The organism is Burkholderia stagnalis (assembly GCF_902830275.1).
Taxonomy (GTDB): domain Bacteria; phylum Pseudomonadota; class Gammaproteobacteria; order Burkholderiales; family Burkholderiaceae; genus Burkholderia; species Burkholderia stagnalis.
This window is the reverse complement of record NZ_CADESW010000017.1, coordinates 1-57671: the sequence shown is the minus strand read 5'-3', so window position 1 is coordinate 57671 and position 57671 is coordinate 1. Positions and strand designations below refer to the sequence as shown.

The 57671-nt window shown below is 67.2% G+C and carries 41 protein-coding genes and 3 pseudogenes (1 of these 44 running past the window's edge); 26 read left to right on the top strand and 18 right to left on the bottom strand.

Annotated elements, in window-relative coordinates; genetic code table 11:
- The 8 genes from sctJ to asnB all read left to right on the top strand — a co-directional run.
- Nucleotides 1-444: the 3' portion of a type III secretion system inner membrane ring lipoprotein SctJ gene (sctJ, locus tag HWY45_RS25775; RefSeq protein WP_059880082.1), read on the top strand. The gene continues 426 nt to the left of window position 1, outside the view; 444 of the gene's 870 nt are visible here — the last part of the coding sequence; its start codon lies off the left edge, out of view; its stop codon occupies nucleotides 442-444.
- Nucleotides 441-1175, top strand: coding sequence for a SctK family type III secretion system sorting platform protein (locus HWY45_RS25770; RefSeq protein WP_059880078.1), 735 nt, complete (start codon nucleotides 441-443; stop codon nucleotides 1173-1175). Before sctJ ends, HWY45_RS25770 begins: the two co-directional genes overlap by 4 nt.
- Nucleotides 1157-1786, top strand: a complete 630-nt coding sequence (gene sctL / locus HWY45_RS25765; protein WP_059880075.1) for a type III secretion system stator protein SctL — start codon at nucleotides 1157-1159, stop codon at nucleotides 1784-1786. The genes HWY45_RS25770 and sctL overlap by 19 nt, the downstream gene beginning before the upstream one ends.
- Entirely contained in the window at nucleotides 1783-3180 is a 1398-nt protein-coding gene (gene sctN / locus HWY45_RS25760) for a type III secretion system ATPase SctN (RefSeq protein ID WP_059880072.1), read from the top strand. Before sctL ends, sctN begins: the two co-directional genes overlap by 4 nt.
- Nucleotides 3173-3985 (top strand): hypothetical protein, encoded by an 813-nt coding sequence (locus HWY45_RS36965; protein WP_230947024.1) that lies wholly within the window; start codon nucleotides 3173-3175, stop codon nucleotides 3983-3985. The genes sctN and HWY45_RS36965 overlap by 8 nt, the downstream gene beginning before the upstream one ends.
- On the top strand, nucleotides 3979-4788 hold the full coding sequence (gene sctT / locus HWY45_RS25750; RefSeq protein WP_059880069.1) for a type III secretion system export apparatus subunit SctT: 810 nt from the start codon (nucleotides 3979-3981) through the stop codon (nucleotides 4786-4788). The genes HWY45_RS36965 and sctT overlap by 7 nt, the downstream gene beginning before the upstream one ends.
- A gap of 10 nt (nucleotides 4789-4798) precedes the next feature.
- A complete protein-coding gene (locus HWY45_RS25745) occupies nucleotides 4799-5830 on the top strand; it encodes an EscU/YscU/HrcU family type III secretion system export apparatus switch protein (RefSeq protein WP_059880066.1) in 1032 nt (343 codons plus the stop codon).
- 328 nt (nucleotides 5831-6158) lie between these two features.
- On the top strand, nucleotides 6159-8126 hold the full coding sequence (gene asnB / locus HWY45_RS25740; protein WP_059880202.1) for an asparagine synthase (glutamine-hydrolyzing): 1968 nt from the start codon (nucleotides 6159-6161) through the stop codon (nucleotides 8124-8126).
- A 69-nt stretch (nucleotides 8127-8195) separates the two neighbouring features.
- Here the strand turns inward: asnB and HWY45_RS25735 are convergent, their stop codons facing one another.
- The 8 genes from HWY45_RS25735 to HWY45_RS25700 all read right to left on the bottom strand — a co-directional run bounded on the left by HWY45_RS25735 (nucleotide 8196) and on the right by HWY45_RS25700 (nucleotide 26905).
- Nucleotides 8196-20021, bottom strand: coding sequence for an LWXIA domain-containing protein (locus HWY45_RS25735; protein ID WP_059880063.1), 11826 nt, complete (start codon nucleotides 20019-20021; stop codon nucleotides 8196-8198).
- Nucleotides 20022-20204: 183 nt separating this feature from the next.
- Complete coding sequence (locus tag HWY45_RS25730; RefSeq protein ID WP_059880060.1) at nucleotides 20205-20969, bottom strand: lytic transglycosylase domain-containing protein; 765 nt, start codon at nucleotides 20967-20969, stop codon at nucleotides 20205-20207.
- Complete coding sequence (gene sctR, locus HWY45_RS25725; RefSeq protein ID WP_059563033.1) at nucleotides 20966-21640, bottom strand: type III secretion system export apparatus subunit SctR; 675 nt, start codon at nucleotides 21638-21640, stop codon at nucleotides 20966-20968. The genes HWY45_RS25730 and sctR overlap by 4 nt, the downstream gene beginning before the upstream one ends.
- Nucleotides 21641-21643: 3 nt before the next feature.
- The gene (gene sctQ / locus HWY45_RS25720; protein ID WP_059880057.1) at nucleotides 21644-22810 is read right to left on the bottom strand and encodes a type III secretion system cytoplasmic ring protein SctQ; all 1167 of its coding nucleotides are present in this window, start codon (nucleotides 22808-22810) and stop codon (nucleotides 21644-21646) included.
- A gap of 189 nt (nucleotides 22811-22999) precedes the next feature.
- Nucleotides 23000-23503, bottom strand: coding sequence for an ATP-binding cassette domain-containing protein (locus HWY45_RS25715; RefSeq protein WP_230947023.1), 504 nt, complete (start codon nucleotides 23501-23503; stop codon nucleotides 23000-23002).
- A gap of 34 nt (nucleotides 23504-23537) precedes the next feature.
- On the bottom strand, nucleotides 23538-23936 hold the full coding sequence (locus HWY45_RS25710) for a winged helix-turn-helix domain-containing protein (RefSeq protein ID WP_059563030.1): 399 nt from the start codon (nucleotides 23934-23936) through the stop codon (nucleotides 23538-23540).
- A 294-nt stretch (nucleotides 23937-24230) separates the two neighbouring features.
- Nucleotides 24231-26441 carry a xanthine dehydrogenase family protein molybdopterin-binding subunit gene (locus tag HWY45_RS25705; RefSeq protein ID WP_059880054.1) on the bottom strand — a complete coding sequence of 737 codons (2211 nt, stop codon included), beginning with the start codon at nucleotides 26439-26441 and terminating at the stop codon, nucleotides 24231-24233.
- A gap of 2 nt (nucleotides 26442-26443) precedes the next feature.
- Complete coding sequence (locus tag HWY45_RS25700; RefSeq protein WP_059563028.1) at nucleotides 26444-26905, bottom strand: (2Fe-2S)-binding protein; 462 nt, start codon at nucleotides 26903-26905, stop codon at nucleotides 26444-26446.
- 195 nt (nucleotides 26906-27100) lie between these two features.
- On the opposite strand from HWY45_RS25700, the gene HWY45_RS25695 reads away from it, so the two are divergent.
- Nucleotides 27101-28024 (top strand): AraC family transcriptional regulator, encoded by a 924-nt coding sequence (locus HWY45_RS25695; RefSeq protein ID WP_059880051.1) that lies wholly within the window; start codon nucleotides 27101-27103, stop codon nucleotides 28022-28024.
- A gap of 28 nt (nucleotides 28025-28052) precedes the next feature.
- On the opposite strand, the gene HWY45_RS25690 is transcribed toward HWY45_RS25695, so the two are convergent.
- Nucleotides 28053-28610 carry an SLOG cluster 4 domain-containing protein gene (locus HWY45_RS25690; RefSeq protein WP_059880049.1) on the bottom strand — a complete coding sequence of 186 codons (558 nt, stop codon included), beginning with the start codon at nucleotides 28608-28610 and terminating at the stop codon, nucleotides 28053-28055.
- A gap of 166 nt (nucleotides 28611-28776) precedes the next feature.
- Between HWY45_RS25690 and HWY45_RS25685 the strand changes: the two genes are divergently transcribed.
- Nucleotides 28777-29292 (top strand): hypothetical protein, encoded by a 516-nt coding sequence (locus tag HWY45_RS25685; RefSeq protein ID WP_059880045.1) that lies wholly within the window; start codon nucleotides 28777-28779, stop codon nucleotides 29290-29292.
- A 473-nt stretch (nucleotides 29293-29765) separates the two neighbouring features.
- Here HWY45_RS25685 and HWY45_RS25680 read toward each other — a convergent pair whose 3' ends face one another.
- The 4 genes from HWY45_RS25680 to HWY45_RS25665 all read right to left on the bottom strand — a co-directional run bounded on the left by HWY45_RS25680 (nucleotide 29766) and on the right by HWY45_RS25665 (nucleotide 34328).
- Entirely contained in the window at nucleotides 29766-31070 is a 1305-nt protein-coding gene (locus tag HWY45_RS25680) for an MFS transporter (RefSeq protein ID WP_059880042.1), read from the bottom strand.
- Nucleotides 31071-31162: 92 nt separating this feature from the next.
- The gene (locus HWY45_RS25675) at nucleotides 31163-32014 is read right to left on the bottom strand and encodes a shikimate dehydrogenase family protein (RefSeq protein WP_059880040.1); all 852 of its coding nucleotides are present in this window, start codon (nucleotides 32012-32014) and stop codon (nucleotides 31163-31165) included.
- On the bottom strand, nucleotides 31998-32771 hold the full coding sequence (locus HWY45_RS25670) for an enoyl-CoA hydratase/isomerase family protein (protein ID WP_059880037.1): 774 nt from the start codon (nucleotides 32769-32771) through the stop codon (nucleotides 31998-32000). Before HWY45_RS25670 ends, HWY45_RS25675 begins: the two co-directional genes overlap by 17 nt.
- A gap of 45 nt (nucleotides 32772-32816) precedes the next feature.
- Nucleotides 32817-34328, bottom strand: coding sequence for a CoA-transferase (locus HWY45_RS25665; protein ID WP_081069706.1), 1512 nt, complete (start codon nucleotides 34326-34328; stop codon nucleotides 32817-32819).
- 231 nt (nucleotides 34329-34559) lie between these two features.
- Here HWY45_RS25665 and HWY45_RS25660 point away from each other — a divergent pair, with 231 nt between their 5' ends.
- The 7 genes from HWY45_RS25660 to HWY45_RS25630 all read left to right on the top strand — a co-directional run bounded on the left by HWY45_RS25660 (nucleotide 34560) and on the right by HWY45_RS25630 (nucleotide 43021).
- Nucleotides 34560-35246 (top strand): TetR/AcrR family transcriptional regulator, encoded by a 687-nt coding sequence (locus HWY45_RS25660; protein WP_059880034.1) that lies wholly within the window; start codon nucleotides 34560-34562, stop codon nucleotides 35244-35246.
- Nucleotides 35247-35439: 193 nt separating this feature from the next.
- A complete protein-coding gene (locus HWY45_RS25655; protein ID WP_059880031.1) occupies nucleotides 35440-36210 on the top strand; it encodes a 3-ketoacyl-ACP reductase in 771 nt (256 codons plus the stop codon).
- 16 nt (nucleotides 36211-36226) lie between these two features.
- Entirely contained in the window at nucleotides 36227-37390 is a 1164-nt protein-coding gene (locus HWY45_RS25650) for a dihydrodipicolinate synthase family protein (protein ID WP_059880028.1), read from the top strand.
- Nucleotides 37391-37443: 53 nt separating this feature from the next.
- Nucleotides 37444-38292, top strand: coding sequence for a sugar phosphate isomerase/epimerase family protein (locus tag HWY45_RS25645; protein WP_059880025.1), 849 nt, complete (start codon nucleotides 37444-37446; stop codon nucleotides 38290-38292).
- Between the two features lie 750 nt (nucleotides 38293-39042).
- A complete protein-coding gene (locus tag HWY45_RS25640) occupies nucleotides 39043-40440 on the top strand; it encodes an amidase (RefSeq protein ID WP_059880197.1) in 1398 nt (465 codons plus the stop codon).
- A 162-nt stretch (nucleotides 40441-40602) separates the two neighbouring features.
- Nucleotides 40603-41925, top strand: a complete 1323-nt coding sequence (locus HWY45_RS25635; RefSeq protein WP_081059654.1) for an MFS transporter — start codon at nucleotides 40603-40605, stop codon at nucleotides 41923-41925.
- Nucleotides 41926-41956: 31 nt separating this feature from the next.
- On the top strand, nucleotides 41957-43021 hold the full coding sequence (locus tag HWY45_RS25630; RefSeq protein WP_059880191.1) for a porin: 1065 nt from the start codon (nucleotides 41957-41959) through the stop codon (nucleotides 43019-43021).
- Between the two features lie 41 nt (nucleotides 43022-43062).
- Here HWY45_RS25630 and HWY45_RS25625 read toward each other — a convergent pair whose 3' ends face one another.
- The 3 genes from HWY45_RS25625 to HWY45_RS25615 form a co-directional block, all read right to left on the bottom strand.
- Nucleotides 43063-43974 carry a LysR family transcriptional regulator gene (locus tag HWY45_RS25625; RefSeq protein WP_059880022.1) on the bottom strand — a complete coding sequence of 304 codons (912 nt, stop codon included), beginning with the start codon at nucleotides 43972-43974 and terminating at the stop codon, nucleotides 43063-43065.
- Between the two features lie 390 nt (nucleotides 43975-44364).
- Complete coding sequence (locus tag HWY45_RS25620) at nucleotides 44365-45225, bottom strand: polysaccharide deacetylase family protein (RefSeq protein WP_170304064.1); 861 nt, start codon at nucleotides 45223-45225, stop codon at nucleotides 44365-44367.
- Nucleotides 45226-45387: 162 nt separating this feature from the next.
- Complete coding sequence (locus HWY45_RS25615) at nucleotides 45388-46281, bottom strand: transporter substrate-binding domain-containing protein (RefSeq protein WP_081059652.1); 894 nt, start codon at nucleotides 46279-46281, stop codon at nucleotides 45388-45390.
- A 502-nt stretch (nucleotides 46282-46783) separates the two neighbouring features.
- On the opposite strand from HWY45_RS25615, the pseudogene HWY45_RS37460 reads away from it, so the two are divergent.
- Nucleotides 46784-47050, top strand: a pseudogene (locus tag HWY45_RS37460) (IS6 family transposase); the annotation flags it as partial.
- A gap of 320 nt (nucleotides 47051-47370) precedes the next feature.
- Here the strand turns inward: HWY45_RS37460 and HWY45_RS25605 are convergent.
- Nucleotides 47371-48189, bottom strand: coding sequence for a FadR/GntR family transcriptional regulator (locus tag HWY45_RS25605; protein ID WP_059880189.1), 819 nt, complete (start codon nucleotides 48187-48189; stop codon nucleotides 47371-47373).
- A gap of 227 nt (nucleotides 48190-48416) precedes the next feature.
- Here HWY45_RS25605 and HWY45_RS25600 point away from each other — a divergent pair, with 227 nt between their 5' ends.
- The 8 genes and pseudogenes from HWY45_RS25600 to HWY45_RS36955 all read left to right on the top strand — a co-directional run.
- Nucleotides 48417-49625, top strand: a complete 1209-nt coding sequence (locus HWY45_RS25600) for an ABC transporter substrate-binding protein (RefSeq protein ID WP_059880013.1) — start codon at nucleotides 48417-48419, stop codon at nucleotides 49623-49625.
- 70 nt (nucleotides 49626-49695) lie between these two features.
- Nucleotides 49696-50556, top strand: coding sequence for a branched-chain amino acid ABC transporter permease (locus HWY45_RS25595; protein ID WP_059880011.1), 861 nt, complete (start codon nucleotides 49696-49698; stop codon nucleotides 50554-50556).
- Nucleotides 50553-51596, top strand: a complete 1044-nt coding sequence (locus tag HWY45_RS25590; RefSeq protein WP_059880007.1) for a branched-chain amino acid ABC transporter permease — start codon at nucleotides 50553-50555, stop codon at nucleotides 51594-51596. The genes HWY45_RS25595 and HWY45_RS25590 overlap by 4 nt, the downstream gene beginning before the upstream one ends.
- On the top strand, nucleotides 51593-52360 hold the full coding sequence (locus HWY45_RS25585; protein WP_059880004.1) for an ABC transporter ATP-binding protein: 768 nt from the start codon (nucleotides 51593-51595) through the stop codon (nucleotides 52358-52360). The genes HWY45_RS25590 and HWY45_RS25585 overlap by 4 nt, the downstream gene beginning before the upstream one ends.
- Nucleotides 52357-53058, top strand: coding sequence for an ABC transporter ATP-binding protein (locus HWY45_RS25580; protein WP_059880002.1), 702 nt, complete (start codon nucleotides 52357-52359; stop codon nucleotides 53056-53058). Before HWY45_RS25585 ends, HWY45_RS25580 begins: the two co-directional genes overlap by 4 nt.
- A 34-nt stretch (nucleotides 53059-53092) precedes the next feature.
- A complete protein-coding gene (locus tag HWY45_RS25575; protein WP_059880000.1) occupies nucleotides 53093-54373 on the top strand; it encodes a Zn-dependent hydrolase in 1281 nt (426 codons plus the stop codon).
- Complete coding sequence (locus tag HWY45_RS25570) at nucleotides 54370-55884, top strand: M81 family metallopeptidase (protein WP_059879998.1); 1515 nt, start codon at nucleotides 54370-54372, stop codon at nucleotides 55882-55884. Before HWY45_RS25575 ends, HWY45_RS25570 begins: the two co-directional genes overlap by 4 nt.
- A 205-nt stretch (nucleotides 55885-56089) precedes the next feature.
- Nucleotides 56090-56875, top strand: a pseudogene (locus tag HWY45_RS36955) (hypothetical protein); the annotation flags it as partial.
- Nucleotides 56876-56903: 28 nt separating this feature from the next.
- On the opposite strand, the pseudogene HWY45_RS36950 reads toward HWY45_RS36955, so the two are convergent.
- Nucleotides 56904-57671: pseudogene (locus HWY45_RS36950) on the bottom strand (hypothetical protein); the annotation flags it as partial.

Sequence of the window (57671 nt, the reverse complement as noted above, 5' to 3'; positions counted from 1 at the left end):
GTCGCGCGCGTGCAGGTCGTGATCCCCGAGAACGACCCGCTCGCGGACAAGATCCGGCCGTCGTCGGCCGCGGTCTACATCCGCTACCGGCCCGGCATCGACCTGCGCGCGATGGCGCCGATGGTCAAGGATCTCGTGGCGCACAGCATCGAGGGGCTGCAGTACGACAACGTGTCGCTGTTCCTGCAGCCGGCCGCCGAGCGCGCGGCGCGGGTCGACGGGATCGCCGGCGCGCTGACCGACATCGTGCGGCTGCGCTCGCCGCTCGGCTGGCTCGTGTTCGCGCTGATCCTGCTGACCTGCGCGGTGATCGCGCTGTCGGCCGCGCGGCGCGGGATGTTCGGCGCGCGGCTCGCGGGCCTCGTCGGCGCGGCGCGCGGCGCCAACCCGCCGGCCGGCGGCGGCACGCTGCGCACGCCGGACGGCGCGCGCGACGGCGCATGAGCGATCCGCACGCGCCGCACGCGGCGGGCGATGCCGCGCCGCTGCCCTGGCTGCAGCCGCTCGCGCCGCCGCCCGCCGCGCGGCGCGGCGCGTTCTACGGGCTCGTCTGCGACTTCAACCTGCGGCCCGACCGCTACCTGCACGTGACGCGCGTGCCGGCCGACTGGCCCGCGCGCTACCGCTCGCCGGACGCGTTCGGCGCGGCCGGGCGGAAGCTCGTCGCGCGCCACCTGCTCGACGCGCACGGCGTCGCGCAGCGGCACGACTTCGACGCCGCGAACCCGTGCGCGCGGCTCGCGCTGCTGCCCGGCGCGGCGCTCGAACAGCTCGCGTCGTATGCGGGCCTGCTGCTGCATCGCGCGTGGCTGCGCGACGCGCTGCCGGTGCGGCGGATCCGCGCGGAAATCGCCGCGAAGTTCGGCGGCGATGCGCTCGACCTCGCGCTCGAACGCGCGCCGGCCTTCGACGCGCTCGCGGAGACGCTCGAGCCGTGGCGCGGCGAGCCGGCGGCGCTGCCCGCGGCGATCCGCGCGCGCGGCGGCCGGCTGCTCGCGGATTTCATCGGCGCGTCGGGCGATGCGGTCGCGCGGCGCGTGCGATTGAAGTTCAACCGCGCGATCGACGACGAGGCGCCATACTGGCTGAACCGCGCGCAGCGCGACCAGTTCGGCGAACTGCTGTTCCTGTTTCTGATTCCCGAGAGGCTCGCGTCATGGGACTGGCTTTTCTGATCACGAGCGACAACCTGCAGCTGTTGTCGGAGCGCAAGGTGCTCAAGGAGCGCGAATACGCGGCGCTGCTCGATGCGTCCGCGGTGATCGCGACCGCGCACGAGGAGGCGGCGCGCATCGTCGCCGATGCGCAGCGCGAGTTCGACAAGCGGCAAGCGGCCGGCTACGACGAAGGGATGCGGCGCGCGCAGCGCGAGGCGGCCGCGCACGCGTATGCGCAGTCGCTCGCCGCCGCGCGTACGATGGAATCGATGAAGGATGCGATGGCCGACATCGTCGTGAAGGCGGTGCGCGTGATCGTCGGCGAGACGAGCACGCAGAAGCTGTACGAGGCCGCGCTCGCGCGGATCGTGCCGCTCGTGCGCGACGAGCCGTTCCTGACGGTGCGCGTCGCGCCGGGCCGCGAGGCCGAGATGCGGGATGCGCTCGCGGGCGCGTTCGCGGCGCAGTCGGCGCGGCAGAAGATCCGTATCGTCGAGGATGCGCAGCTCGAGCGCCATGCGTGCACGGTCGAGACGCCGTCGGGGCGCATCGATGCGAGCCTCGACCTGCAGATCGACGCGCTGCGGCAGGCGATCCGCCGCGACGCGCTGAAGGGCGCCGCGCGATGAGCGCGCCGTTCGACGCGGCCGGCGTGCCGATCGGCCAGGACCACGACGACGCCGACGTCGACGCCGCGCCGTTCGACCGCGGCCGCCTCGTCGACGAGCTCGACGCGGGGCTCGCGTTCTTCTCGCCGGTGTCGGTGCAGGGCCGCGTGAACCATGCGGTCGGGCAGATCCTCAACGCGACCGGCATCCGCGCACGGCTCGGCGAGATCTGCGAGCTGCGCACGCCGAACCAGCCGACGCTGCTCGCGGAAGTGGTCGGCTTCTCGCGGCAGACGACGCTGCTCACGCCGCTCGGCGACGTCGCCGGGCTGTCGCCGGAAACCACCGTCGTGCCGTCGGGCCGCGAGCACGTGTTCGCGGTCGGCGACGGCCTGTTCGGCCGCGTGCTCGACGGGCTCGGCCGGCCGCTCGATGGCCGCGGGCCGGTGGCGGGCGCCGCGTGGGCGTCGACGCAGCAGGATCCGCCGAACCCGCTCGCGCGGCAGATGATCGACACGCCGTTCGCAACCGGCGTGCGCGTGATCGACGGGCTGATGACGCTCGGCGTCGGGCAACGGGTGGGCATCTTCGCGCCGTCGGGCGTCGGCAAGAGCACGCTGCTCGGGATGATCGCGCGCGGCGCGCAGGTGGACGTCAACGTGATCGCGCTGGTGGGCGAGCGCGGCCGCGAGGTGCGCGAATTCATCGAGCACAGCCTGTCGCCGGAGGTGCGCGCGCGTTCGATCGTCGTGGTGTCGACGTCGGACCGCCCCGCGATGGAGCGCGTGAAATCCGCGCTCGTCGCGACCGCGATCGCCGAGCATTTCCGCGACGCGGGCCAGCGCGTGCTGCTGCTCGTCGATTCGCTGACGCGCTTCGCGCGCGCGCAGCGCGAGGTCGGGCTCGCGAGCGGCGAGCCGCCGACGCGGCGCAGCTTCCCGCCGTCGACGTTCGCGGTGCTGCCGCGCCTGCTCGAACGCGCGGGGCAGGGCGCGCGCGGGTCGATCACCGCGCTGTACACGGTGCTCGTCGAAGGCGACGAGGAATCCGACCCGATCGCCGAGGAAGTGCGCTCGATCCTCGACGGCCATATCGTGCTGTCGCGCAAGATCGCGCTCGCGAACCGCTATCCGGCGATCGACGTGCTCGCGAGCCTGTCGCGCGTGATGCCGCTCGTCGCGAGCCGCGCGCACCAGCAGGCGGCCGCGCGCGTGCGCGAGCTGATCGCGAAGTACCAGGAGATCGAGCTGCTGGTGCAGATCGGCGAATATCGCGAGGGCAGCGACCGGCTCGGCGATCTCGCGCTGCGCGCGCGCGACGCGATCGCCGCGTTCTGCGCGCAGGCGTCGCACGAGGACGTGCGCTTCGACGCGTTGCTCGCACGCCTGACGAAGCTGGCGAACGACCATGTCTGAAGCCGACGACCGCGCGGTGCTTGCGACGCTTGCGCGCCTGAAGCGCGTGCGGGAGATGCGCAGCCAGCTCGCGCGCGTGGCGGCCGCGCGCCAGCAGGGCGTCGCCGCGCAGAGCCGCCGCACGCTCGATGCGGCGCATGCGCGGCTCGCGCAGCACGTCGCCGCGAAAGCGGCGGTGCAGACCCGGCTCGCGGATGATGCGCGCGAAGCGCGGGCGCTGCAGAACGCGGCGGCCGACACGCGTACGTTCGATTGGCATATCGGCACCGCGAACCATTCGGTGCGCGAGGCGGCCAGCGTGCATCGCGGCCACGAAGCGGAACTCGCCGACCTGCAGCGCGCCGCGCGCAAGGCGAAGGCCGCCGAGGACAAGCTCGACAAGGCCGGCGAGAAGGCGCTGCAGGCGCGCGCCGCGCGCGTCGAGCGCGAAGCCGACGACGTCGCCGACGACGTCGCGATGCGGCGCTTCGCGACGGCGGGTGCGTGGGCGAAAGGGATGGGCGGCGATGCCGATGCGGCGCTCGCCGCCGTGTTCGATGCGGAGATGGCGGGCGAGGCCGCCGCTGGCGATTCGTCGGATGGGGCGGGACACGCAAACGTACCCGTCACCGTAACCGCACAGGGCCGCGGTGACGACGTCGACACCGATGGCGCCGGCCAGCATGCCGCGGGCGTCGCGTGGTCCGGCGGGGAGCGCATCGCCGCCGGCGAACCCGGCCGCCGCGATCACGCCGAGGGCCGCCGCGCCCGCGCCGTCGCATCGGACGAGCTCCCGCCCGCCCCCGCCGCGGAGCGCCGATGCTAGACCACGCGACGGGTTTCAACGACATCGCCGGCACGCTGCGGCCGCTGCTGTACGTGATGCCGCGCCTGCTGCCGATCATGTTCGTCGTGCCGGTGTTCAACGAGCAGATCATCACGGGGCTCGTGCGCAACGGGATCGCGGTCGTGATCGCCGCATTCGTCGCGCCGGTGATCGACCCCGCGCAGGTCGCCGCGCTGCCGTTCCTGATGTGGTGCCTGCTGGTCGCGAAGGAGGCGGTGGTCGGCATGCTGCTCGCGGGCGCGTTCAGCGCGGTGCTGTTCGCGATCCAGGGCGTCGGCTACCTGATCGATTTCCAGACCGGCAGCGGCAGCGCCGCGTTCTTCGACCCGATGGGCGGGCACGAGGGCGGCCCGACGTCAGGCTTCCTGAATTTCGTCGCGATCGCGCTGTTCGTCACCGCGGGCGGGCTGCAGGTGCTCGTGCAACTGTTCGCGCAGTCGTACGCGTGGTGGCCGATCGGCTCGCTCGGCCCGGATTTCTCGTCGATGCTGCAGACCTTCGTGGTGCGTCAGACCGACACGATCTTCGACTGGATGGTGAAGCTGTCGGCGCCGGTCGTGATCGTGCTGGTGCTCGTCGAGCTCGGCATCGGCCTCGTCGGGCGCGCGGTGCCGCAGCTGAACATCTTCGTGTTCGCGCAGCCGGTGAAGAGCGCGCTCGCGATGCTGATGATGGTGCTGTTCCTGCCGGTCGTCTACGCGTCGCTGCATGCGCTGCTGAGCCCCGACAGCGGATTGATGGCGCTGCTGCGCGCGCTGTTCGCGCCGCCCGGCGTGACCTGACGGCGCGCGCATGGCCGAAAAGAACCAGCAGCCCACCGAGAAGCGCCTGCGCGAGGCGCGCGAGAAAGGCGATGTTCCCAAGAGCGCGGAGACGGTGTCGACCGCGTTCTTCGTCGGCGCGTGCGCGGCGCTCGCGGTCGGGCTCGGCGCGCTGTTCGCGCGGCTGCAGGCGCTGTTTCGCAGCGTGTTCGACGCGATCGGCGCGGCCGACCCCGGCGCGCGGCTCGCGGCGCTCGTCGCGGGCGCCGCGCGGGACTGGATGACGCTGTCGGCGCAGATCGCCGGCGCGGGCCTCGTGCTCGCGCTGCTCGCGGGCTTCGTGCAGGTGGGCGGCGTGATGGCGTGGAGCCGCCTCGTGCCGCAGCTGTCGCGGCTGAACCCTGCCGAGGGGCTGAAGAACATGGTGTCGCTGCGCAACCTCGTCAATCTCGCGAAGATGCTGCTGAAGACGACGCTGCTCGTCGCGACGCTCGGCTGGCTGATCGTCGAGTCGCTCGATCCGTCGGTGCAGTCCGGCTTCACGCGGCCGATGTCGATCCTCGCGCTGATCGTGAAGCTGCTGATGCTGCTGTTCGGCTGGGCTGCGCTGATCTACATCGTGATGGCGATCATCGACATCGTCCACCAGCGCCACGAATTCAACCGGAAGATGAAGATGTCGATCGACGAGGTGCGCCGCGAGCACAAGGAAGACCAGGGCGATCCGCACATCCAGGCGAAGCGCCGGCAGCTCGCGCGCGAGCTGCAGTACGCGTCGCTGCAGGACCGCATCGACTTCGCGTCGGTCGTCGTGTATTCGCCGCGCGTCGCGGTCGCGCTGTACTACGGCGGGCTCGGCTCGCTGCCGTGGGTGCTCGCGCGCGGCGAGGGCGAGGCGGCCGAGCGGATCGTGAAGCTCGCGCGCGACGCGCTGCGCCCGACGCTCGCGAACGTCGGCCTCGCGCAGGCGCTGTACGACACCACCCCGGAAAACGGCACGATTCCCGCGCAGCATTTTCGCGAGGTGGCGGCGCTGCTGAAGTGGGCGACCGGCACGAACTGATCGTTGCCGGTGGCGCCGCAATCGTCATATCTATTGCCGAAACTGGTTTCGGATTGCTACCAATGTTTCCCTTTGCGCAGCGGTATTCCGCTTCGTTTCGGCGTCCGTATGCGTTGCGGCCCGTGCGCCGCGTCATTCGATGCGACCCTTTTCAGCGCCGATTTTCTGCCGGCGCTTGACACCAATTTTTTTAGAGGGTCACTCCGTAGGGCCGCGAATTATTGACGATTTATTTCTTCGTAACATGGCCCGACCGTCGCGCCCGATGGCGTGCGGCAAGGCGCCGGGCGCCGTGCGCGACGGGATCGGACAACAGACAGGCAAGAACATGTGCGGAATCGACGGCTTTCTGACTAGCGTCGCCTTCGAAGAGGAGACTGCGCGCGCGACCCTCGCGCGGATGACGGCAAGCCTCGCGCATCGCGGGCCCGACGGCCAGGGGATCTGGCTCGACGCGCAAGCCGGCATCGCGCTCGGCCACCGGCGGCTCGCGATCGTCGACCTGTCGGTGCATGGCCGGCAGCCGATGGCGTCCGCATGCGGGCGCTACGTCCTCGTCTTCAACGGCGAAATCTACAACCACCGCGCGCTGCGCGACGAGCTCGAGCGCGCCGGCCGCGCGCCCACCTGGCGCGGCCACTCCGACAGCGAAGTGCTGCTCGCGGCGATCGCCGCCTGGGGCATCGAGGCCACGCTGAAGCGCGCGACCGGGATGTTCGCGATCGCGCTGTGGAATCGCGAATCGCGCGTGCTGACGCTCGCGCGCGACCGGATCGGCGAGAAGCCGCTCTATTACGGCCGGATCGGCGACGCGCTGGTGTTCGCGTCCGAGCTGAAGGCGCTGCGCCGCTACCCGGGCTTCGACGGCGAGATCGACCGCGACGCGCTGTGCCTGTACCTGCGGCAGTCGAGCGTGCCCGCGCCGTACACGATCTATCGCGGCATCCGCAAGCTGCCGCCCGGCACGTTCATGCAGTTCGAGCATGCGCGCGACACGCCGCGCGCGCGGGCGTACTGGACGCTCGAGCACGCAATCGAGGCGGGGCGCGACGAGCCGTTCGACGGCAATGCGCGGGAGGCGGTCGACCAGCTCGACGCGGTGCTGCGCCGGGCCGTCGCGCGGCAGATGGAGGCGGACGTGCCGCTCGGCGCGTTCCTGTCGGGCGGCATCGATTCGTCGGCGATCGTCGCGCTGATGCAGGCGCAGTCGGCGACGCCGGTCGACACGTTCACGATCGGCTTCCACGAGGCCGGCTACGACGAGGCCGGCTATGCGAAGGCGGTCGCGCGCCATCTCGGCACGCGGCACACCGAGCTGTACGTGACCGCGGACCACGCGCTCGCGGCCGTGCCGAAGCTGCCGTCGATCTACGACGAGCCGTTTTCCGACGCGTCGCAGATCCCGACCTTCCTCGTGTCGGAGCTGACGCGCCGGCACGTGAAGGTGAGCCTGTCCGGCGACGGCGGCGACGAGCTGTTCGGCGGCTATACGCGCTATTTCCTGACGCCGCGCCTGTGGCGCAAGCTGCATCGCGTGCCGGCGGCCGTGCGCGCGCGGATCGCGGCTGCGCTGCATGCGCTGCGGCCCGATCACGCGGACCAGCTCGCGGCCGTCGCGCAGGGCGCGTGGGGCGGCGCGGAGGCGCGCGACGCGCCGGCGCGCATCGGCGACCGGCTGCACAAGCTCGGCCACGTGATGACGGCCGACAGCCGCATCGGGCTGTACCGGCTGCTGATGTCGGCGGTGCATCACCCCGAGCGCATCGCGCTCGCGGGGCAGGAGCCGCCGACGCCGCTCGACACCGCGAGCGCGTGGCCGGCGCACCTGAGCTTCGCCGAGCAGGCGATGGCGATCGACACGCTCACGTACCTGCCGACCGACATCCTCACGAAGGTCGACCGCGCGGCGATGGCCGTCAGCCTCGAAACGCGGATGCCGTTCCTCGACCATCACGTCGTCGAGTTCGCGTGGCGGCTGCCCGCGGAGATCCGGCTGCCCGACGGCCAGTCGAAGGTGCTGCTGCGCCGCCTGCTCGATGCGTACGTGCCGGCGTCGCTGATCGACCGGCCGAAGCAGGGCTTCTGCGCGCCGATCGACCACTGGCTGCGCGGCTCGCTGCGCGACTGGGCCGAGGCGCTGCTGCATCCCGCGCGGCTGCGCGAGGAGGGCTTCTTCGACGCGGCGGCGGTCGAGCGCCTGTGGCGGCAGCACCAGACCGGCCGGATGAACTGGCAGCACCAGCTGTGGACGGTGCTGATGTTCCAGGCCTGGCTGGAGGCGCAGCGGGCGGCGTGAGGCCGCGCGCATTGGTCGCCCTGCGGGCGCGGCGGGCGGCGCATGCCGCTGCCGCGCCGCATCCCCGCATCAGCCCACGACCAGCGGCATGCCGATCGTCAGGTGCTGCGGATCGGCCGCCGCGTTCGGATTGAGCTGCAGGATTTCGCGCAACGCGGCCGCGTCCTGCTCGCCACGCGACATCTTCTGCTGGTCGGCGCGCGATACCTGCGCGGCGTCGAGCAGCGTGTCGCGGTGCCGGTCGGCGATCACCCACAGCGAATCCCCGTCCACGACGAAGTAGCGCGGCGGCTGCGTCGAAGCCGGCGCGGGCGAGGGTGCCGCCGAGGGTGTGGCGGACGGACTCGCCGATGGGCTCGCCGACGGCGGGGGCGACGGTGTGCCGCCCGGCGGCACGACGTTCGATTTCGACGGCGTGCGGTGCTTGTCGTCGAACTCGGTGTAGATCGCATTGCCGACATAGATCGCGATCGGCACGAGCACGATCGCGGTCGGGATGCGGCCGGTGAGCGACTTCGTCAGGTTCGGGAAATGCGTGTCGGCGCGCGCGAGCCCGAGCAGCGTCGCCGACGTCGCCCCCGAGATCGCGAGCGGCAGGTTCGTATGGATCGCCGCGGCCGAGCCGAGAAACACGCCCGCATAGCCGCCCGCGACCGACACGACGTCGGACGCCGCGTCGATGAAGCGCACGGTCTGGCTGCGGCGCTCGATCGACAGGTTGCGCATCGCGCCGAGATGGACGGCGCTGGTGTACGCGACGCCGAGCAGCGCACCCACCGCGCCGAGCGCCGACGCCGGTGTATGGCTGTTCAGGAAGCTTTGCACCGCCGTCTCCCCGATGCCGACGTAGCCGGCGAGCGCCGCCGAGCGGCCGAGCTTGCCGAAGAAGCGGCGCGGGTTGCCCTGGTGCATCTGCTGGATCGACGTGCCGCCGAGCACCCCCTGCATCTGCGCGATCATGTCGTTCGCGATCAGCTTCGTATACGCGACGGCGTCCTCCGCTGTGATCTGCCCTTTGTCGTGCTGCGCGATCAGCCGGTCGACCTTGACGCGCGCTTCGTTCGCGAGCAGCGCGAGCGACGCGCCGCGCGACGCCTCGTCCATCTGGTGTGCGTCGAGCTGGCCGTTGAGCGTGCGCACGAAGCGATCGATCACGCGCCGGAACAGCCGCGGGTCGCCGCCCTGCAGCGCGCGCACCGAATCCTGGTGCAGCGCCTGTACGAGGCGGCCGGTGCGCGCGCCGACGAACAGGGACGTGTTCGTCTGCTTGAACGACGTCGCCTGTACGCCGAAGTAGTGCCGGGCGGCGCCGACGCCGACGCCGGCGGCGACGCCGGCCATCAGCGACACGGCGTTCGGCCACGTGAGCCAGCTGCGCAGGCCGCCCGCCCGCTGCAGCCGCAGCGCGTTCAGTTCCGCGAGCGCGGCCTGTTCGGGCGTCAGCGGCGTCGGCGGCGGCGCATTGCGGGTGGCCGGGGTCGTCCGGCCCGCCTGCGCGCCGACGAGGCGGGCGTCGCTGAGCGGCTTGGTCTCGTCGACCAGCAGTTCGGGCAACTGCACGATCTCGCGCCAGTCGGGCCGCTTTGCGGCCTTGAACTTGATCTTGCCGAGCGTCTTGAGCTGCTGCGGGCGGTCGAGCTTGCTGCCGATGTCCTTCTGCCACGCTTCGGTGAAGCGCCGGGCCTTCGATTTCCGCGACGGCGCGTGTGCCGGATCGGCTTCCCAGGCCCGTGTTACGTAGCCGGCGACCGCATGGCGCGCGCGGTTCAGCAGCTTCGTCGTGTTGCCTTCGTACAGGCGGCTGACGAGCGTGTCGATCTCCTTTGGCGTCATGCCTTTCTCGCGGCCGATCCGGTCGATCTCGGCGAGCAGCATCTGGTGCTGTTCGAACAGCTTGTCGGGTTCGATGCGCTCGAACACGCGGGTCAGCGCATCGGCGCCGTGGATCCGCTCGAACGCGTCGCCGTTGCGCGCGCGCTTGACGAGCATCTTCGCGAGCGCGGTCGTCAGTTCCTGGTTCGCGATGAAATCCGAGCCGTGCGTCGCGTACGACAGCCCGACGTGCACCCATTTCAGCGTCGGCCGGTCGAGCAGCCTGTTCACGAGCGTGACGTGGCCGGCGCCCGGCACCGGTTCGGGCACCGCGTCCCAGCCGTGGAACGTCACCATCACGTGCGGCGCGGTCTTGCCCGGATGCCGTTTGGCCCACGTCTCGAGCATCGACGCGAGCCGCTCGTAGTCGTGGTACTGGTCGTTGGTGCCGGCCTGGTAGCGCTGGTCGTCACGCGACACGAGCGCGCGCCCGGGCGCCGTTTCGAGCCGCAGCACGAAGCCGCCTTCGGCCGCCGCGTCGAGCCATGCGTGCAGGTTCTGCTCGGTCAGGTCGTCCAGCTGCACGACGCGGCCGTTCTCGCCGGTGATCGTCGCGGTGGCGTAGTCCATCTGGGCGCGGCTCGGGTCGCCCACCGCCTTCACGTCGCGGACGAGGGCCGGGTCGTGCTTCTTGCCCTGCGCGGCCGCGAGCGTGTGCGGATCGACGACGATCGAGACGACCGCCCGCGCGGCGCCGCTGCGCCGCAGCTCGGCGAGAAATGCCTGCGGATCGTCCGACAGCCGGTAGGCGCGGCTCATCAGCACGACGCGATCCTGCACGTCGCGGCTCGACTTGAAGAACGCGCGCAGGATCTTCCGATCGATCGCCACGGCCGCGCTCAGCTTGCGATTCAGGCCTTTCCACGGCGGCACCGGCGCGAAGCGCGCGCCGCCTGCCGTGTAGTCGCGCGCGACGTGCAGCCACTTGCCGAGCCAGCGCCACGCCTGCGCGTCGGCCATCAGCGCGGGCGGCGGCGCGTCGCCCGTGGTGTCCTGCAGTTCGAGGGGGCCCGCGCGCGTGTTGCCTTCTCGTTCGATGAATGCCTTGAGCCGCGCGACATGGGCGAGCGGGTCGGGCATGCCGCCGTCGCCGTAGCGTTGTTTCCATTCGACGAGCGTGGAACTGACGAGCGCCGGCTGGTAGGGCTTGATCTCGAGCTCCGGATGCGCCGGCGGCGGCTGGTTCGCGGTGCGAGCCGCCGCGATGTCGCGGTCGATCTGTGCCTGCAGGGTGTCGCGTTCGCCGATGGCCTTGTTTTTTTCCTGCTTTGCCCAGTCGCGCAGCGTCTTGACCCAGCTGCGGCGCGACGTGTCCTGCAGGTTCGTCAGGCGCTCGACGCGATCGTTCAGCGCCCGCAGCCGGGTGCCGGGCGCGTACGTGGCCAGGCCGTCGGGCGGCAGCTCGGTGAGCAGCAGGTGGACGTTCGCGCCATACGGCCCGCCGCCGATCGGCGACGCGTCGAGCGGCACGCCCGGGCCGCTCGTGTCGCGCCAGTCGTCGTGCCAGGCCAGCTTGCCGTCGTCGCCGGGCACGAGCACGCCGTTGGGCGCGTCGAGCCCGTGCGCGATCGGATCGTCGGTCAGGTACACGTAGACGCGGTGCGTGTCGGGCGACAGGCCGCCTTGCTCGGCGATCGCCAGCAGGTGCACCGCGTTGTGGCCGCTGAAGTCGAGCGCGTGCCCGGGGCCGGACGGCAGCAGGTGCGCGGCGACGAGCGCGTCGTGCAGGGGCGTCGACGTCGACGAGGGGCCGCCCTGCGTTGCCGGTGCATTCCGCGCATGCGCCGCCGCCGCACCTGCCGGCAGCGCGCCCGGCTGCGTGCCGGTCTGGACGGCCGCTTGCGCGCCTTGCCGCCGCAGCAGCGCCGCCGTGCGGGCGCGCAGCAGCAGCGCGACGCGGTGGCCGGCGTCGAGCGTCATCGCGATCGACGTCTGGCTGGCGTAGCGCCAGCGGAAGCGGGACGGCAACGCGTCGGCCTTCTCCGTCTTCGGCGCCTTGACCGGATCGAAGCGGCCGATGCGCGCGATCATGTCGGGCTCGACGCGCGTGGCGACGAAATCGACGCCGCGCTGTCGCGCGCGGGACAGCGGAATCCGGCGCTTCGGCCCGCGCGGCCGCACGCGCGTGTTCACGCGGCGCTGGAACGCATCGGGCAGCGCGCGCTCGACCACCTTCGTGCGTTCGAGCGGCGCCTTTTCCTGATAGTGCCACGCGCCGCTGGCGCGGTCGTACGTCGCGTGACCGAGCACGTCGCCGGTCTTGCGGTCGACCGCGTAGATCGTGTCGGCGTGGCTCGCGCCGGCGATTGCCTTGTTCGCGTTTGCGTAGTGCCTTGCCGAGCCGAGCGCGTCGATCGCGGCCGCGAGCGCGGCGTCGATGGGGCCGGTGCGGGCGAATTCGACCGCGTCGCCGCCGTCGGCCTGCTCGAGCTTCGACGGGCCGCCGAGCTGCTGCAGTTCGTCGAGCGGCACCGGCGACTTGTAGAAATCGAACGCGCGCCGCGCGGCGGCCGCGTCGCCGGACGGGTCCGCGTCGTGCTCGAGCGACAGCGCCTCTTCGAGCGCCTGCCGTTCTTCGCGCGTGAGCGACGGGTCGATGATCTTCAGCGCGATGGCGCCGTGCGCATCCACTTCCGCCGTGGCGATGAACCGGGGCGGCGCGTCGGCGGCCGGCGTGCCGGCGCGCGCGATCAGCACGTGCGCGCCGCGGCCGGTCTCGCGGACCAGGTCGCGCAGCGCCGGCAGATGCCCGCCCTCGATGCGCGTGAGCGTGCGCAGCCCGCGTTCGTCGAGCCATTTGCGCGCGCGCGTCATCAGCGCGCGTTCGCGTGCGCCGCCGCCGCGGGGCCTGCCGGACGCGCCGGGCGTACGCCCCGCCGAGCCCGGCGCGGCCAGCTTCGGCAGCCGCGCGTCGCCGGTCAGCGCGCGCGCCTGTTGCGCGTACAGCACGCGGTAGGTCGGATGGCCCGGCAGCGACGTGCGGGTGTCGCCGAAGCGCTCCGCGAGCGCCTGCAGCGCGGCCGGGTCGCCGCTTTCGTATGCGTGCTGCGCGGCCCGCGCGAGCCCGTCCGGCAGCGTCACGTGCGCGGCGATGTCGCCGCCGCCGGCGTCGAGGATCTCCGCGCGCACGCGGGCCGCGTTCCGCTGCGCGCGCGCCTCGGCGAGCAGCAGACTGTTCACGTAGGCTTCGTGGCTCGAATGATCGAGGCCGAGCGTGCCGGTCGATATCTCGGTACTGTGCTGCGCCTCGTGCGCGAGCGCGAACACGAGTGTGCCCGCGTGGCGCGTGTTGCCGTCGAGCACGATCACGCGCCGCTCGGCGTCGACGTACTGGCCTGCGCCGCGCGCGCCGAGCTTCACCTTCCAGCCGTCGCTTTTCGCGATCCGCATCTGTTCCATCAGCGTCGGCGACAGCCGCGCGAGCGCATGCGCTTGCATCTTCAGCACGACGCCGCGGAAGGCCGTGACGACCCGGTCGATGATGCCGCGCCGTGGCGCGTACGCGCCTTGCTCGGCCATCGCCGGGTGGGCGAGGCGGATGCGGCCGGTCGCGAGCCCGTAGTGGATTTTCGCGGCGACGTCGTCGATCCGCGCGAGCACGTCGCCCACTTCGACGGACTCCGGCATCACCGGACCGGGATCATGCAGCAGCACGTCGCCGTTGCGGCCGAACAGCACCTGGAAGTCGAAATGCAGCCCGTGCGCTTCGGCGATGCGGCGCATCCGCGCGAGATCGGCGAGGCCCTTGTGCGACACCACGCCCGGCAGGCCGAAACCGAACTCGACGTCGACGCTGCTGAGCTGCGCGTGCGGCTTGAGCACGACGCCGACGCGGTTCACCGCCGTGAACGGACCGTCCGCGGTGCTGACCGGCAGCTTGTAGACGTCGCGCAGCGTCGCGAGCCCGCCTTGCTCGTCGGCCAGCAACGTGGCCGCCTCGACGATGCCGTCCAGCGATTCGTCGCGGAATACGCCGATCGCCTGTCCGGTTCCGCCGTCGAACACGGTCTTGAAAGCCCCCGAGCCGAGCACCGGCCCGAGAAAATCCGCCGGATCGACGGGCCGCGCGGGATCGTCGACATAGAGGCGGCCGCGCACGGGGTCGACCGACAATTCGCCGAGCGACGGCTGGCGGTAGGCGGCCGGCACGTAGCGGTTCATGCCGGACAGGCTGGTCAGCGCACCGGCGTCGCCCACGGCGTCGGGGTGCGGCGCGTAGACGGGGCGCTGCCACAGGTTCGCGAGCTGCGCGGCCGCGCCTTCGTTCGCGTGCCGGGCCGACAGGATCAACGTGTGTTCGGTGCCCGGCGGCGGATGATTGAGCAGCGTGAAGCCGTGCGGATCGACCGGCGTCCCGTCGGGGCCGAGCAGCGTGCCGTCGTGCAGCGTGTCGGCATGGAACACCACGAGCTTGTTGCGCGGGTCGAGCGACAGGCGATGGCGTCGTTCGAGCGACAGCGCATCGAGCGACGGCGCGTCGCCCGCGCCGAACGGCGACGCGTTGCGCTCGACGTTCGCGCGCGACCACGCGGCGCGCTGCGCCTGGATTTCGCGCATCGAGCGCGGCCCGTCGCCGCCGGCTTGCGTCTCCTGCGGCGCGGGCATCGTGCGGCCGGCCCTTGCCGCGCCGCGCTCGAACGCGTCGCCGTAGAACGCGTCGTAGGTCTTGCCGCCCGCGCCGGACACCGGCGCGTGCGCGAACGCATCGGCGAGCGTCGCGACGGTGCCCGCGTAGTCGTGCGACGGCCGCCAGTTGTCGGCGACTTCCTGGATCGCGTCGGGCAGCTTCACGTGCGCGGCGATGTCCACGCCGCTCGCCATCCGGATCTCGTAGCGCGCCTCGAACGCGTTGAGCTGCGCGCGCGCCTCGGCTTCGAGCGCCTTGCGCGTGAAGCGGCGCCGGCCGCTGTAGTCGAGCCCGAGCGAGCCGTCGATCGCCTCGACCGCATGCTTCGCCTCGTGCGCGAGCGTGTACGTCATCGAGCCGGGGTGGCCGAGCGCGCCGTCGAGCGTCACGCGCTTCTTCTTCGCGTCGATCCGGCTGCCGCCGCCGCGCTTGCCGACGCGCACGCGCCAGCCGTTGTCGTCGAGCATCCGCAGCTGCTGCGCGAGCGTGCCCGACTGCTGCGCGAGCGCGCTGACCTCGTTCGGCAGCGGTGCGCCGCCGAAACGCATCTGCAGCCGCGCGACGAGGCCCGGCTTGTCGGCGGTCGGCGCGGTCTCGGTCGTTTCCGGATGCGCGAGCTGGATATCGCCGCGTTCGACGCCGCTCTCCAGAAGCCGCAACTGGTCGTCGACCCGGTCGTGTGCGCCCCGGTAGCCGTCGTTGCCGATCTCGATGCGCCCCGGGTCCGTGATCAGCAGGCGGCCGTCGTGATAGACGCCCTGCACGTCGAAGTACAGCTGCTTCTCGGCGATCAGCGTCTTCAGCGCGCGCAGCTGGTCGAGCGTGTCGGCCTTCAGCGTCTTCGGCAGCACGCCGTGCTCGACGTCATGCGTATGCAGCGCGCCGCGCGGCTGGTACAGCACCGCGACGCGGTTCGCATGCGAGAACGGGCCCTCCATCGACACGGTCGGCAGGTCGAACCGGCGCCGCAGCAGCGCGAGGCCCCGTTGTTCGCCGAGCGCGGCGCCGCGCTGCGCGGTGCGCGAGCTGAACGCATCCTCGTACAGGCCGACCACCGCGCCGCGGCCGAGCGCGAAGCCGCCTTTCTCGTTGCCGAAGCCGATCAGCGCGCCGAGATGCTCGTCGAGGTCGACCGGCTTGCCGGTGCCCGCATGGAACACGGCGTTGCCGTCCGCATGCAGCGGGCCGAGATCGACGTCGGGGTGCGGCGCGGGATCGAAGCGCAGGTAGCCGCTGGTCGCATGCAGCGTGCCATCGGCCGCGAGCGCGCCGCGCGGCGCGACGTACACCGGCCGGTTCCACACGTTCGCGAGCTCGGACGCGAGCGTTTCGTCGGCATGCTTGCCGATCAGCACGATCGGCTCCGCGATGTCGGCCGGCGCGCGGAACGCGTAGCGCGCGTCGAGCGCGAGTTCGTGCCCGCTCATCGGCACGCCGTCCCGGGTTGCGAACGTGCCGCCGGCCCGGTCGTTGCGCACGACGTACAGCTTGCGGCCGCCGTGTTCGTGCGTCTCGACGAGCGGCCGGTTCGTCACCGTCGACACGCCGGCTTCGCGCGCGACGAAACCGGCGGACAGCGGCGACGCGTCCATCGCGTTGAGGATCGTCCATGCGACGCGCTGGCGGAACGTCAGCGGCTTCAGCGCGCCGCCCGCGCCGGCCTCGGCCGGATCGGCGACGCGCCGGTACTGGAGCGTGCGCGCGTCGCCGCTGCGGCGGTCCGCGCGCGATGCGCGCCGCGCATCCTGGTCGTTCTCGGCCGCGCGCTCGCGCACGTCGGCGGTGCTGCGGCGGGCCTGCGACGTGGCGCGCGAGCTGGCGGCCGCCGGCTCGCCGCTCGCGGGCGCGGCGTCGCGCTCGCTCGGCGCGGCCGGGTTCACGCGGTTCGCATGCGCGTCGCCGGGCGGCTGCCGTTGCTGATCGTCCTGCGGCGGCGCGACCGGTGTCGCGGCCGGGCGGGGCGGCGCGATCTCGTGCGCGTACTTGAGCTGGATGCCGTCGGACAGGCTGAGCCCGCCATGCTCGTCGGCCGTGATGCGCGCGTCCGTCGCGGTCTCGTCGAAACGCGTGCGCACCAGGCCCTTCACGCGCTCGCCGATCGTGATCGTGCCGTCCCGGTCGAGGAACGCGGTCGATTCGGTCCTGCCGCGCGCGCCGGTATTGACGTCGTTGCCGCGGTTCAGCGCGCGGATCGGCACGCCTTTGTAGGTGAGGATCTTGTTGCCGGCCATCAGCGTGCCGTCCTTCGCGACGGTGATCGTCTTGCCGTCGAACGTGGCCTGCTGGCGGCCGACCCGCAGCGTGCTGGCGGCCGCGTACTTGTCCTGGCCGATCGTCACGCGCTGGTCGCCGATCGACACCGCGCGGTTGCCGAGGTCGCGCGCGCCGAAGCTGCCGGTGCGGCGCACGATGCCGGTCGACAGCGCCTTGATCTGCTGCGGGCCGGCCGCGAGGCCGGCGTTGAGCAGGAACGACGTCGCATCGCTCGCGAGCCGTTCGGTGTGGCCGGTCGCGAGATCGTAGCTGAACTGGCCGGCCGCATCGGCCGCGCCGCCGTATGCGGCGGCCTTGGTCGCGAAGCGCGTGCCGGTTTCGACGCGCGACGCGAACTTCGCCGCATCGCCGCCGGCGCGCGTGACGACCCGCGCGGCCGTGGTCGTGCGGCTCGCGAGCGTCAGCGCCTTGCCGGCCCCGCCGATGCCGAGCGGCACGAGGTTGATGTAGTCCGCGCGTGCGCCGGCGTCGAACGGGCTGATCGTGCGGTCGTGATACATGCGGTTGCCGAGGTCGTAGCCCGAGTTCACGACGGCCGCCGCCGCGGACGTGTACATCAGCCCCGCGCCGGCCGCATTGAGCGCGATGCCGAGCGGCGCGCCGAACACCGTCGCGTCGAGCAGGCCGCCGGCCACTTCGAGCGCGAGCCCGCCGACCAGCATGCCGAGGTTCACGTCGCCCGCGCCGAGCGTGTGCATCACGCTTTCCCACCAGCTGTCGTCGTGCGCGGTGTTGTGGCGGTCGATCTGCGCGGCGCCGTTCGCGTCGTAGCCGGTCGCGATGTCGAGCGTGCCGTCCGACGACAGCTCGTTGTCGTCGATGAAGTTGCCGATGCTCGAGTATTTCGAACCCTGGTCGTCGACGTAATGCGTGTCGCCGCTCGCGTTCGTCACCTTGAAGATCGCGCTCGTCATCAGCCCCGCGTCCTTCGACGCGTAGACGATCGGCATCACGTTCACGCGCGTCGACGCGCCGCCGCCGACCTTCAGCAGCTCGTGGCGCACCTTGTCGATCGAGTCGAGCTTCTTTTGATCGCTGAACTGCGCGGCGTGCGGATCGTCGCTCGCGCTGTCCGGCGACAGGCCGATCGCGATGCCGACGAGGTTGCGCTGCCGCGTGTCGTCGAGCTTGCCGAAATCGATCGTCGCGCCATGCTGCGTCGCCTCGCCGGCCTTGTCGAGCAGCGATTGCGACAGCTCGCCGCGGTGCGCGCCGAAGAAATCGGACAGCGCCTTCGCGTAGTCCTTCTGGTCGGCTTCGGTCTTGGCGTTGCGCAGCCGCTCGTCGAGGTGCGCGTCGAATTCGTTGAACAGCACCTGCTGGTGCAGCGTTTCGCTCAGCAGCTGCGTCTGCTGGACGTTCTTGTTCGCCTGGTCGAGCTGCGTGCGCGCGTTCGACAACTGCTGCGCATACGGATTCACGACGAACGGCACCGGCGCGGTCAGCGGGATATTGGCGGGCGTGCCCTGCGGCTTCGACACCGACAGCAGGCTCGGCGTCGTGCCGATGCCGTGATCGCGGTTCCAGGCGTCGTACTGCTTCTGCAGGTCGTCCACCTGGCCCTTCAGCTGCGACTGCTTCGCCTGCGCGTCGACCAGCGCCTGCTTCGTCGCGCGCTCGTTGACGGTCGCGGTCATCCGGTCGTCCGCCTGGTGCAGCGCGGACGCGATGGTCTTGATGCCCTTGATCGCCAGCGGCGTCGGATCGTTCGCGACGCACATCGTGCGGTGGTCGTACTGGTTCTGCACGCCGGCCGCGACGTCGTCGTAGTGGATTGCGAGCGCGTTGCCGTATGCGGCGACGTAGCCGTCGTGCGCGAGACTCGCGCCGTCCTTCGCTTTCGACAGTTGCGCGTACGCGTCGCCGAGATCGAGGTCGACCTGCGGATCCTTGATCATCGCGCCCGGGTTGTCGTGATGCCACTGCGTCGATGCCTTCTGCGCGGCGTCGTACTTCGTCTGCAGGTCCGCGACCTGCCGGTTCGCGTACAGCATCTGCAGGTAGCCGCCGCTCACGCGCGCGCTCGCCTGCGCGTGGTCCAGCAGGTCCTGCTGCGCGGCGACGGTCGTGTTCATCACGGTCGGGCCGTACTTGCCCGACACCGCGTTGCAGGTGATCTGGATGTCCGCGACCTTCGACGCGTCGGCGGCGGCGTTCAGGCACGCGTTCGCATAGTTCGCGTCGTCGGCGGCGCTTTTGAGGTTCGCCTGCGCGTCTTCCGGCTTCAGCTTGTCGGGCGCGTCGATCACGCGGTCGAGCGGCGCGAGCTGGTCGTTCACGCGGCCGATGCCGACGTCCATCGCGTCCGCATAGTCGCCGTTCGACGCGTACGACTGAAGCTGCGCGAGCGCGAGGTTCGAGTTCGCGACGTCGGCGTTGTGGCGCGCCTTTGCTTCGGATAGCTTCGCGTCCGCGTGCTGCCAGGTGTCGTAGGCCTGCTTCTGCTGCGGCGTCCAGTTTGCCTGCGACGCCTGCGTCGGGTCGTCGCCGATGCCCGGCACGGCCGCCTTCAGCTTGTCGAGCGCCGCGTTCGCGTCGGCCTGCGCGGAGCCGGCCTGGTTCGGGTCGAGCGCGGCCTCGTCGTGCTTCGCCTGTTGCGCGTACGCGATCATGTAGCCGGCGTCGGTGGTGACGTCGAGTTCCTTCTCCGCCTTCGCGGTGGCCGCGTGCGCCTGGTCGTAGGCGGTGCGGGCCTGGTCGACCGTGCCCTGCGTCGCCTGCGTATCGTTCTGCGCGGTCGTGAGCGCGGCCTGCTTGTCGTGCTCGTCCTTCAGCGCGGTGTCGTATTTCGTCTGCGCGCCCTGGATCGCGGTTTGCGCGGCCTTCGTGAGCGGATCGTCGACGGTGATGTCGGGCGTCGTCGGGCGATATTGCTCGGCGAGGCGCTGGATCAGCGATGTCGCGGACGCGATCTCGGCATTGGTCGGCTTCGACGGATCGCTGTCGGGGCTCACCTGCACCGCGATCGGCGGCGGGGGCGGGGTGGTGTCGACCTGCTGCTTCGACGGGTCGCTCGTCTGCTGCGCGGCCTCGCTCGCGGCCGTCGCGCGCTCGGCCTCAAGCGTGCGCTCGAGGAAAGCCATCCAGTTGACGCCCATCCCGACGCCGTCGATGTCCAGCATGTCAATCTCCCGTCAGACCCGCCGCCGCGCGCGGATGCGCGCGATTCGGCGCTGAGCCAGCCGCCGCTTCGAGTGTACGAAGGGCCGCGCTGGCCGGGCGGCGGCGGTTTCGTAGCGGGGTGATGCGCGCGGCGCGCGGGCGGGTGGCGGGCTACGAGATGCGCGTGGGTTGTTTCGACGCCGCTACCGATCGAGGCAGCGCACGCAGAGCCGCCGCGCGTCCGCGGCCGGCAAGCCGCGGCACATCATCACGACCGGGTGTGCGCCGCACGATGGCGCGTCCGATCGCCGTGCGCGGTCGGGCGGCGCGGCAGCAGCGGCGGCGACGATGGGGCGCGCCCGCTCGGGCGGCGGCGCATCGCGCACGACCGGAATCGGCCCGAGGCCGCCTTCGCGCGCATTGCTGCGCGCGCTCGCGACGACGCGGCTCACGTAGCCGCTCGAGAAGCCCGTTGTGAAATTGCCGCTGTAGTAGCACGACAGCGCCGCCTGCAACGCGGCCTGAGCGGGCCTTCCCGTGCCGCTCGAGCGCGCGAAGCATTCGGTCAGGATCGCGCCGCCCGCGCGCAGGTTGCGGCATGGCTCGAACATCGTCGCGTCGTCGAGCCCGACTTTCGCGAAGTTACGGTCGTTGACCTGCGCGAGCCCGACGCTGTAGCTGAACCCGCGCGCGGCAAGCGCGCGCGTGGTCGCCCGCGCCTCGTCGAGCGAGCGGGGCTGGCGTTGCAGATGACCGCCGACCACGCCGATCGCATACGGATTGAAGCCCGACTCGGTGCGCACGAGCGCGGCGAGCGTCGCGGGATCGACGTTCGGCGCGCAGGCGCGCGCCAGTTGCGCGAAAGCGGCGCCGCCGCCGGCTGCCTGCGCGACGCGCGGCGGCAGGCACGCGAGCAGGGCCAGCGCGCACAGGCACGCGACGAATGTTCGCAGGCGGCGCGCGTTCATCCCGCGCCCGCCACCCGGTACGACAGCACGAGCCCGTGCACGAGCATCGCCCAACCGTCGAGCGCGACGAACAGCAGCAGTTTGAACGGCACCGAGATCGTCGTCGGCGAGATCATCTGCATGCCGAGCGCGAGCAGGATGTTCGCGACCAGCAGGTCGACGACGATGAACACGATGTAGATCACGAAGCCGATCTGGAACGCCTTCGTCAGCTCGGCGAGCGTGAAGCTCGGCACCAGCACGAGCAGGTCGTCGTCCTTGATGCCTTCCGCGCGGTTCTTCGGCCACACCGACGTCGCGGTGCGCACGAAGAACTCGCGGTCGCGCTGGCGCGTGTGCGACACCAGGAAATCCTTGATCGGCGGCAGCGCGGCATCGGCGAGCGCGCCGACGTCCGCGGTCGACAACTGCCCCGACGCATCGAAATGGCGCTGCTGCAGCGCATCGCGGATCGCCATTCCCACCGGCGCCATGATGAACAGCGACAGGATCAGCGCGATGCCGTTCAGCACGAGGTTCGGCGGCACCTGCTGGATGCCGAGCGCGGAGCGCAGCAGGCCGAGCACGACCACGAGCTTCGTGTAGCTCGTCACCATCAGCGCGGCGAACGGCGCGATGCCGAGCGCGGCGATCACCGCGATCAGCGCGACGGGATTCGGCAGGTTGCCCATCGGTCAGCGCTCGCGCGGCGCGGGCTGGGTGAGCGTGACGACGCGCACGCCGAGCTTCTGGCCGACCGCGATCAGGTGGCCGGTGCCGATCAGCATGCCGTTCGCGACGAGGTGGATCACGCTCTGGTTGATGCCCTGCTGCAGCTCGATCACCGCGCCCGGCTGCAGCGTGCCGAGTTCGCCGAGCGGCATCGACGTCGGCGGCAGCTCGAAGCGCAGGTCCACCGCGAGCCCGTCGAGCGGGCGCGGCGCGGCGCCCGGCGGCGCGTCGGCGACGGGCGCGGGCGAGGTTGCGGGCGGGGTGTCGGTGCGGGTCGGTTCCAAGGGCATCTCCCTGATTCGTTCGACGGTCAGCCGGTTGCCGGACGGCCGCCCGGTGATCTCCCAGGCAGGCGCGGACGGCAGCCGCGCGACGCACAGCAGGTTCTGGTCCTGCGCGCGCCAGTGCTCGATCGCGATGATGTCGCCGGCCACCACGTCGGCCAGCTCCGCCGTGGTCAGCGCGGTACAGCCGATCTCGAACACGAGCGGCACCGGCAGCGCCGCGTACGCGGCCTGCGCGTCCGGCCGCGCGGCGGGCGGCTCGGCGAAGAACACCGCGAGCGCGTCCGGCGCGTCGAACAGCAGCGCGCCGTGGCAGCGCCAGCCGCCGTCCGCGCGGCGCAGCTCGAAGCGCAGCGCGGACGGCGTCGCGCGCCACGCGGGCGGCGACGCAGGCGGCGGCAGCAGCTCGACGCGCTGGCGGGTCGCGGCCTGCAGCGCCGCGGCGAGCGGCGCGCACAGGTCGGCGAGCAGCGCCGCGCGGATCACGGCCGGCACCGCCGGGTCGGCCGCCTCGCCGAGCCATTCGGTTTCGGCGAGCGGGTCGATCCACAGCGTGCCCGTCGCGGGGCCGACGACGAAGCGGTACGCATGCGCATCGGCGGCCGGTTCGGCGTCGACGCGCCAGCGCGCGTCGTACGCGTGCTCGCCGAGCGTGAGCGGCACGGCGGCCGGCGCGCCGTACGCGTGCGACAGCCCGCGCGCGGCGGCGGCGGACAGGCGCGGCAGGTGCGGCGACGCGTCGAGCGCGGCCACCGCCCGGGGGGCGGCGGCCGGCGCGGGGGCATCAGGCGAGGCCCGATCCGCGGCGTCGCCGGCGTCGGCATTCGTCAGGGACAGCGCATGCACGGCGGGATCAGGGCGAATTCGGCGTACGGGACGTGGGGTTGATCGGAGGCGGCGCGACGTGGTGCGAGTGGTGCGCGGCGCTGCGTCGATTGTAGGGACGGGCGCGGCGGCCTGCCGCGCGGGAATCCGTAGTCGCGCGGCGGGCGGCGCGGCGGGGATGGCGGGGATTTACGAAGCGGGCGGCGGGCGCTATGCCGGAATGCTGGCGTCGCCCAGCACGACGACGTTGTCCGTCGCCTCGATCACCGTGCGGCGGTGCGTGATCGCGAGCACCGTGACGTCGCCGACGAGCAGCCGCACGTGCTCCATGATGTCGCGCTCCGTCGCTTCGTCGAGCGCCGAGCTGGCTTCGTCGAGGAACAGGAGCGCCGGATTGCCGTACAGCGCGCGGGCGATCGCGATGCGCTGGCGCTCGCCGCCGGAGAGTTTCAGGCCGCGCTCGCCGATGGTCGTGCGGAAGCCGTCCGGCAGCGCGTCGATGAACGGCAGGATCGACGCCTTCATGGCGGCGTCGCGCAGGCGCTGCGCGTCGCGCGGCCGGCCGAGCAGGATGTTGTCCTCGAGGCTTTCGTTCAGCAGCACGACGTCCTGCGGCATCACCGCGATCGCGCCGTACCAGTCCGCGCGGTCGATGTCCGCGAGGTCGACGCCGTCGAAAAGGGCCGCAAAAGGGCCGCAAAAGGGCCGCGGCACGGCCGCCGGGTTGCCCGGCGGCCGGCAGTGGCGCTCAGACGAACTCGGCCGCCATTTCGCGATACGCGCCGGCGCGCACGACCGGCGCCGGCTCGTGGCGCTCGACATGCGTCATCGCCGCGCCGAACAGCACGAGGCGGTAGCCGACCGCGTAGATCGGGATGATCCGCAGGTTCTTGTCGTGGTCGAGGCGCAGCTTCGAGCGGATTCGCGAGATGTGCGTGTCGAGCGTGCGCGACGCGACGGCGAGCTCGCGGCCCCAGACCGCTTCCTGGATCGCCTGGCGTGGCACGATCTTGTTCATGTTGTCGAGCAGGAATTCGACGACGTCGAATTCGCGCGGCGTGACGTCGATGACCTGGTCGTCGATCTCGATCGTGCGGCGCACGAAGTTGATTTTTATGTTGTCGATGTACAGGTATTTGCAATCCATGGTGGCCCTCGCATGTCCGTGGCAGGAATTGTTTGCAAGGGAGGTACTGCAAATTCCGGGCCACGCCGGCGAGCGCAGGCGATGCGGCGGCGCACGACGCGCGCGAAGCCGCGCCGGTGCTGAATTAAAAGAATTTTTAACGCGGTGCGCACAAGTGCGTGCGGCGCGACGCTGAAGGACTGTTACGTAGCATCGGCGGGGGACGTTACGGGCGTTACGTCTGACGTAACGCGAGGGTGGAGCGGCAGCGGAACCGGCGTGCCGGACGCACGGGGCGCCCGGCACGCCGCGCCGTCAGGCCTTCGCCGCATCCGCCGAATCGAACGGCAGCGCGTAGTGCCGCTTGCCCGTCGCCGCGAAGATCGCGTTCGCGACGGCCGGCCCGACCGGCGCGACGCCGGGTTCGCCGACGCCGGTCGGCGCCTCGGCCGACGGCACGATGTGCACCTCGACCTTCGGCATCTCGGCGATGCGCAGCACCTGGTAGCTGTCGAAGTTGCGCTGCTCGACCTGGCCGTCCTTCAGCGTGATCGCGCCGTGCATCACCGCGCCGAGCCCGAAGCCGATCCCGCCTTCCATCTGCGCGGCGACGATGTCCGGGTTGATCGCGATCCCGCAGTCCACCGCGCAGACGACGCGCTCCACCTTCACCTTGCCGTCCGCGCCCACCGACACCTCGGCAACCTGCGCGACGAAGCTCTTGAACGCCTCGGCCACCGCGATCCCGCGCCCGCGGCCCTTCGGCAGCGGCTTCGCCGGATCCCAGCCGGCCTTCTCGGCGGCCAGCTCCAGCACCGCGCGCATGCGCGGCTCCTTCGCGAGCAGGTCGCGGCGGAACAGGTACGGATCCTTGCCCGCCGCATGCGCGGCCTCGTCGATGAACGCCTCGACCGCGTACGCGGTGTGCGAGCTGCCGACCACGCGCCACCACAGCACCGGCACGCCGCCCTTCACGGTGGTCAGCTCGACCGACACGTTCGGCACCGCGTACGGCAGGTTCGCCGCACCCTCGACCGACGTCGCGTCGATCCCGTTCTTGACCATCACCGGCTCGAACGGCGTGCCGGCGAGGATCGATTGGCCGACGATGCGGTGCCGCCAGCCGACCAGCTTGCCGTCCGCGGTCAGGCCCGCGTCGAGCTTGTGGAAGACCATCGGGCGATACAGGCCGCCCGTGATGTCGTCCTCGCGCGTCCACTGCAGCTTCACCGGCTTGCCGTTCGCGCCGAGCGCCTTCGCGATCGACACGGCCTCGACCACGTAGTCCGACCACACGTTCGCGCGCCGGCCGAAGCTGCCGCCCGCGTACAGCGTATGGATCTTCACCTGCTCGGGCTTCAGGCCCGCGACCTGCGCGGCGTTGCCCTGATCGACCGTCTGGAACTGGTCGCCGGCCCAGATCTCGCAGCTGTCGGCGGTCAGCTTGACGACCGCATCGAGCGGCTCCATCGGCGCATGGGCCAGGTACGGGAATTCGTACGACGCGCTGAGCTTGCGCGCCGCGCCGGCGATCGCGGCGTTCGCGTCGCCGTCCTTGCGGGCCGACGTGCCGGGCTGGCCGGCGAGCTGCCGGTATTCGCGCATGATCGCGTCCGAGCTGCGCCGTTCCGCGTGGCTGTCGTCCCATTCGACCTTCAGCGCGTCGCGGCCCTGCTTCGCGGGCCAGAAGCCGGTCGCGACCACCGCGACGCCGCGCGGCACCTGCACCACCGACACGACGCCCGGCACGGCCTTCGCGGCCGTCGCGTCGAACGACTTCACCGTCGCGCCGAAGCGCGGCGGGCGCTGCAGCAGCGCGACCAGCATGCCCGGGAACGCGACGTCGAGCGTGAACTGCGCGGTGCCGTTCGTCTTCGCGGACGCATCGACGCGCGGGATCACGTGGCCGATCAGGCGGAACTCGGACGGCTGCTTCAGCGTGACCTGCGCCGGCACCGGCAGCGTCGCGGCCTGCTCGACGAGCGCGCCGTAGCTGGCCTGCTTGCCGCTCTTCGCGTGCGTGACGAAACCATCCTGGGTGGTCAGCTCGCCGGCCGGCACCTTCCAGCGGGCCGCGGCGGCCGACACGAGCATCGCGCGGGCCTTGCCGCCCGCTTCGCGCAGCTGCTGCCACGAATTGGCCATCGCCGAGCTGCCGCCCGTGCCCTGCATCGTGCCGAACGCGAGGTTCGAGTAGCGCTTCGCGTCGGCGGGCGCGCTTTCGACGCGCACGCTCGACCAGTCGGCATCCAGCTCCTCGGCGACGATCGTCGCGATGCCGGTGTACGCGCCCTGGCCCATTTCGACGTGCTTCGCGACCACGGTGACGATGCCGTCCGGCGTGATGCGCAGGAATGCGTTCGGCGCGAACTCGGCGGCGGGCGCGGTGGCGGCGAGCGCGCGGCGGCCCGTGCCGAACCATTCGAAGCCGACGGTGAGGCTGACGGCCGCGGCGGCGCCGGCGGCCTTCAGGAACGTGCGGCGCGCGGGGCGGGCCGCGTTCGGGTTGTCGTATCCGGTCGTCATGATCAGGCCTTCAGGGTAGCGGCGGCGTCGTGGATCGCGGCGCGGATGCGGGCATAGGTCGCGCAGCGGCAGATGTTGCCGTTCATCGCGGTGTCGATGTCGGCGTCGGTCGGGGCGGGGTTCTGTTCGAGCAGCGCAGTTGCGGACATGATCTGGCCGGACTGACAATAGCCGCATTGCGGCACTTGCAGCTTGACCCATGCGGCCTGCACGGCTCGCGCGGGCTTGCTCTGCAATCCTTCGATCGTGGTGATGTGCTTGCCTTCGATGCCGGCGAGCGGCAGCACGCACGAGCGCACGGCCTGGCCCTCGAGATGGACCGTGCAGGCGCCGCACTGGGCCATCCCGCAGCCGAATTTGGTGCCGGTGAGGCCGGCGTGTTCGCGGATCGCCCAGAGGACGGGCGTCGTCGGATCGACGTCGAGCGTGACGTTCTTGCCGTTGAGGACAAACGAGGTGGGCATGGCGTGTCTCTCCGTGGGGAAAACCCGGTGCAGTGCCGGGATGGCGGGATAGGCGGCAGTGTGCGCGACTGCGCGGTTTTTTCGTCTACCTGATTCTGCAAGATTCTTGAACGATCCTGCAAATCCCGGGCGCGCACGCGGCGGGCTTGCTAGGCTTGCGCGATACGGGGAAATGGACGAAACGAGGCAATCCTGATGGACATGACCGATCTTGACGCGTCGCGCGCATCCGGGCGGCGCGAACTGGCGGCGCTGATCAGCCGCTTTGCGCCGGTCGACGGCTCGCACGCGACGGCCATCCCGGCGCTGATGTTCCACAAGCACACCCATCCGGTCGACCTCGGCTGCGGCGTGTCGCGGGCCGCGATCGTGCTCGCCGCGCAGGGCGCGAAGCGGGTCGTCGTCGCCGATCAGGCGTACGAATACGATTCGCAGAATTGCCTGATTACGTCGATCGACTTGCCGATCCTGTCGCGGGTCACGAAGGCGTCGCCGGACGCGCCGTACCTGTGCATGTCGTTCGCGCTCGACCCGCAGCGGATCGTCGAGCTGGCGGCCGAGATGCGGCTGCCGGACGGCGGCGCGGGGCCGGAGGGGGAAGGGATCGCGCTGGCCGAGCTGACGCCGCCGCTGCTCGACGTCGCGCTGCGGCTGGTGCGGCTGCTCGATACGCCGGCCGACATCCCGGTGATCGCGCCGCTGATCGAGAAGGAGCTGCTGTACCGGCTGATGACGAGCGAGCAGGGCGCGCGGCTGCGGCACATGGCGGTGGCGGGGAGCCAGACGCACCGGATCTCCCGCGCGATCGAATGGATCCGCGACCACTTCGCGGAGCCGATGCGGGTGGAGACGCTCGCGCAGGTCGTCAACATGAGCGTGTCGTCGCTGCATCATCATTTCAAGCATGTGACGACGCTGAGCCCGCTGCAGTACCAGAAACAGCTGCGGCTGCACGAGGCGCGCCGGCTGCTGCTGCGGCCGGGCTGCGATGTCGGGTCGGTGGCCGCGAGCGTCGGCTATGAAAGCGCGTCGCAGTTCAGCCGCGAATACAGCCGCCTGTTCGGCGCGCCGCCGATGCGCGATGTCGTGCAGTTGCGCCGCAAGGAGTGGCTGGGCTGAAGCGGGCACGTGCGACGCGGGCCGGGGCTCAGGCGCCGACGGCGGGTTGATCCGGCCGATGGCGTGCGCGTGCGTGCGCGAGCACGAACGCATAGACGTCGTCGAGCGCCGACACGATGCGCGTGCCGTGCGGGACGCCGTCGAACGCCGCGCCCGGCCCGACGCAGATCAGCGGCTTCGCGAAGCGCGTCGCGAGGCGGATTTCGTCGAGCGTGCCGTGGCTGCCGGGCAGCGCGACGACGATATCGCTCGTCAGCACGTTCACGTAATTGCGATTCAGCGCGTCGTCCGGCGCATCGGCGTCCTTGCGCGGCAGCGGCGTCACGACCGGCAGGTCGATGAACGGATTCGGATAGCCCGCGAGCGGCGCGAAGCCGAACACCGGGTGCGCTTCGCTCGGCACGACGCCGATCGAGCGGCCGCGGCGCCCCGGCGTCGTCGCATAGGCGCGCGCGGTCGACAGCATCACGCCGCCGCCGCCGCCCGTCAGCAGGTCGAACCCCTGCGTGGCGATCCACGTGCCGAGCGGCGCCGCCAAATCCGGCCATTCGTGCTTGCCCGAGCCCATCACGCCAATGATCGTCATCGTGCCCTCCTGATTCTTGTTCGCGAATGGCGCCGAGGATAAGGGATTTTCTCCGGCAACGCGCTCAAGACAGCCCGGCGCATGCCGATAAATCGGGATGTGATCCATGCATCGCGCGCATTGCGTGCATGGCGGGCGCGATCGATAAAAAACATCCGAGGGCAACGTGGCAGAGTGCAGCAATTGCGGCAAGACCTATTTCGTCGGCGGCCGGTCGATCGACGGCCATCGCTATTGCGGCGCGACCTGCGCGCAATCGCATCCGGTGATCGTCACCGCCGAGCGCCTGTCCGCGGCCGAGGTTCACCTCTACGTCGACGACTGCCGGCATGGGCCGTGCCCGATATGCCGGCGCGAGGACGGCCCCGTGGACGTCCATGCGGCCCACCGCGTGGTGTCGCTGATCTTTGTCACGCAATGGGCGACGCGGCGCCACGTGTGCTGCCGGCGCTGCGGCCGCAGGAAGCAGGCGATCGCGATGCTCACGTCGGCCGTGTGCGGATGGTGGGGGCTGCCGTGGGGCGTCGTGCTGACGCCGATCCAGATCGCGCGCAACCTGCTCGGCTTCGCGAGGCGCGAGCCGCGTACGGCGACCGAGCAGTTCGAGCAGGTCGTAAGGCGCAAGCTGGCTGCGCATCGGTTGCGGGGTGCTGCTCGCGATTTCGCGCCGGCGTGTGAATGAGCGCGCGCGGTTAGGCAAGGCGAGCGGCAACAACGAACCCGCGAAGCGTTTAGCCGTCGCGGGTTTCTGCAGGTCGCTCGCGCTACTCGCAGGCTGCGGGATCGGCTGGCATCCCGCGCATGCTGCGGGAAATCCGGACGGTGACGCAAGCGCTTGTATGTTTAAGCCTGACCAGTACGGTAAAGTCTGAGCGCAGCCAGACATGACCGCGCAGTTTGATCCGGGGGCGACCGTCAGCTCGAAGGCGCCCATGCTTCCGGTGGCGGCGCCGTCGTCATTGCTTGCTGTTGTTGGTGCCGGCTGACAATCTGGTGATGTACTGGGTCGTTGCCTTCGTCCGCTGGCCTGTTGAAGGCACCACCACCCGCACCAGTACATAGGGCGCGATGGTGAGTATGGCGCTATATCGAGGAGCAGGGGAGCGCTGCATGTTCCCGGTCGTTCCCCTGCTCTGGGCGTCTCGCTTCGTCGGATTACATGCTTGCCTTCGACGACAGCCGCGCGAGATCGACAGTCTGGGTGGACGAGCGGATCATCCTCATGACGATCCACGCGACGACGTAAGCCGAGCCACAGATCACGAAGAGGATGTTGTAGCCCGCGTCGATGTGCCCGAGCGCCTTGAAGTGATCGAGGACGGCGCCAACGGCCAGCGGGAAGAGCGTTGCACCGAAGGCACCCGCCAGTCCGCCGATACCCACCACGGAACCGACAGCTGCCTTGGGAAACATGTCCGACGCTGTGGTGAACAGATTTGCCGACCATCCCTGATGCGCGGCCGCGGCAAGGCTCAGGAGCGCCACCATCGCCCACATATCGTTGATCCACGGAGACAGCGCAATCGGCGTGACCAGGAACGCGAGTACGAGCATCGTCGTCTGCCGTGCTTTCGTGACCGACCAGCCGCGGCGGATCAAGGACGACGAAACCCACCCGCCGCCGATGCTGCCAATCGACGTGGCAATGTAGACGATGACCAGCGGAAGGCCAAGATTCTTGAGATCGAGGTGGAACCGTGAATTGAAGTACGAGGGCAGCCAGAAGAGCATGAACCACCAGATCGGATCGGTCAGCAGCTTGCCTGCAAAGAAGGCCCATGTCGGACGGAGCTTGAGCAGCGAGACCCAACGCACCTTCGCCGGCTCGGTCTCGGACGACGAGGCGGTATCCTCGCTGATGTATTCGAGTTCAGCCTTCGTCACTTTCTTATGTTTCAGCGGAGCTTGGTACGTGACGTACCAGAAGCCGAGCCATACGAAACCCGTCAAGCCGGTAATGAAGAACGCAGCCTCCCAACCGTAGGTTGCGGCAAGCCATGGGACGACCGCGGGCGCGGCGACAGCACCAATGCTGGTTCCGGACGTCAGGATACCGACGGCGAGTGCCTGTTCCTTACGGGGAAACCATTCGGAGACGCTTTTCACGGCACACGGGAAGCTTCCCGATTCCGAAATGCCAAGAAGCGCGCGCATCACGCCGAAGCCCAACGTGCTGCGCACGAGCGCATGGCCGCACGCTGCGATGCTCCACAGCAGCACACATAGGCCATAGCCGATCTTCACACCAACCTTGTCGACGAGCTTGCCCGAAAGCAGCATCCCGATCGCGTAGCACGCCGTAAACACGACGACGATGTGGCTGTATTGTGTTTCGGTCCAGTTGAACTGTACGGCAAGGGCAGGTTTCAACAACCCGAGAACCTGGCGGTCGAGGTAGTTGATCGTCGTTGCGAAAAATAGCAGGGCGCAGATGCGCCAACGATATTTCGAGAGTTCCATGTCTTGCTCCTGTCTCCTTGAACGCGCTTCATTGCGCATGCATCGGGCCGATGTGCCGGTTCTCTGACAACCTGTGCCGGCAATAACCGGCTTCAATCAACTACGCCCATAAACTTCGCCATTGGGCCAACGGAACTGAGAAGAAGGTGCCGCCCGGGGTGTGTCCTGAAACCCAGCGCAGAAGCCGTTCGAAGCAGAAGTGTTTGCTCGGGCTTCATGATCAGGTCTGCCACAACCGCGTTCCTGTCGAGACCCGACAAGTCGATCGGTATGGAATCCGCTGGATTCATGCCGACCGGGGAAGCGTTGACGACCAGATCGTCAGCGCGGTTCCCGCGGGCTTCTGCCAATTCGATACGCACTTGCCCATACCGGCTTCGAAGTTCCGCCATCAGCGCCTCTGCAGCCTCCTCGCGAATATCGGCAAGCCTCAGTGCCGCAACCTGTGCCGTACATAGTGCGTTCGCGAGTGCGCGACCTGCGCCGCCAGCCGCACCGACGAGAAGGATCTGCCGACCAGACACCGACACGCCCTGCTGTTCCAGGCCAATGACAAATCCCTCTCCATCGAAGTTGTCCCCGATCCACCCTCCGCCTTCCAGTTTCCGAAGACAGTTCACGGCGCCTATGGCTGCAGCCCGTTCAGTCATTTGCACGTCAGGCAATGCACTTGCCGCGACCTTGTGTGGAACCGTAATAACGACGCCCGCCAGGTTCTGCAAGGCCGCGAGGCCTCGAACAGCGTCGTGCAATCGTCGAGGCGCGACGTGGGCGGGCACCAGAACGGCATTGACGCCTTGCCGCGCGAAATGAGCATTGAAGAACTGGGGCGACTTCACTTGCGAGATCGGATCCGCGACGATCGCCACAATCCTGGTGTCGCCATCGATGCGAGTTGGCGCGCGGGCGCGGCCGGAGCCGGTGGGATCAAGTGAAGTCTGCATGACGCTTCTCGCGGAATGCCGATACGCCTTCCGCGGCATCCGGCGACGCCTTGCAGACGGACGCTGCGAGTTCATGCGCGTATTCGTGTTGCCCCGTTTCCATCATCCGGACGAGTCGCTTGCCAACGGACAGGGACGTCCGTGAGCGCTTCTGGAGCGTCGCGCAAACGGCGTCTACCCGAGCGGCGAGTTCATTCGCCGGGAGCGCTTCGTTGACGATGCCCCATTGCTCAGCGACGGCTGCACCGACTGGCTCGCCCAACAGAATCAGTTCACGGGTTCTCGTGGCGCCGACAAGCTCGGAAAGGCGCGCACAGCCCATCCAGCCAGGAATTGCACCGACCGCCGCTTCGGGGAAACCGATTCGTGCGTCGAAGCTTGCGTAGCGAAAGTCGCAGGCCAACGCGAGTTCCAATCCGCCGCCGAGTGCGCTCCCCGAAAGCACGGCGATCGTGGGCTTATCAAGCTCCGCGATCCTCCGGAAAACGCGATTCCCGTCGCGAATGAACCGCGTGCCCATTTTTTGCGGGTCGACATCGCCCCATTCGTTGATATCGGCGCCGCTGCAGAAGAAGCGTTCACTGTTCGACGTGAACTTCAGCACGCGTACTTCGTCATTGCGTTCAACGATCGCGACGAAACGCTCGATGTCGTCGAGCATGCCGGTCGTCAGCGCGTTGTGCCGGGCGGTGCGATCGAGCGTGATCGTTGCAACGGCGCCTTCGATGGTGAAACAGACGTCGGAATCTTGCTGCATGAGAAATACCTCTGGATTCGGATAAGGGTCGATGCCTGTCGAGGTTCAGTGGGCGACCGGCGATTCAAGCAGGTGCTCATCGACCAATGGCGCAAATTCCATCCGGGCGAGCACGTCCTTCTGAAGGTCGATGCCCTTCGCTACCTCGATCAGCCGGACACCGAGCGGGTCGAGCTTGAACACGGCGCGCTCGGTAACGTAGAGAACCTCTTTGCCGTCGAGGCGCGCCTGAAGGCCGCTGAACGTTACATGGCGGACGGTTTTGACTGCCTTGGGAACCGAGCCGGGCGACACGATCTCGACCGAATCGTCGGTCTTCCGCTCGACGCGGAGGCCCTTTGCTTCGAATGCGCCGCAAAAGACGATCTTTTTGGCACCCTGAACAATGTCCATGAAACCGCCGGGGCCAACCACAGTGGTGCCCAGTTTTGAAACGTTCACGTTTCCCTGTTCATCGAACTCGCCCATGCCGAGGAACGTGATATCGATGCCTCCGCCGCTGTAGAAGTCGAACTGATCAACGCTTGACACGATCGCGGCAGCGTTGCGCGCGGTGCCGAACATCGCGCCATCGAGCATGGCTCCACGATGGATACCCTGTTCGACCGAGCCCCAATATTCCGAACCGCGCCCATGTGCCGCCAGCACTGCGGGAATGGCTCCGGGGAATCCGAATCCGAAATTCACCGACTGATTCATGCCCAATTCCTGCGCCGCACGTTCCGCAACGATCAGGCGCATGCCTTCGGGTGTGTCTGCGTGGCCTGTCTCGCCCAGCGATTCGCCGCTGAGCGTCGCGTCGTAATCGCTGATTGCGCACTGCCGTTGGGATGGCGTTCGAACGGTGACGTCCACCATGACACCGGGCACGCGAACGAGACGCGCCGGCACGTGGCCGTCGGACTTGCTCTTCACTTGCGCGATCACCTTGCCGCCACCGTTGTGCGCTGCGAGCGCGACGGCGTAGATGTCGAGATCGGCGGGTTCACGGCGCGTGGACAAATTTCCGTGATCGTCGGCGGACGAAGCCATGACGATGGAAAAATCGATCTTGAGGGGCTTGAAGCGCAGGTACTCTTCGCCGCCTATCTCGATCAGTTCCACGAGATCTTCAGTGGTGACCGCATTGAGCTTCCCGCCGCCCAGTCGGGGATCGACAAAGGTCCTCAGTCCAACGCGAGTGATGACACCGGGGCGGCCGGCGCCGATCTCCCGGAACAGCGTGGCGATGACGCCGCCAGGAAAGCTGTACCCCTCGATTTGCCCCGATTCCGCCAAGGCCTGCATGGCGGACGACCACACCCAGTGGCCTCCGATGACGCGCTTGACCATGCCGACGTGCGCGAATCGTCCCAGACCGCTGCCCTGACCATCGCCCACGCCCAACGCGTGAACGACCGTGAGATCGCGAGGGTGGCCCGTCTGCAGAAACCGCGTCTCGAGCGCGGCCAGCACGGCATCGGGTTCAAGCAGTCCGCCGCCTGAGCCGGTGATTGCGATCGTTGCCCCATCAGGAATCGAAGCTGCGACAGCTTCTGCGCTCATCCACTTGTTCACATCGCCTCCTTGTCCTTGGTACCCGGCTCGGTGCATTTCTATAACACCGAACTGGTTCGTTACTTGTGGTAAATGATGTCACGTAGATTCGAGGTCCTCAAGGCCGGCGAGCGATAATCGGGTTTACGATAGGGGGTACGTCGTCCTGAGCGGGGCGTGAGAGGGCAACCGCCAATGCCTTCGCGGTCGGTTTGCAGTTAACGTTTAATTTTTTGGATTTGAAGAGAGAAGATGCCAACGACGACAGTCGAACGACTCGACCACGCACCTGTTGCGGAAAAGGCGTCGCAGCGTGTCAAGCGAACTCGCGACCCGATTGCGACGCAGGCGAAAATCATCGCGGCGGCGAAGGCAGAGTTCGCCAAGGTCGGCCTCGGCGGCGCACGCATAGATACGATCGCCGAGAAGGCCGGCGTCAACAAGCGGATGATCTACGAGTACTTCAAGGGCAAGGAGGAACTATTCCAGACGGTCCTCGAAGAAATCTGGACGGACATCCGGACCGAGGAGCAAAAGCTCGCGCTGGATCACCTGCCGCCCGTTGAAGCCATCCGTACGTTAATGACCTTCACATGGGAGTATTACCTGAAGAATCCCGAGTTCATGTCTCTGGTCAACAGCGAGAACCTCCATCGGGCGCGACACATCAAGAAATCGCGCCGGTTCCACGAGTTGCATCGGGGTTTCATCGACATGCTCCAGCGAATCCTGGACCGCGGCGTAGCGTCCGGTGACTTCCGGCCCGGCATCGACGCAAGTCAGCTGCATCTCACTTTGGCGGCGATCGGGTACTACTATCTGACGAACCGGTTCACCGGCGAGGTCATCTTCGGCTTCGACTTCGTTTCGAAAGAGGCGCTTCAGAAGCGCCTGGAATTCAACATCGAGACCATATTCAGCATCCTGCGCCCGCGCTGAGGCGGCGTCTGCCTTCCTTCATCTCCCCTCCGGCTTCAGTCTCAAAGGGTTTTCCGCTTCGCTAGGGAAAACCCTTTTTTGACTTCGTGCGCCGTCGAGCATTAAATAACGAACTGGATCGTTACTTGAAATTTTCACGGCGCGGCGAAAGACGGCAGGGCGTCCGTCACGAAATGCCGTACAGGAGAGAGGAATGAAGCAACGCAAGGTCGCGCTGGTCACGGGAGCCCGTCGCGGAATCGGACGAGCCATCGCGCTTGAATTGGCAGAAGCGGGGTTCGATGTCGCAATCACTGACGTCGAGCCTTCGCAGGAGTTGGAAGCGACGCGCTTCGACATCGAGCGCGTCGGTGTGCGGTCTGCGGCGCTGACATCGAATCTCGCCGACATTGCGCAACACGACGCGCTGCTTCAGGCCGTCGAGGATTCGCTGGGCGCCGTTACGTGTCTGGTCAATAACGCCGGTGTTTCCGTCATGTCGCGTGGCGATCTGCTCGACGTTACGCCTGAAAGCTATGACCGCTGTCTCAACGTCAATACCCGCGGTACTTTTTTCCTGATGCAGGCGTTTGGCCGCCGGGTGGCCCAAGCGCAGCAGGGTGGCGTCCATCGCTCGATCATCACGATCACTTCCTCCAACGCCGTCGCAGCATCGCCTCAACGCAGCGAATACTGCGTTTCCAAGGCCGGCCTATCAATGGCGACTACGCTGTTCTCCCTGAGACTCGCCGAGCTCGGTATCGGGGTGTTCGAAGTGCAGCCGGGACTGATCGAAACGGAAATGACTGCGCCGTCCAAAGCGCGCTACGACGCACTTATGGAGAACGGGCTGACTGCCATCAAACGATGGGGCACGCCGCAAGAAGTGGCAGTCGCAGTACGCACGCTTGCGACGGGCGGCCTGCCGTTCAGCGTGGGGCAGGCCATCCGCGTGGATGGCGGTCTCCTTGTTTCCAAATACTGAGTTCGAAAGTCAAGCCATGCAAATCAAACTTCCCACGCCGGACGGCGCCCTCGTTGATTACCGTCTGACTGGCACGCCGCTGCAAGCCGTGAAGCCGGCGGCTCCATTCAACCGCATCGCATATTCGGCTGCGCACGTCGTGGCCGACCCTCTTCGCAGCGGCGAACTCGGGCAGGCTTGCGAGATCGACTGGGAGCGGACTATCGAATATCGCCGCTACCTTCTCGAGCAAGGTTTGGGTATCGCCGAGGCGATGGACACGGCGCAACGCGGCATGGGGCTGTCTTGGGAATCGGCAAAAGAACTGATCGTCCGCACATTGAACGAAACGCGTGATATCCCTGGCGCGCTGATCGCGTCCGGGTGCGGCACGGATCATCTGCCCGTTGGCGAAGCGCGTTCGTGCGACGACGTAATCAAGGCCTATCTTGCGCAGATCGAAAGCGTCCAGCGCGCGGGCGGCCGGATCATTCTCATGGCAAGTCGCGCGCTCGCGCGCGTTGCAACGAAGGCGGGCGACTACATCCGTGTCTATCGGGAAGTGCTGTCGGCCTGCGACAAGCCAGTCATTCTTCACTGGCTCGGCGAAGCGTTCGATCCCGAACTGGCGGGCTATTGGGGGCACGCCGACTACGAAAGCGCAGCAAAGGTATGCCATGAGGTCATCGCCTCGAATGTGGCAAAGGTGGAGGGAATCAAGATCTCCCTGCTGGACGATGCAAAGGAGATCGCGTTCCGCCGTCGCCTGCCCGCGTCAGTCAAGATGTACACGGGCGACGACTTCAATTATCCCGAGCTCATCGCTGGCGACGAGGTCGGTTACTCACACGCTCTGCTCGGCATCTTCGACGCCGTCGCGCCTGCTGCTTCGCAGGCACTTGCCGCGCTGGCGGCAGGGGATATGGCTCGCTACGACCATTTGCTCGCACCGACGGTCCCGTTGTCCCGGCACATCTTCCGCGCACCTACCCAGTACTACAAGACAGGGGTCGTCCTCCTCGCCTATTTGAACGGCTTTCAACCTCACTTCTTCATGTTGGGCGGACATCACGGCATGAGACCTCCCATCTATCTGGCAGAAGCGTTCCGCCTTGCCGATCAGGCCAACCTGCTGCGTGACCCTGAACTGGCAACTGCTCGAATGCAAGGGCTGATGACGACGCTTGGCTGCGTCGCGTAGAGCAAACGGGCGTGTTTGGCGTCACGGGATGTGAGTAACCGTTTGAGGCAGAAATGAACACCTTGCAGGGAAGGCTGGATCGATGCGCAATCAACACTGCAACGCTCGGACATCGCGAGCCGTTGCAGATGACGATCGACCGCGTTGCGCGGGCGGGCTTCGGCGGCATCGCTCCGTGGCGGCACGAGGTGGAGGCGGCAGATATATCGCAGATTGCACGACAGATTCGCGCGCTCGAACTCAAGGTGACCGGTTATTGCCGTTCGACGTATTTCCCCGCGCCGACAGCGCAGGAGCGGGCGGCAAATATTGCGTCCAACATCCGCGCAGTCAATGACGCAGCCACACTGGGAGCGGAATGTTTCGTCATGGTTGTGGGAGGACTGCCTGCGAATAGCCGCGATCTGTCGGCCGCTCGCGAAATGGTCTCTGATGGAATCGCTGCGTTGATGCCCGAAGCCAGGAAGGTCGGCGTGCGGCTTGCCATTGAACCGCTACATCCCATGTACGCAGCCGAGCGTTCGGTGATCAACACCGTCGAACAGGCATTGCACCTGTGCCGGCGACTCGACCCGACAAACGAGTGTCTGGGCATTGCGGTCGATGTGTATCACTGCTGGTGGGACCCGCAACTCGCGGAGTCGGTTTCCGCGGCCGGGAGGGAGGCGCGGATTGCCGCATATCACGTATCCGACTGGCTGACGCCGACCAACGACATGCTTCTCGATCGCGGAATGATGGGTGACGGCGTGATCGACCTGAAAGAGACGAGGCGCCTGGTTGAATCGGCGGGATACGGCGGTATGACGGAGGTGGAAATCTTCTCCCGGGATGTCTGGTGGAAAGCGCCACCGGAAGCGATTCTGAAATGCTGCGCCGAGCGGCTGCAAAGCGTCTGCTGAATATAAGTGCGGTAGCTGCCTGACTTCGTGAAGGAGGTGGCAGTTATGGCGGCCTTGAATTCCTCAACCGTCGGCGTCTGCCATTGAATATGGTCGGATTGACCGGCCGGAAACCTGCTCGTCTTCGATGTGCCGAGCGATTGCTACTAGCTGTAGCGTCCCGAAGCGGGTGAATAAACCGTGTCGAAGCACGTGAAAACGGTCACGGCGCTCCAAAGCCGATAACGAAAGCGGCGCCCAGGTACCCGAGTGGCGCCACGTTTCCGTTGGGTGGAGTGCGCTCTGGATGTATTAGCCGGGACTCGATCTGACAGGTAGTCGGACCGACAAAGAACGAGTCATTACCTGAGCCGGCCCTGGTGCTCTCGATCGCTCGCAAGCTCGCTGCACCCGGAAGAGGCCAGAGCAGGCGCGATGCGGGACGCTGCCGATGCAATCGTCATCGGCAAGCCACGTATGAGTCCGCTCGACAACCCAGCGGAATTTCCCAGACCACTGCCGTGCTTTTCCTTGGCTTGGTGATCACCGGGTTAATACGGTGCTCGCGAAGTTTCCGGCGATACGTCTCGGGTCGTACGCGAAATGGAGGCCCGGTTACAGCGTCAGTGTTCTAAAAAAGTGCGCACTGCGCGTCAAAAATCGCGCTAACCGCCAAAAATTTTGTGTAGTTACTGTTCCTAGCATGGTTCGGTCAGCATCACTACGCTTACGACCGAGTGGAGACTTCGATTTACGACGAGTTGGATGACCATGACAGAGCTGCACGATCTCACCGCGCGGGAAGTCGCCGCGCGCTACGCCGACAAAACGCTGACGCCAGTGGACTACATTGAGCATCTGCTCGCACATATCTCCCGTTGGGAGCCGCATATTAATGCGCTTTGCGCGTTTGATCCCGAGTCGGTGCGTTTCCAGGCGCAGGCTTCTGCGCGCCGCTGGGCCACGGATGCACAACTCAGCGTGATTGACGGCGTGGCGGTGACGCTAAAGGAACTGATCGCGACCGAAGGCGACCTTGTGCGGCAAGGTTCGGCGGGTTCGAGACCGCGTCGCGCGCGCGTCGATTCGCCTGTGGCGTCTCGCATGCGTGGTGCCGGGGCAGTCATTCTCGGCAAGACGACCGTGCCAGACTTCGGTATGTTGTCATCGGGGGTGTCGAGTCTGCACGGTGTGACGCGCAATCCCTGGCAACTGGCGATGAACCCTGGTGGTTCGAGTTGCGGCGCGGCGGCAGCAGCAGCGGCCGGCTACGGCCCACTGCACGTGGGCACCGACATAGGCGGCTCGGTGCGCTTGCCGGCCGGCTGGTGTGGTCTGGCCGGCTTCAAGCCATCGCAAGGGCGTGTGCCGATCGATCCGTATTACACCGGCCGCTGTGCGGGCCCGATGACTCGCACTGTCGACGATGCGGCACTCCTCATGCAATTCCTTTCGCTCCCGGATTGGCGCGATGCGACCAGTCTCGCGCCCGAGCCAATTGACTGGAAGATCGATCCCGCCGACGTGCGCGGCTTGCGCATCGGGCTGATGCTCGATGCAGGTTGCGGCCTGGAACTGGAGGCTGAGATCGAGTCGGCCGTGAGGGCGGCCGCAGACCTATTCGCCGCGCACGGCGCAGAGATCGTGGAAGTGGCGCCTGTGCTTGACCGCGCGATGCTCGATGGCCTCGACCGCTTCTGGCAAGCGCGGCTTTGGAGCGAGCTGGAGCTTCTGACCGAGGCCGAGCGGTCGCTTGTGCTGCCCTATATCGTCGAATGGGCGGGGCAAGGCGCGAATGTGTCGGGTGTGGAGGCCGTTCGCGGTTTCGACCAGACCTTCGAGATGCGCGCGATGGCGGCTCGGCTGTTCCAGCGCGTCGACTTTGTGTTGTCTCCAGTCAACCCGATAGCCGGGTATTCAGCCGAGTGGGCAAGTCCCACCAACGACCCCCGCCGCCCGTTCGAGCACATTGCATTCACGGTGCCCTGGAACATGGGAGAGCAACCAGCGCTCTCGATCAATTGCGGTTTCACAGCCAGCGGCATGCCGATCGGCTTGCAGATAGTCGGTGCGCGTTTCTCCGACCGGCGCGTACTGGAGCTCGGCAAGGCCTATGAGGACTGGCGGCCCGCTGCGCCGCCCTGGCCTGCGCTGCCCAATTTGACGTAAGCGGGGCAGCCGGACTTCGATACCGTCGATGTGGTTACGTTGGTATCGCGTTTCATATATTTCGTATTCCTTTTCGATTTTCACCAGGACGCGCCGCTCCGCCTGCGGTTTTCTCACTCATGCGACGGTCTGGCCGTGTCTGATCTTTACGAAGGACCTGCCATGTCAGATTCAATCAAGACGGCCTATACCGGCGATGAATTCAGTCCCTTTGGCACGCACGCGGAACCCGCGCATGCACGTAATAACGTGATTGCGGTTGCGCTGGGCAATGCCGTCGAGTTTTTCGACTTCGGTACGTACGCGACTTTCGCTGTGATGATCGGCCGTACGTTTTTCCCGGCGAAAAGCCCATTCATCAGCTTGTTGCTCTCGGTGTCCGTGTTCGGGCTCGGCTTCGTCGTGCGGCCGCTCGGTGCCGTGCTGATCGGCGCGTATGCGGACCGCGCAGGGCGCAAGCCGGCCATGATGCTCACGCTCGTGATGATGGCAGTGGGCACGGGGGTAATCGCAATACTGCCCGGTTACGACACGCTCGGCATCGCGGCGCCGATTCTGCTCGTGGCGACGCGTCTGGTGCAGGGGCTCGCTTGGGGAGGAGAGGCAGGGCCCGCGACGACGTACATCCTCGAGTCCGCGCCATTGGACCGCCGTGGTTCGTATGCATGCTGGCAGGTCGCAACGCAGGGTTTCGCGGCTGTCGTAGCGGGATTGATCGGCTACGGGCTCTCGGCCGCGCTGCCCGAAGCGGCGCTGAACTCATGGGGTTGGCGTGTGCCGTTTGTGCTCGGTCTGTTAGTTCTGCCGATTGGCATCTATATCCGCCGCAAGCTCGCCGACACATTCCACAAGGATGACGCTCCGACCTCTACGGGCGAGATTCTTCAGGAACTCAATAAGTCGCATCGCCGGCCCATTGTCATTGGTCTGCTGATTTTGCTGGGCAGCACGATTACGCAGTATTTCCTCAACTACATGACGACCTTCGCATTGACCCAGCTGCATTTGCCCGGCGGCGTGGCGATGCTCGCGACGCTCGTCACCGGTATCGCGCTGGCGGTGTTTGCGGTCGCGGGTGGACGACTGTGCGATCGCTTTGGCCGACGCACCGTGCTGATATGGCCGCGCGTGGCGTTGCTCTTGCTGATCTTTCCCGCGCTGAGCCTGATCGTCTCGCATCCGACGCCGCTGGTATTCCTGAGCACCATTTCGGTTCTCTCCGCACTCCATGGAATGAGCGGTGCGGCGCTGATCGTGCTGATCGTAGAGAGCTTTCCTTCCCAGGTTCGCTCGACGGGTTTCTCGATTGTGTATGCAGTCGCGGTGTCGCTTTTCGGCGGTACCGCGCAACTGATCATCACCTGGCTAATCGGCGCGACCGGCAATCCGCTGTCCCCTGTCGCGTATCTGATTGCAGCGAACGCTATCTGCATCTGCGCTGGCTTCATGGCCGCCGAAACGAAACCGGCTCGCGCCGCCCGGTAACGATATTTATCACACACGTAAAGGCATGAACATGAAATATACGCACAGGGGGAAATTCAGGCGCGCTGGGCAACTTGTCGCGCTAATGGGCAGCCTGGGAACCGGGGCTGCGTACGCGCAAAGTTCCGTGACCCTGTACGGACTGCTGGACGCCGGGCTGCAGTACAAGACGCACGCGAATGCGGCGGGGGATTCGGTCATTGGGTCGAGCAATGGCGGCACGTCCTATCCGTCCCGTTTCGGGTTCCGCGGCAGCGAGGATCTGGGCGGCGGATGGCGCGCGATTTTCACCCTGGAGAACGGATTTTCTCTGAGTAACGGTGCGTTAGCATCGTCCGGCACCTTGTTCAACCGGGTCGCACTGGTCGGATTGGCCGGCCGCTACGGCACATTGACGGCCGGGCGTCAGTACAGCGTGCAATACGACAAGACGGTATTTTATGAGCCGACGCTATTCAACAACTATTCCGTTTTTTCGCTGAACATGATTCCGCCGGCTACGGTGCGGTTGAACAACTCGCTGAAGTATCAGTCGCCGGAACTGAACGGACTGAATGTCGAAGCGATGTACAGCTTTGGCCAGCAGATCGCGGGTATCTCGAATGCAGGGCGCTACTGGGGCGCGGCGGCCGAGTATACGACAGGCAATTTCGCGGCACGAGTCGGCTACGAAGAGGTCCGTGGCACGGTGAGCGCGACGGTCGATCAATCGAACATGGTGGATCGGCGTGCGAGTGCTGCGGCACGTTACGGCTCCGACAAAGTCACTATTTCAGGCGGAGTGGTGCTGGTGCGCGGTTCGTTGCAGGCCTCGCCCGACGGAAACATATACTGGCTCGCCGCTTCATATAAGCCGAATCCGGCGCTTAAGCTCGTGCTCGAAGGCGGCCGTTACTATTACCAGCACGCAGCGGGGCGTCCGACGCTATTCAATGCAACCGCTCTTTACTGGTTATCGAAACGCACCACCGTCTACCTCACGGGCGGTTATGCGATCAATGGCGGCGACAGCGATTTCGGTGTCAATAACTATACGACCACCGCGCGGGGCCAGACTCAGCTCGCATTGGGCACGGGCCTGATCGTACGATTCTGACGGGTGCCGCACTGACGGCGGGGGGCTGCATGGGCCTCGTCTTAGGCCGCGGCCGCGGCCGTGTATCGTGCCATCGCCGCTTGCAGCATATCGACGCATTTCCGTATCGCTATCGACGCAGGTCGATAGCGATACATGCACAGTTCCACTCGAATCTGACGCAAATCGGGATCGTCAATTGGCACCGCATGCAGTCCGTCCTCGTCGCCGGTGTCGCCCAGATCGAATTGCGGCAGGATCATCAGCGCCGCGCCTTGTCGCACAAGCGCTTTCTGCGTCTCCAGCGAACTGGTGGTGAACGACGGATTCAGCGTGACGCCGCTCCTTTTTGCCACGCGGTCCAGCGCTTGCCGCACGCCGAACGCAGAATCCGGAATCGCGAGAGGCTGGTCCACGAGATCGGCGAGCGTGACGCTGTCGCGGCGGCTGAACGCATGGCACGGCGACGCCAGGACACGATGCCAGAGCTCGCAATGCGCGTGCACTTCGATGTCCGCGCGTCGTGGCAGATAGAAGCCGAGCCCGATGTCGGCCTCACCGCCGCATAGTGCTTCGAGCGTCCGTTGCGCGCTCGCGATGACGATATCGAAGTGGATCTTGGGATGCTGTCGCGAGAATTCGGCAAGCACGGGTGCGAGTAATCCCGACACCACCCCCTCCGACGCATACACCGACACCGATCCGACTTCGAGATTGTGGCGGTCGGCGATCAGCGTGCGTACCTGATCGAATTCACGCAACATGAAATCCACGCGTTCCGCGAGAAATTCGCCTTCTATGGTCAGACTGATGCCGCGCGGCCCGCGCTCCAGCAGCGCGACCCCGAAGTAGTGTTCGAGTTGTTCGATTTGTCTGCTGATAGCGCTCGGCGCGACGTGCAGTCGCTCGGATGCGCGTCGCAAGGACGAACTATGGGAGAGTTCCTGGAAATAGCGAAGCGTACGAAGTTGCATGTCGCTTTCCTTTGCAACTGTGAGCAGGTGGTGTTCGAGGCGCCGGAAATCCGCGGGCGAAAGTTTCCTGTTCGATAGTCTCGATCGCCAATAAAGCACTCGCCAGCGATTTTGGCGACTTGATGCCACGCCTGTCGCGGGGGGCTGCCGCAAGATGGGGATCAGCGACGCGGCGTTTTACATATATGGTGTGTTTCGAACAGCAAACGGAAGCCGACGGACACGGAAGTCGATTGCGTACATATATCCGGCGTCAGGGCGGAGCCCGGCGCCCAACTGGATTTCGGCGCGTGCAGGCCTCAACAACGGGAAAACCTTGCTAACCAGGCGACTACGAGCCCGGTGAAGGCTTTGCACATCGATGATCGATCGACGTGCCATTCTTTTTTGCTACTGCGAATTTGGCACGTCGACGAAAGTCGTGAGCGGATTGGGTAGGCGACGATGGCGGGTTGCGATCTCGGCCCCGGTGGCAAGCCATGTCAGCGCATCGCCGCACACGACATCCAGGAACTCATCGAGCAACCGCAACTGCGCCGGACGGCCGGCGATCCAGTCATGCAAGGTCAGGGTGAAGAGTCCGTTGGCGGCCGCCGTCGCTTGCCAGTCAAATAGCCACTCCTGCAGAACGAGCATTGGGCTTGCCGGTGCCGACTTTCCATCGCGGCTTGTAACCTTGAAGCGGACGGTGTCTTCGCGCGCCCACGATATGGGCAGCTCGCATACGCCGCCGATCGTATAAGGTCGATCGAATCCGCTCAGAGAACTGTCGTACAGGTCGTATGCGCGCAGCATCGACAGCATGTGTGCCGTCATTTCCCAGCCTGGCGATCTGAAACCCGCCGGCGCTTTTTGGGTTTGTCGTTCGAAGATGTCGATCGATCGATGCAACGCCGTGGTGAACTGCTCGTCGGTGATATCGGCGACTCTTTCGTGGAGATATCCGTGCAACGCCACTTCATGCCCGCGCGCGACGAACTCGGAAAGCAGCGCCGGTGTGCGTTCGGCGACAAATCCCGGTACGAAAAACGTCGCTTTCACCATGCGTCTGTCGAGTAATGCCAGGAGAGAAGAAAGCCCTGCACGCAACCCGTGTTGACGTTGCTCCAGTTCCGACAGGTTTGCGTTGCCGGGGTTCGCACGGCAATGCCAGAGCAATGGCGTGTCGGCATCGACGTCGACGCTGATCAATACTGCGGACTGCTTGTCGTCGGGCCACGGATAGGCAATTGCCGGACGTAGTGCATGCATGCTTGTCAGTGCCTCTGTGTCGTAAGCATCGTATAGGCAGAACATGTCGGCCCGATATCGTGCCGCCGGCCGATGTTGTCGGGTAGCCAAATCGAATCCGAGGGCGGCAGCGGCAAGGCATCCGGCGTGCTCAAGCCGCCGCCGGGCACATGATGCAGTCCCTTATGGCCTTTTACCCATGATGTCCACAGCCGCGGAATTTCCAGCCACTTTGAACTTCGCAAGAATCTTTGCATATGTGCCATCGGCAACCGCATCCCGCAACGCGGCCGAAACCTGATCGCGCAGGCGATCGGCTCCTTTCGGGAACGCTATCGCGATTTTTGATCCGGGTAGCGGCCGGCCAATGCGCATGTACATCTTCGGATCCTGATCCAGTAGGTAAGGTACCGATTCGCTGCTCTGGACTACCGCATCAATGCGACCTTGCTGCAATTCAAGCCGCGCCGCCTGCGTCCCGTCAGTGTCGATGACGACGATCGGCGGTTTGTTGATCGGCAGACAATGGGCACTGCTCCAGTCACGCATGATCTGGCTGAATCCGTTTCGGCGGTTCGCCCCGAGTTTCACGCCGCAGAGGTCCGTCAATTCGCGAATGGGGGGGTGTTTCGCTAGCGTATAAGCCTGGATGCCGGAATTCAGGTAGTCGATAAAATCGAGCTTGTCGCGCGATGCTGGCTCATCGAGGAGGCTGAACGCGAGATCGACACGCTTCGTGGTCAGCGCGGGGATCGCCTGTTCGTACGACACATCCTGCCAGATCACGGGACGATGCAGCTTTCGCCCAACATAGTCGGCCAGCTCAATGTCGACGCCGACGAGCGCTCCAGTTTCCGGTATCTGATATGCCATCGGTGGAAAAGAAGCGAACATCGCTATTCTGAGTGGCCCGTCTTCGGCCATTGCGCTGACATGCGCCGCGAACAGCGAACTCGCCAGAAGCCACATTGCGGCGTTTGAACGCCTGCCGAACAGAAGGAACGCCGGAAGGCCAGAAGCACGTTTGCGACGCTCAGGTGCAAGGCGTTTGGCATTCCGATTTGAATGGGACATCATTTGAGTACCTCCATATAGTCGTATCGGACGGGGCGTGTGCACGCATGCCCGCCTGAGGCATTACAAGCCGTCAAAACCGATGGCGCATGCCCGCCAGCACGATTTCCTGAGTGCGGCGCACGGCATCGGTGAATTTTTCATAGTTCGGGGGTTCTTCTCGTCGTTGAATTGGTCAAGATCTCTTGCCAGCTGGAGACAGATACGCAGCGAATACGAAAGGGCCTCTCGCAAGACGTTCGCTGCGACATCGGACTACGCCGCCAGCTCTCGGCAGCAGGCCGCTCGTATCCGAGCTGGCGTGCAAAGAGTAACGGCGACGCCGTTTGTCTGGAGTGAGAAATAAATTTCGACACCGAGAAATTTCTCTCAGCATGTGTCGCGGATATTCCGTGACGGAGCGAGTCCCGACCGGCAGAGGTCTGGGCCGTTTCAGTCAATCAGCACAGCGTGTTAAGCCGCGTGGCGCCGTTACGTTGGCAGGGTGGTCGTGCAACATGATGCGATGACGAAATCGCTTTATCACGGCTGCCGCTTCCCCTCCGTCGTCATCAGTCATGCCGTGCGCTGGTACTTTCGCTTTCAGCTCGACCTGCGCGACATCGAAGAGCTGCTGGCCGAGCGTGGAGTGACGGTCAGCCATGAAACGATTCGCCGCGGGTGCGAAAAATTTGGCGCAGGCTTTGCCCACCGGGTGAAAGCAGCGAGGCGCAAGCGGGGTAGCACGTGGCACCCCGATGAGATGTTCGTCGCGCCGCGCGGCGAACTGTATCGGGTGATTTGAAAACTGTGGACATGGCCTGCCAGCTCGGATCGCAGAGTTCCGGGCTCCATTTCCCCACGCTTGCGTACTACGCCCCTGGTTACTAAGCGTGAGCTGCTCATAGTGCTTGGGAGTGCCACGCCAGTTGCCGCTATCCAGCCGCCGCCAATGCTTGCGCGGCGAATTTTCGTTGCTTTGGCCGCTCCGAACGCAACGGTAATTTCAATTCGCCGCCAATCGATAAATGTGTGCGTTTCATGGCAAACCACCTCCCGGTTTAGGGGTGGGATTGCCGCAATACTCACTTTCAGATTGGAACGATCAGGTTCCTAAAGCGGATCAGCGGCAGTCCGCCTGCGGATCTCGGAGTCGAGGATCAACCGCCCGCGCAGCTTGCCTTTCATCCGCTTCACATGCTTGGGCGCCTCGGTCATGTGCTCGACCATCAGCGCGCGGACGCGTTCGACATCGCGCTCGCGCGCAGCCTGCAGGATCGCCTTGTGAATCGACACGTTCGCTTCGCCGAAGCGCTTGTGCTCGACGAGCGGCGTATCGTTCCGGAACTCGATCAACTGCCGGATCATCTCGTTGATCAGTTCGCAGCTGAAGCGCAGGAACGGATTGGGATTCGCGGCCGCAAGGATGTCGTGGAACGTCGTGTCCTCCTGCCGCTGACGCAGCATGTGGCCGCGATCGTGCACGCCCGACCCGCCGTCGCAGCACGCGATGTTCGCTTCCAGCGCCGCGAAGTCGCGCTCCGTCAGGTGCGGTACCGCGCCGGCGGCCAGCTCGGGTTCGAGCAGCTTGCGCACCGTATAGATGTCGTCGATCGACACGTCCTTGAAGAACAGGTAGTTCTGCAGGAGTTGCAGCGTGCGGTCGAGCGGCACCTCGACGACCATTCCGCCACCCGACGGCCCCGTCGTGACCTTGATCAGCCCCTGCACCTCGAGCGACTTCAGCGCCTCGCGGATTGTGCTCTTGCTCACTGCGTACAGCTGTTGCAGTTCCGCCTCGCGCGGCAGGCGGTCGCCCGGTTTCAGATCCTTCTCGGTGATCAGCCGCTTGATCTCCTCGGCGACGAGGTCGGCCCGCTTCGGCTGCTTGATTTCGACCGCGAGGCCCGCCCTGGCTCGGTCCATGACCATCTTCAAGACTCCTTTGTCTGACTGCGCGCCACGTTCGTCGGCGACGATCCGTTCGGCGCGGGGTACGGAATTTTGCCTGATTGACACCAATTTTGATCAACTCTAGCATCATGTTCATTCTATTTATCATGATAAATAGGATCAACCGGCGACGCGCATCCTGCAGGGCGTGGGTACGGTTTGGCAGTCGGTCGCATCGTGTGTCCCCCTTTATCAGGAGCGTCAACTTGAATCGCCGAGAACTGTTGAAACTGGCCGCGCTGTCGGCCGTGCCGGGCGCGCTCGGCAGCATGTCGTCCCGTGTCGCGTACGCGCAGGGCTCGCCCATCCAGCTTGCATGCCCGGTGCCGATGTCCGGCCCGTTCGCCGCCAACGGCAAGTACGCCGATCTCGGCATGCAGCTGGCCGTCAAGCAATACGGCAAGGTGCTCGGCGCGCCGCTCGCCTATACGTCGCTCGACACCGAGGGCAAGCCCGCGACCGCCGTGCGGCGCGTGCAGGAGATCGCGCAGCAGAAGGGGGCTCGCTTTTTCGCGGGCGGCATCCTGTCGTCCGAGTCGTTGGCGATGGGCAAGGAAGTCCAGAAGGCGGGCGGCGTGTTCATCACGACGGCGGGCGCGGACGAACTGACCGGCAAGGACTGCAATGATGCGACGTTCCGCTGGTCGGTGCCGACCTTCGGCGCGATCGAGCAGACGGTGCGGCCGTTGTTCCAGATGCTGCCGAAAGCGAAGCGCTGGTACACGATCACGCCGCAATACGTGTTCGGCGAGGGCCTGCTGTCCGCCGCGAAGGCGATCTTCAAGGAGAAGGGCATCGAGCACGTCGGCAACAGCTACCACTCGCTCGCCGAGAAGGAGTTCAGCGGCTACCTGACGAACGCGGCGGCCGCGCAACCGGACGTGCTGCTGATCCTGAACTTCGGCTCGCAATCGTCGGACACGCTGCGCCAGGCCGTCAGCTTCGGGATGAAGCGCAACTGCACGATCCTGCTTGCGTGGGCGTCGGGCCTCGAGCAGTTCGAGGCGCTCGGCCCCGACATCTGCGACGGCGTGTATTTCGGCGCGCAGTACTGGCACGGCATCGATTCGCCGCTGAACCGCGACTTCGTCAAGCGCGCGAACGCCGCGTTCAAGGCGAACCCGAACTACAGTCTCGCGGGTTCGTATATCTGCTCGAAGATCCTGATCGACGCGATGGTGAAGGCCGGTAGTACCGATCCGAAGAAGGTCGTCGCGGCGATGGAAGGCATGAAGTACGACGGTCTCACGGGGCCGGAGGAAATTCGCAAGGGCGACCACCAGGTGCTGAAGAATTACTACCTGATGAGGGGCAAGCCGAAGAGCCGGATGAAGAACGCGGACGACTACGCGGATATCGTCAGCTCGGGCCAGTCGTTCCTGCCGGTCGACAAGACGGGATGCAAGCTCGCGTGACGCAGTGCATGCGTTCGCGGCGCATCACGCGCCGCGGGCGTCCGTTACCCTCCTTTCCGACACGGAAGCCATGAACGTCTATCTGCTGCAGATCGTCAACGGCATCGGCGTGGGCATGCTGTATTTCCTGCTCGCCGTCGGCCTGTCGATCGTGTTTGGCCTGCTGCGCTTCGTGAATTTCGCTCACGGCGCGTTCTACCTGCTCGGTGCGTACCTCTGCTACCAGGCGCTGCAATGGTCGGCGAATTTCTGGGTCGCGCTCGCGATCGTGCCGCTCGTCGTCGGCGCGTTCGCGTGGGGCGTCGAAAAACTCGTGCTGCGCCATGTGTACGCGCAGCAGCACGAATTCCACATTCTCGCGACCGTCGGGCTCGCGCTCGTGCTGCAGGAGTGCGCGATCCTCGCGTGGGGGCCGCTCGGCGACAACGTGCCGCCGCCCGACGCGCTGAACGGCGTCGTGATCTGGGGCGGCTTCGTCTACCCGAAATACCGGCTGTTCGTGATCGCGTTCACGGCCGTGCTCGCCGGATTGCTGTGGTGGGTGCTCGAAGGCACGCGGCTCGGCAGTACGGTGCGCGCGGGCAGCGAATCGACGGAGATGGTATCGCTGCTCGGCATCAACGTGACGCGCGTGTTCAGCCTCGTGTTCGCGCTCGGCGCGGCGACGGCGGCGCTCGCGGGCGTGCTCGCCGCGCCGATCCGCGGCGTCGATCCGTTCATGGGCATCGAGGCGCTCGGCGTCGCGTTCGTCGTGGTCGTGGTCGGCGGGATGGGGAATTTTCTCGGGGCGCTCGTCGGCGGGCTGCTGGTCGGCATCGTGCAGAGCCTGATGAGCACGCTGTGGCCTGAAGGCGCGCGATTGATGATCTACGTCGCGATGGCGGCCGTGTTGCTGTTGCGTCCGAACGGGTTGCTGGGGAGGGCCGCATGATCGAATCGTCGAAACAGCTGCCGCCGGAGGCGGCAGTCTCGCAGCGCGCGCCTGCATGGCGCGCCGTGTTGCAACGCCCGGAGGGCTGGCTTGCGGTGGCCGTCGTGTGCGTGCTGCCGGTCGCGCTGAGCTCCGGCTCGCTCGCGACCGAAGTGCTGGTGTTCGCGCTCGCCGCGCTCGGCTGCAACCTGCTGCTGGGCTATACGGGGCTGTTGTCGTTCGGGCAGGGCATCTTCTTCGGGCTCGGCAGTTACGCGGCGGGGCTGGTGCTGACGCACGGCGTCGCGTCGGTGACGGCCGCGCTGGCCGCGGCCGCCGTGCTCGGCGCCGTCGCGGCCGCGCTCGTCGGCTGGTTTTCGATCCGGCAGCGCGGCACCTACTTCGTGATGCTGACGCTCGCGTTCGGGCAGCTGTTCTACTTTCTCGCCTATACGACGCCGGACGTCACGGGCGGCGACAACGGGCTGCTCGACATCCCGCGTCCCGCGCTCGCCGCGTTCGGGCATTCGCTCGTCTCGCTCGACTCGCCGTGGCGCTACTACGGCTTCGTCGCGGTGCTGTTCGTCGCGGTGTTCTGGCTGCTGTTGCGCGTGTCGCGCTCGGTGTTCGGCCGCACGCTGCTCGCGATCCGCGACAACGAGGCGCGCGCGGCGGCGGCCGGCTACGACGTGAAGCGCTTCAAGCTCGCGGCGTTCGTGATCTCGGGCGCGGTCACGGGCCTCGCGGGTGCGCTGCACGCGTTGATGACGGGCATCGCGCCGCTGTCGAACATCGACTATCACACGAGCGAGGTGATCCTCGTGATGACGGTGATCGGCGGCACGGGCAACCTGTTCGCGTCGGTGCTCGGCGCGGCGTTCTACGTGCTGTTCGCGGACTGGCTGTCGACGCTGTGGCCGCGCTGGCTGCTGCTGCTCGGCCTCGTGCTGATCGCGGTCAGCCTGTTCATGCAGCGCGGGTTGTGGGGACTCGGCGAACGCGTCGCGGCGAAGCTGCGGCGCACCGAAGGCACGGCGACTGATGCCAGGGAGCAGCAATGAGCGAAGCGATTCTCGAAGCGCGCGGCGTCGTCAAGCGCTACGGCAAGTTCACGGCGCTGGGCGGCGTCGACCTGCGGATCATGCCGCGCACCGTGCATTCGGTGATCGGCCCGAACGGTGCGGGCAAGACGACGCTGTTCCATACGCTGACGGGCACGCTGCCGATCACGTCGGGCTCGATCCTGTTCGACGGTCAGGACGTGTCGCGCGAACCCGATCACAAGCGCGTGCGGCGCGGCATCGCACGCTCGTTCCAGGTGACGAGCCTGTTTCCGAACCTGAGTGTGCGCGAGAACCTGCGCGTTGCCGCACAGGGCGTCGAATCGCGGCGCGCATTGAATCCGTGGACGCCGCCGCGCGGCGCGCTCGCGCACGACGGCATCGTCGACGAGGTGCTCGAGCGGCTCGGCCTGCAGCGCTTCGCCGACACGGCGGCCGGCGTGCTGTCGCACGGCCAGCAGCGCCGGCTCGAGGTCGGGATGGCGCTGGCGGCGCGCCCGCGCGCGATCTTTCTCGACGAGCCGACGTCGGGCATGGGGATCGACGATCTCGGCGACATGAAGGCGCTGATCCGCGGCCTGCGCGACGACTACACGGTCGTGCTGATCGAACACAACATGGGAATCGTGATGGACATCTCGGACACGATCACGGTGATGCAGCAGGGTCGCGTGCTGGTCGAAGGCAAACCCGACGCGATTCGCGGCGATGAGCGCGTGCGCAGCGCGTATCTCGGCAACATGATCACGGGAGGCCGCGCATGATGCTCGACGTGAAGGAGGTTCATGCGTGCTACGGCAAGAGTCACGTGCTGCAGGGCATATCGCTGAACGTCAATGATGGCGAGACGGTGACGCTGCTGGGGCGCAACGGTGCGGGCAAGTCGACGACGCTCAAGACCATCGCCGGTGTCGTGGCGCCGACCGGCGGCACGGTGACGTTCGCGGGCCGCTCGCTGTCCGGGCAGCCCGCGCACCGGATCGCCGCGAGCGGCCTGTGCTTCGTGCCCGAGCATCGAGGCATTTTTCGGCTGCTGTCGGTCGAGGAAAACCTGCGGCTCGGCGCGCGTCGCGATTCCCCGTGGCAACTCGACGATATCTACCGGATCTTCCCGCGCCTGAAGGAGCGGCGCCGCAACGGCGGCGCGCAGCTGTCGGGCGGCGAGCAGCAGATGCTCGCGATCGGCCGCGCGCTGATGAACCACCCGCGACTGCTGATGCTCGACGAACCCGTCGAAGGGCTGGCGCCGGTGATCGTTGAGGAGATCGTCGCGCAACTGAAGCAGATCAAGGCGGCCGGCGTTGCGATCCTGCTCGTCGAGCAGAACCTCGAAGTGTGCACGCAGCTGGCGGATCGCCACTTCGTGATCGAACAGGGCGTGATCGTGTACGAGGGCAGCAACGCGGCATTCGTGGCCGATCGCGAGGTGAAGGACCGTTACCTGGGCGTCGGCGTCGCGTGAGCGCCGGGCCCTTTCATTGCGAGGATTTCCATCGATGCAAGTTCAGGATTCGACACCGGGCGTCGCGGCGTCCGGCTTGCGCGTCGACGGCGCGCGGCTGTGGGACAGCCTGATGCGTCTCGCGCGGATCGGCGCCACCGACAAGGGGGGCGTGTGCCGCCTCGCGCTCACCGAACTCGATCGCGAGGCGCGCGACCTGTTCGTCGCATGGGCGAAGGAAGCCGGCTGCACGGTGCGTGTCGACGCGATCGGCAACATCTTCGCGCGGCGCGCGGGCGAACGCGACGACCTGCCGCCCGTGACGACGGGCAGCCATATCGACACGCAGCCGACCGGCGGCAAGTTCGACGGCAACTACGGCGTGCTCGCCGGCCTTGAAGTTCTGCATACGCTCGATGACGCCGGCGTGCGTACGCGCGCGCCGCTCGAGGTTGCCGTCTGGACCAACGAGGAAGGTTCCCGTTTCGTTCCGGTGATGATGGGTTCCGGCGTGTTCGCGGGCGCATTCACGCTCGACCACGCACTCATGCAATGCGACCGCGATGGCATGTCGGTGCGCGATGCACTGGCCGCGATCGGCTATGCGGGCGATGCGAAGGGCGCGCATCCGGTCGGCGCGTATTTCGAAGCGCATATCGAGCAGGGACCGGTGCTGGAGGCGCACGACACGACGATCGGCGTGGTCGAGGGCGCGCTCGGACAGCGCTGGTACGACGTGACCGTACACGGAATGGAAGCGCATGCGGGCCCGACGCCGATGGAGTTGCGGCGCGACGCGCTGCTGGTCGCGGCCGATCTCGTGCGTGCAGTGAACCGCATCGCGCGCGCGCATCCGCCGCACGGACGCGGCACGGTCGGCTGGGTCGACGTGCATCCGAATTCGCGTAACGTGATTCCCGGCCGTGTGACGCTGACCGTCGACCTGCGCGCGGCCGACGACGCGACGCTGGCGGCGATGGATGCGGAACTGCTTGCGATGTGCGCCGACTTGGGCGAATCGGCCGGCATGCGGATCGACGTCGAGCAGGTGGTGTACTTTCCGCCGCAGCCGTTCGACGCGATGCTGGTCGAGCAGGTTCGCGCCGGTGCGAGCGCGCTCGGGCTGTCGTCGATGAACGTGATCAGCGGCGCGGGCCACGACGCCGTGTATCTCGCGCGTGTTGCGCCGACCGCGATGATCTTCGTGCCGTGCAAGGACGGGATCAGCCACAACGAGATCGAGGACGCCGATCCGGCGCATCTGGAAGCTGGCTGCAACGTGCTGCTGCAGGCGATGCTGGGTGCTGCCGGGATCGCGGAAGGTGATTCGCGATGAAGATCCTGATCGCCCGGATGAACCACGAGACCAACACGTTCTCGCCGGTGCCGACGCCGCTCGCCGCTTTCGGCCGCAACGGCCCCGACTGGGGCGACGACGCGTATCGCGCGAACCACGGGATGCGCACCGCGATGGCCGCGTTCCTCGACGCGGCGGCGCGCGCGGGCGCCGAGGCCGTGACGCCCGTGTCGGCGGCCGCGAACCCGAGCGGCCCCGTGGCCGCCGACGCGTATGCGGCGATCTGCGACGCGATCGTCGCGGCCGCGCCCGGATGTGACGCGGTGATGCTCGACCTTCATGGCGCGATGGTCGCCGAGCAGAGCGCGGACGGCGAGGGCGACCTGCTCGCGCGCGTGCGCGCGGCGCTGCCCGATGCGCCGATCGCGGTCGCGCTCGACCTGCACGCGAACGTCACGCAGAAGATGATCGACCACGCGGACGTGATCGTCAGTTTCAAGACCTATCCGCACGTCGACATGTACGAGACCGGCGCGCACGCGGCGCGTCTGCTGCTCGACCGGCTCCACGGCCGCGCGCGGCCCGTGCTCGCGTGGCGGCAGCCGCCGCTGATGACGTCGACGCTGCGCAGCGCGAGCGCCGAAGGCGCGATGCGGCGCGCGGTGGAGGCGGCGCGTGCGGCCGAAGCCGACGGGATGCTCGCGGTGTCGGTGCTGCCGGGTTTTTCGCTGGCGGATATTCCCGCGCCGTGCATCAGCGTCGTCGTGGTCGGCGACGGCGACCGGGCCGCCGCCGACGCGGTTGCCGAGCGCATCGCGCGGCAGATCTGGGACGCGCGGGACGATTTCGTGTACCGCAGCGCACCGCTTGCGGAGTCGGTCGCGCAGGCTGCGGCGCTCGCGCGCGACGCGGACCGCCCGGTGCTGATGCTCGATCACGGCGACAACTGCATGTCGGGCGGCCCGTGCGACACGATGGACCTGCTCGAGGAAGCGCTCGCGCACGGGCTCGACGGGATCGTCAGCGGGCCGCTGTGCGATCCGGAGACCGTCGCGGCGTTGATCGACGCGGGTATCGGCGCAACCGTCACGGTGCCGGTCGGCAACCGGCTGCCGTCGCACGGCGGCGTGCGGCGCGAGCCGTTTCGCGCGACGGGTGTCGTGCGCGCGCTCACCGACGGCGAATACGTGATTACCGGGCCGACGTATACGGGCCAGCGCGCGTACATGGGCCGCGCGGCGGTGCTCGATATCGGCGACGCAACGTTGGTCGTCACCGAGCGCACGCAGGAGCCGTGGGATCTCGGCGTATTCGAGAGCGTCGGCATCGATCCGCGCCGCGCACGATTCCTGCTGCTGAAGTCGCGCATGTATTGCCGGCCCGTGTTCGTGCCGATCGCGGCCGCGCTGGTCGAATGCGACAGCCGAGGCGTCACGGGCTCGGACTACGGGCTGTTTCGCTACGAGCGGCTCGCGCGGCCCGTGTATCCGCTCGACGACATCGACCGGTGGGAAGTCGCGCCGTCGAAAAGTAGCACCTTCGAAAACTAGCTTTGCACGGGTATTTCACTTTTGCCAGAAGCTGTTGCATTCTGACCGCAGATGTACACGGGGGCATCCGGCGTCAGTCACCTCTTGACGCTTCACAGCTAGCGCATGGATGGCCAATATCGCGCGTTCCTCGGGCGTGGCTTTGCTTGTATCTACCATCACGTCATAGGCTGCGTTGGCATGCCCTTTGTCATACTCTCGTCGAGCCAAGCCGACCTGCCCGCTGCTGCATCTGGAGGTGTTCGCTGGCCCCGAACTCGAAACATTCATCCCGAAGAGCCGCGAGCGGGCAAAGAAATTGCCGGCGTCCAAGGCGATTCCGGAAATCTCGCCGGGTGCGCGGCTCATGAGCGATCTGCCCGAACCGGACCGGAAGCTGCAGCCCGGCATCAAGCTTGTACCTCTTGCCGGCGACGCCCGGGGTAAGTGGATCAAGGTGCAACCGAAAACGGCCGCGTCCGTACATCGCAGCCGCCACGCGAAGCCGGTATTCAACGACGCCGGTACGCCAGTTTGGGTCGACAGCAGCCTTGCCGATGCGGCGGCCACCGCGACCGCGATCGTAACTGCGTGGAAGCGCTTCCCGCTAAGCATTCTCAAATGCCATATGCCCGGGCGCGGATTTCCGCGATGTGTTTCAGAGCGTCGAGTTCGAGAAGAAGAGTGCGGGGAGCATTGCGAAAGACGACAAGGGACGTCGCTGGTATTACATGACGATCGGCACCAAGGACGGCGGCACGTGCGATGGATGGGTGCGCGAGCAGGATCATCCGCTCGGGCGAATGTGCGGTCCGTGGGACTGACCGGGTTTCGAACTGATCGACAACAGCAGCATCATGCCGATCGACATGCTCAAGCGCTGCATCCACGTCGCCGAGCAGTTTCTGACCGACCAAGACAAACGGAATTCGAAACGAGCGCAGCAACGGTCAACGCAATCTCGAAGCGCGAGAAGGCGATTGACGCGAACCGGGACGGGAACGTGACCGCACACGTCGGCTACCTGTCGCCGCTCGCGGTCACATCGCGCCGGCGACGGCGGCGTGCCACCTGGTGCAGCAGCCCGTGCCAGCCGCGCCCCATGGCTCGGTTGCCTTGAACCGCGGGACCGGTGCCCACGCACTAGGCTGAACCGGCCACCAACCTGCAGGCGGTACGCGCGTGGATCGTGACGCGCGGCGCACGCGGCGGCGCGACTCGCCGCGCGTACCAGCGCGGAGCTGAACGGCTACTGCTGTGGGCGAGCGCCGTGAAGGGCAAGCCCCTGTCGTCGCTGGAGACGCCTGACTGCGTCGAATATCTCGACCACTTCTGTACAGATCGCAGCTGGCCGCGTGCTCGATCGGGCGCGACCGCGTCAAGCGCATCGACCCGGCCGGGCCGCCGTGCGTGGGGCCGTTGTCCGAGCGCAGCCGCGACACCGCGAGGCGGATCCTCAATGCGATCGGCGCATTGCCGGTCGGCCAGCAGTACCTGAGCGTGAACCCGTTCGACGGCCTGCCGCCGCGCCGTCCGTCGCACTCGGCACCACCGGGCGCACGCTTTTCCGGTGCGATTACTTCAGCAACGGGTCGTTCCGCCGGCAGCAGCACCGACGACACGAACGCGAGGCGCAGCGTGCCGATCTCGCCGCGGCTCGACAGCCGCGCGATCTGCTCGGCCCGCGCGGCCTGCTGCAGCGTGGCCCGCGCCTCCGGCAGGAACACCCGCCCGGTGTCGCTCAATTCGACCTTGTGCCGGTCGCGTTCGAACAGCCGCGCGTCGAGTTCTGCCTCGAGCGACTTGAT

Bases quoted from the DNA above. Each gene is read 5' to 3' on its own strand.
- sctR (WP_059563033.1), bottom strand. From the start codon at position 21,640: ATGGGCAACCTGCCGAATCCCGTCGCGCTGATCGCGGTGATCGCCGCG.
- HWY45_RS25580 (WP_059880002.1), top strand. From the start codon at position 52,357: ATGATGCTCGACGTGAAGGAGGTTCATGCGTGCTACGGCAAGAGTCAC.
- HWY45_RS25635 (WP_081059654.1), top strand. From the start codon at position 40,603: ATGTCAGATTCAATCAAGACGGCCTATACCGGCGATGAATTCAGTCCC.
- HWY45_RS25645 (WP_059880025.1), top strand. From the start codon at position 37,444: ATGAACACCTTGCAGGGAAGGCTGGATCGATGCGCAATCAACACTGCA.
- HWY45_RS25575 (WP_059880000.1), top strand. From the start codon at position 53,093: ATGCAAGTTCAGGATTCGACACCGGGCGTCGCGGCGTCCGGCTTGCGC.
- sctL (WP_059880075.1), top strand. From the start codon at position 1,157: ATGGGACTGGCTTTTCTGATCACGAGCGACAACCTGCAGCTGTTGTCG.
- HWY45_RS36965 (WP_230947024.1), top strand. From the start codon at position 3,173: ATGTCTGAAGCCGACGACCGCGCGGTGCTTGCGACGCTTGCGCGCCTG.
- HWY45_RS25700 (WP_059563028.1), bottom strand. From the start codon at position 26,905: ATGCCCACCTCGTTTGTCCTCAACGGCAAGAACGTCACGCTCGACGTC.
- HWY45_RS25650 (WP_059880028.1), top strand. From the start codon at position 36,227: ATGCAAATCAAACTTCCCACGCCGGACGGCGCCCTCGTTGATTACCGT.
- sctT (WP_059880069.1), top strand. From the start codon at position 3,979: ATGCTAGACCACGCGACGGGTTTCAACGACATCGCCGGCACGCTGCGG.
- HWY45_RS25605 (WP_059880189.1), bottom strand. From the start codon at position 48,189: ATGGTCATGGACCGAGCCAGGGCGGGCCTCGCGGTCGAAATCAAGCAG.
- HWY45_RS25570 (WP_059879998.1), top strand. From the start codon at position 54,370: ATGAAGATCCTGATCGCCCGGATGAACCACGAGACCAACACGTTCTCG.
- HWY45_RS25625 (WP_059880022.1), bottom strand. From the start codon at position 43,974: ATGCAACTTCGTACGCTTCGCTATTTCCAGGAACTCTCCCATAGTTCG.
- HWY45_RS25640 (WP_059880197.1), top strand. From the start codon at position 39,043: ATGACAGAGCTGCACGATCTCACCGCGCGGGAAGTCGCCGCGCGCTAC.
- HWY45_RS25620 (WP_170304064.1), bottom strand. From the start codon at position 45,225: ATGCATGCACTACGTCCGGCAATTGCCTATCCGTGGCCCGACGACAAG.
- HWY45_RS25710 (WP_059563030.1), bottom strand. From the start codon at position 23,936: ATGGATTGCAAATACCTGTACATCGACAACATAAAAATCAACTTCGTG.
- HWY45_RS25745 (WP_059880066.1), top strand. From the start codon at position 4,799: ATGGCCGAAAAGAACCAGCAGCCCACCGAGAAGCGCCTGCGCGAGGCG.
- HWY45_RS25615 (WP_081059652.1), bottom strand. From the start codon at position 46,281: ATGATGTCCCATTCAAATCGGAATGCCAAACGCCTTGCACCTGAGCGT.
- HWY45_RS25680 (WP_059880042.1), bottom strand. From the start codon at position 31,070: ATGGAACTCTCGAAATATCGTTGGCGCATCTGCGCCCTGCTATTTTTC.
- HWY45_RS25590 (WP_059880007.1), top strand. From the start codon at position 50,553: ATGATCGAATCGTCGAAACAGCTGCCGCCGGAGGCGGCAGTCTCGCAG.
- HWY45_RS25695 (WP_059880051.1), top strand. From the start codon at position 27,101: ATGGACATGACCGATCTTGACGCGTCGCGCGCATCCGGGCGGCGCGAA.
- HWY45_RS25770 (WP_059880078.1), top strand. From the start codon at position 441: ATGAGCGATCCGCACGCGCCGCACGCGGCGGGCGATGCCGCGCCGCTG.
- HWY45_RS25595 (WP_059880011.1), top strand. From the start codon at position 49,696: ATGAACGTCTATCTGCTGCAGATCGTCAACGGCATCGGCGTGGGCATG.
- HWY45_RS25675 (WP_059880040.1), bottom strand. From the start codon at position 32,014: ATGCAGACTTCACTTGATCCCACCGGCTCCGGCCGCGCCCGCGCGCCA.
- sctN (WP_059880072.1), top strand. From the start codon at position 1,783: ATGAGCGCGCCGTTCGACGCGGCCGGCGTGCCGATCGGCCAGGACCAC.
- HWY45_RS25735 (WP_059880063.1), bottom strand. From the start codon at position 20,021: ATGCTGGACATCGACGGCGTCGGGATGGGCGTCAACTGGATGGCTTTC.
- HWY45_RS25705 (WP_059880054.1), bottom strand. From the start codon at position 26,441: ATGACGACCGGATACGACAACCCGAACGCGGCCCGCCCCGCGCGCCGC.
- HWY45_RS25585 (WP_059880004.1), top strand. From the start codon at position 51,593: ATGAGCGAAGCGATTCTCGAAGCGCGCGGCGTCGTCAAGCGCTACGGC.
- HWY45_RS25730 (WP_059880060.1), bottom strand. From the start codon at position 20,969: ATGAACGCGCGCCGCCTGCGAACATTCGTCGCGTGCCTGTGCGCGCTG.
- HWY45_RS25670 (WP_059880037.1), bottom strand. From the start codon at position 32,771: ATGCAGCAAGATTCCGACGTCTGTTTCACCATCGAAGGCGCCGTTGCA.
- HWY45_RS25690 (WP_059880049.1), bottom strand. From the start codon at position 28,610: ATGACGATCATTGGCGTGATGGGCTCGGGCAAGCACGAATGGCCGGAT.
- HWY45_RS25660 (WP_059880034.1), top strand. From the start codon at position 34,560: ATGCCAACGACGACAGTCGAACGACTCGACCACGCACCTGTTGCGGAA.
- HWY45_RS25655 (WP_059880031.1), top strand. From the start codon at position 35,440: ATGAAGCAACGCAAGGTCGCGCTGGTCACGGGAGCCCGTCGCGGAATC.
- HWY45_RS25630 (WP_059880191.1), top strand. From the start codon at position 41,957: ATGAAATATACGCACAGGGGGAAATTCAGGCGCGCTGGGCAACTTGTC.
- asnB (WP_059880202.1), top strand. From the start codon at position 6,159: ATGTGCGGAATCGACGGCTTTCTGACTAGCGTCGCCTTCGAAGAGGAG.